General features: G+C 69.8%; 56 protein-coding genes (2 of these 56 cut by a window edge). 24 read left to right on the top strand and 32 right to left on the bottom strand.

Going from position 1 to position 54,903, the window contains the following annotated elements; genetic code table 11:
- Positions 1-2,559, top strand: the 3' portion of a protein-coding gene (locus tag OWR29_RS35285; RefSeq protein ID WP_267567814.1) for a diguanylate cyclase. 2,391 nt of this gene lie to the left of the window's left edge; the window shows 2,559 of its 4,950 coding nt (coding positions 2,392-4,950); the start codon falls outside the window, past its left edge; it ends in the stop codon at positions 2,557-2,559.
- Here OWR29_RS35285 and OWR29_RS35280 read toward each other — a convergent pair.
- Positions 2,556-3,761, bottom strand: a complete 1,206-nt coding sequence (locus OWR29_RS35280) for a dienelactone hydrolase family protein (RefSeq protein WP_267567813.1) — start codon at positions 3,759-3,761, stop codon at positions 2,556-2,558. The two genes, OWR29_RS35285 and OWR29_RS35280, sit on opposite strands and share 4 nt — an antisense overlap.
- On the opposite strand from OWR29_RS35280, the gene OWR29_RS35275 reads away from it, so the two are divergent.
- Entirely contained in the window at positions 3,760-5,166 is a 1,407-nt protein-coding gene (locus OWR29_RS35275) for a tannase/feruloyl esterase family alpha/beta hydrolase (RefSeq protein ID WP_267567812.1), read from the top strand. The genes OWR29_RS35280 and OWR29_RS35275 overlap by 2 nt on opposite strands.
- Here OWR29_RS35275 and OWR29_RS35270 read toward each other — a convergent pair.
- On the bottom strand, positions 5,153-5,665 hold the full coding sequence (locus OWR29_RS35270) for a GNAT family N-acetyltransferase (RefSeq protein ID WP_267567811.1): 513 nt from the start codon (positions 5,663-5,665) through the stop codon (positions 5,153-5,155). The genes OWR29_RS35275 and OWR29_RS35270 overlap by 14 nt on opposite strands.
- A gap of 1,026 nt (positions 5,666-6,691) precedes the next feature.
- Here OWR29_RS35270 and OWR29_RS35265 point away from each other — a divergent pair.
- Together OWR29_RS35265 and OWR29_RS35260 are read left to right on the top strand one after the other, a co-directional pair.
- Complete coding sequence (locus OWR29_RS35265; RefSeq protein WP_267567810.1) at positions 6,692-8,392, top strand: ATP-binding cassette domain-containing protein; 1,701 nt, start codon at positions 6,692-6,694, stop codon at positions 8,390-8,392.
- Positions 8,393-8,421: 29 nt separating this feature from the next.
- Positions 8,422-9,183 carry a DUF3152 domain-containing protein gene (locus tag OWR29_RS35260; RefSeq protein ID WP_267567809.1) on the top strand — a complete coding sequence of 254 codons (762 nt, stop codon included), beginning with the start codon at positions 8,422-8,424 and terminating at the stop codon, positions 9,181-9,183.
- Positions 9,184-9,485: 302 nt separating this feature from the next.
- Here the strand turns inward: OWR29_RS35260 and OWR29_RS35255 are convergent, their stop codons facing one another.
- A complete protein-coding gene (locus OWR29_RS35255) occupies positions 9,486-10,847 on the bottom strand; it encodes a dihydrolipoyl dehydrogenase family protein (RefSeq protein WP_267567808.1) in 1,362 nt (453 codons plus the stop codon).
- Between the two features lie 373 nt (positions 10,848-11,220).
- On the opposite strand from OWR29_RS35255, the gene OWR29_RS35250 reads away from it, so the two are divergent.
- A complete protein-coding gene (locus tag OWR29_RS35250; RefSeq protein WP_267567807.1) occupies positions 11,221-11,904 on the top strand; it encodes a hypothetical protein in 684 nt (227 codons plus the stop codon).
- Between the two features lie 34 nt (positions 11,905-11,938).
- The gene (gene def, locus OWR29_RS35245; protein WP_267567806.1) at positions 11,939-12,472 is read left to right on the top strand and encodes a peptide deformylase; all 534 of its coding nucleotides are present in this window, start codon (positions 11,939-11,941) and stop codon (positions 12,470-12,472) included.
- Here the strand turns inward: def and OWR29_RS35240 are convergent.
- Both OWR29_RS35240 and OWR29_RS35235 read right to left on the bottom strand, forming a co-directional pair.
- Positions 12,469-13,056, bottom strand: coding sequence for a TetR/AcrR family transcriptional regulator (locus tag OWR29_RS35240; protein WP_267567805.1), 588 nt, complete (start codon positions 13,054-13,056; stop codon positions 12,469-12,471). The two genes, def and OWR29_RS35240, sit on opposite strands and share 4 nt — an antisense overlap.
- On the bottom strand, positions 13,053-14,138 hold the full coding sequence (locus OWR29_RS35235) for an aldo/keto reductase (protein WP_267567804.1): 1,086 nt from the start codon (positions 14,136-14,138) through the stop codon (positions 13,053-13,055). Before OWR29_RS35235 ends, OWR29_RS35240 begins: the two co-directional genes overlap by 4 nt.
- A 98-nt stretch (positions 14,139-14,236) precedes the next feature.
- Between OWR29_RS35235 and OWR29_RS35230 the strand changes: the two genes are divergently transcribed.
- Together OWR29_RS35230 and OWR29_RS35225 are read left to right on the top strand one after the other, a co-directional pair.
- A complete protein-coding gene (locus tag OWR29_RS35230) occupies positions 14,237-14,716 on the top strand; it encodes a hypothetical protein (protein WP_267567803.1) in 480 nt (159 codons plus the stop codon).
- Positions 14,717-15,116: 400 nt separating this feature from the next.
- Positions 15,117-15,449 (top strand): winged helix-turn-helix domain-containing protein, encoded by a 333-nt coding sequence (locus OWR29_RS35225; protein WP_267567802.1) that lies wholly within the window; start codon positions 15,117-15,119, stop codon positions 15,447-15,449.
- Here the strand turns inward: OWR29_RS35225 and OWR29_RS35220 are convergent.
- Genes OWR29_RS35220 through OWR29_RS35210 form a run of 3 tightly spaced genes read right to left on the bottom strand, consistent with a single transcriptional unit; the run spans position 15,446 to position 18,283 of the window.
- Positions 15,446-16,708: an alpha/beta fold hydrolase gene (locus OWR29_RS35220; protein WP_267567801.1), complete on the bottom strand. Its 1,263-nt coding sequence runs from the start codon at positions 16,706-16,708 to the stop codon at positions 15,446-15,448. The genes OWR29_RS35225 and OWR29_RS35220 overlap by 4 nt on opposite strands.
- Before the next feature lie 9 nt (positions 16,709-16,717).
- Positions 16,718-17,440: a GNAT family N-acetyltransferase gene (locus tag OWR29_RS35215; protein ID WP_267567800.1), complete on the bottom strand. Its 723-nt coding sequence runs from the start codon at positions 17,438-17,440 to the stop codon at positions 16,718-16,720.
- 9 nt (positions 17,441-17,449) lie between these two features.
- A complete protein-coding gene (locus tag OWR29_RS35210; RefSeq protein WP_267567799.1) occupies positions 17,450-18,283 on the bottom strand; it encodes an SDR family oxidoreductase in 834 nt (277 codons plus the stop codon).
- 94 nt (positions 18,284-18,377) lie between these two features.
- Here OWR29_RS35210 and OWR29_RS35205 point away from each other — a divergent pair, with 94 nt between their 5' ends.
- Positions 18,378-19,235 (top strand): helix-turn-helix transcriptional regulator, encoded by an 858-nt coding sequence (locus OWR29_RS35205; protein ID WP_267567798.1) that lies wholly within the window; start codon positions 18,378-18,380, stop codon positions 19,233-19,235.
- Here the strand turns inward: OWR29_RS35205 and OWR29_RS35200 are convergent.
- Both OWR29_RS35200 and OWR29_RS35195 read right to left on the bottom strand, forming a co-directional pair.
- Positions 19,116-20,138, bottom strand: a complete 1,023-nt coding sequence (locus OWR29_RS35200) for an alanine racemase (protein ID WP_267567797.1) — start codon at positions 20,136-20,138, stop codon at positions 19,116-19,118. The two genes, OWR29_RS35205 and OWR29_RS35200, sit on opposite strands and share 120 nt — an antisense overlap.
- Positions 20,139-20,172: 34 nt before the next feature.
- A complete protein-coding gene (locus OWR29_RS35195) occupies positions 20,173-20,583 on the bottom strand; it encodes a YbaB/EbfC family nucleoid-associated protein (protein WP_267567796.1) in 411 nt (136 codons plus the stop codon).
- Between the two features lie 14 nt (positions 20,584-20,597).
- On the opposite strand from OWR29_RS35195, the gene OWR29_RS35190 reads away from it, so the two are divergent.
- The 3 genes from OWR29_RS35190 to OWR29_RS35180 are packed head-to-tail and all read left to right on the top strand — an operon-like array spanning position 20,598 to position 22,275.
- Positions 20,598-21,173, top strand: a complete 576-nt coding sequence (locus OWR29_RS35190) for a hypothetical protein (protein WP_267567795.1) — start codon at positions 20,598-20,600, stop codon at positions 21,171-21,173.
- A gap of 2 nt (positions 21,174-21,175) precedes the next feature.
- The gene (locus OWR29_RS35185) at positions 21,176-21,487 is read left to right on the top strand and encodes a hypothetical protein (protein WP_267567794.1); all 312 of its coding nucleotides are present in this window, start codon (positions 21,176-21,178) and stop codon (positions 21,485-21,487) included.
- On the top strand, positions 21,484-22,275 hold the full coding sequence (locus OWR29_RS35180) for a WXG100 family type VII secretion target (RefSeq protein ID WP_267567793.1): 792 nt from the start codon (positions 21,484-21,486) through the stop codon (positions 22,273-22,275). Before OWR29_RS35185 ends, OWR29_RS35180 begins: the two co-directional genes overlap by 4 nt.
- A gap of 76 nt (positions 22,276-22,351) precedes the next feature.
- Here OWR29_RS35180 and OWR29_RS35175 read toward each other — a convergent pair whose 3' ends face one another.
- From OWR29_RS35175 to OWR29_RS35160, 4 genes are all read right to left on the bottom strand, one after another.
- Positions 22,352-22,996 carry a biliverdin-producing heme oxygenase gene (locus OWR29_RS35175; RefSeq protein WP_267567792.1) on the bottom strand — a complete coding sequence of 215 codons (645 nt, stop codon included), beginning with the start codon at positions 22,994-22,996 and terminating at the stop codon, positions 22,352-22,354.
- A gap of 199 nt (positions 22,997-23,195) precedes the next feature.
- Complete coding sequence (locus OWR29_RS35170) at positions 23,196-23,900, bottom strand: PepSY domain-containing protein (RefSeq protein WP_267567791.1); 705 nt, start codon at positions 23,898-23,900, stop codon at positions 23,196-23,198.
- Between the two features lie 87 nt (positions 23,901-23,987).
- Positions 23,988-25,256: a HAMP domain-containing sensor histidine kinase gene (locus OWR29_RS35165; RefSeq protein ID WP_267567790.1), complete on the bottom strand. Its 1,269-nt coding sequence runs from the start codon at positions 25,254-25,256 to the stop codon at positions 23,988-23,990.
- Positions 25,253-25,930 (bottom strand): response regulator transcription factor, encoded by a 678-nt coding sequence (locus OWR29_RS35160; RefSeq protein ID WP_267567789.1) that lies wholly within the window; start codon positions 25,928-25,930, stop codon positions 25,253-25,255. The genes OWR29_RS35165 and OWR29_RS35160 overlap by 4 nt, the downstream gene beginning before the upstream one ends.
- 103 nt (positions 25,931-26,033) lie before the next feature.
- Between OWR29_RS35160 and OWR29_RS35155 the strand changes: the two genes are divergently transcribed.
- Together OWR29_RS35155 and OWR29_RS35150 are read left to right on the top strand one after the other, a co-directional pair.
- Positions 26,034-26,522 carry a septum formation initiator gene (locus OWR29_RS35155; protein ID WP_267567788.1) on the top strand — a complete coding sequence of 163 codons (489 nt, stop codon included), beginning with the start codon at positions 26,034-26,036 and terminating at the stop codon, positions 26,520-26,522.
- An 84-nt stretch (positions 26,523-26,606) separates the two neighbouring features.
- Entirely contained in the window at positions 26,607-27,764 is a 1,158-nt protein-coding gene (locus OWR29_RS35150) for an alkaline phosphatase PhoX (RefSeq protein WP_267567787.1), read from the top strand.
- Here OWR29_RS35150 and OWR29_RS35145 read toward each other — a convergent pair.
- Positions 27,761-28,015, bottom strand: coding sequence for a hypothetical protein (locus OWR29_RS35145; RefSeq protein ID WP_221373887.1), 255 nt, complete (start codon positions 28,013-28,015; stop codon positions 27,761-27,763). The genes OWR29_RS35150 and OWR29_RS35145 overlap by 4 nt on opposite strands.
- A gap of 85 nt (positions 28,016-28,100) precedes the next feature.
- Positions 28,101-28,886, bottom strand: coding sequence for a cyclase family protein (locus OWR29_RS35140; RefSeq protein WP_267567786.1), 786 nt, complete (start codon positions 28,884-28,886; stop codon positions 28,101-28,103).
- A gap of 105 nt (positions 28,887-28,991) precedes the next feature.
- Here OWR29_RS35140 and OWR29_RS35135 point away from each other — a divergent pair, with 105 nt between their 5' ends.
- Positions 28,992-29,960 (top strand): ATP-binding cassette domain-containing protein, encoded by a 969-nt coding sequence (locus tag OWR29_RS35135; protein ID WP_267567785.1) that lies wholly within the window; start codon positions 28,992-28,994, stop codon positions 29,958-29,960.
- Positions 29,957-30,802 carry an ABC transporter permease gene (locus OWR29_RS35130; RefSeq protein WP_267567784.1) on the top strand — a complete coding sequence of 282 codons (846 nt, stop codon included), beginning with the start codon at positions 29,957-29,959 and terminating at the stop codon, positions 30,800-30,802. Before OWR29_RS35135 ends, OWR29_RS35130 begins: the two co-directional genes overlap by 4 nt.
- A 287-nt stretch (positions 30,803-31,089) precedes the next feature.
- Here the strand turns inward: OWR29_RS35130 and OWR29_RS35125 are convergent, their stop codons facing one another.
- The gene (locus OWR29_RS35125) at positions 31,090-31,734 is read right to left on the bottom strand and encodes a hypothetical protein (RefSeq protein ID WP_267567783.1); all 645 of its coding nucleotides are present in this window, start codon (positions 31,732-31,734) and stop codon (positions 31,090-31,092) included.
- Positions 31,735-31,778: 44 nt separating this feature from the next.
- On the bottom strand, positions 31,779-32,354 hold the full coding sequence (locus OWR29_RS35120) for a TetR/AcrR family transcriptional regulator (RefSeq protein ID WP_267567782.1): 576 nt from the start codon (positions 32,352-32,354) through the stop codon (positions 31,779-31,781).
- A 24-nt stretch (positions 32,355-32,378) separates the two neighbouring features.
- Between OWR29_RS35120 and OWR29_RS35115 the strand changes: the two genes are divergently transcribed.
- From OWR29_RS35115 to OWR29_RS35105, 3 genes are all read left to right on the top strand, one after another.
- Positions 32,379-34,019, top strand: a complete 1,641-nt coding sequence (locus OWR29_RS35115) for an FAD-binding protein (protein ID WP_267567781.1) — start codon at positions 32,379-32,381, stop codon at positions 34,017-34,019.
- 298 nt (positions 34,020-34,317) lie between these two features.
- Positions 34,318-34,623 (top strand): putative quinol monooxygenase, encoded by a 306-nt coding sequence (locus OWR29_RS35110; RefSeq protein ID WP_267567780.1) that lies wholly within the window; start codon positions 34,318-34,320, stop codon positions 34,621-34,623.
- Positions 34,623-35,570, top strand: coding sequence for an alpha/beta hydrolase (locus tag OWR29_RS35105; RefSeq protein WP_267567779.1), 948 nt, complete (start codon positions 34,623-34,625; stop codon positions 35,568-35,570). Before OWR29_RS35110 ends, OWR29_RS35105 begins: the two co-directional genes overlap by 1 nt.
- 64 nt (positions 35,571-35,634) lie before the next feature.
- Here the strand turns inward: OWR29_RS35105 and OWR29_RS35100 are convergent, their stop codons facing one another.
- The 6 genes from OWR29_RS35100 to OWR29_RS35075 all read right to left on the bottom strand — a co-directional run bounded on the left by OWR29_RS35100 (position 35,635) and on the right by OWR29_RS35075 (position 43,919).
- Entirely contained in the window at positions 35,635-36,627 is a 993-nt protein-coding gene (locus OWR29_RS35100; RefSeq protein ID WP_267567778.1) for a glycosyl hydrolase, read from the bottom strand.
- Between the two features lie 113 nt (positions 36,628-36,740).
- The gene (locus tag OWR29_RS35095) at positions 36,741-39,650 is read right to left on the bottom strand and encodes a glycoside hydrolase family 2 protein (RefSeq protein WP_438872700.1); all 2,910 of its coding nucleotides are present in this window, start codon (positions 39,648-39,650) and stop codon (positions 36,741-36,743) included.
- A complete protein-coding gene (locus OWR29_RS35090) occupies positions 39,647-40,555 on the bottom strand; it encodes a carbohydrate ABC transporter permease (RefSeq protein ID WP_267567776.1) in 909 nt (302 codons plus the stop codon). Before OWR29_RS35090 ends, OWR29_RS35095 begins: the two co-directional genes overlap by 4 nt.
- Complete coding sequence (locus tag OWR29_RS35085) at positions 40,552-41,373, bottom strand: carbohydrate ABC transporter permease (RefSeq protein WP_267567775.1); 822 nt, start codon at positions 41,371-41,373, stop codon at positions 40,552-40,554. The genes OWR29_RS35090 and OWR29_RS35085 overlap by 4 nt, the downstream gene beginning before the upstream one ends.
- 92 nt (positions 41,374-41,465) lie before the next feature.
- A complete protein-coding gene (locus tag OWR29_RS35080) occupies positions 41,466-42,791 on the bottom strand; it encodes an ABC transporter substrate-binding protein (RefSeq protein WP_267567774.1) in 1,326 nt (441 codons plus the stop codon).
- A gap of 300 nt (positions 42,792-43,091) precedes the next feature.
- Positions 43,092-43,919, bottom strand: coding sequence for a LacI family DNA-binding transcriptional regulator (locus tag OWR29_RS35075; RefSeq protein ID WP_267567773.1), 828 nt, complete (start codon positions 43,917-43,919; stop codon positions 43,092-43,094).
- Between the two features lie 275 nt (positions 43,920-44,194).
- Here OWR29_RS35075 and OWR29_RS35070 point away from each other — a divergent pair, with 275 nt between their 5' ends.
- Together OWR29_RS35070 and OWR29_RS35065 are read left to right on the top strand one after the other, a co-directional pair.
- Entirely contained in the window at positions 44,195-45,358 is a 1,164-nt protein-coding gene (locus OWR29_RS35070; protein WP_267567771.1) for an ROK family protein, read from the top strand.
- 362 nt (positions 45,359-45,720) lie between these two features.
- Entirely contained in the window at positions 45,721-46,404 is a 684-nt protein-coding gene (locus OWR29_RS35065; protein WP_267567770.1) for a class I SAM-dependent methyltransferase, read from the top strand.
- Positions 46,405-46,447: 43 nt separating this feature from the next.
- Here the strand turns inward: OWR29_RS35065 and OWR29_RS35060 are convergent, their stop codons facing one another.
- From OWR29_RS35060 to OWR29_RS35035, 6 genes are all read right to left on the bottom strand, one after another.
- Positions 46,448-47,113 (bottom strand): Bax inhibitor-1/YccA family protein, encoded by a 666-nt coding sequence (locus OWR29_RS35060; protein WP_267567769.1) that lies wholly within the window; start codon positions 47,111-47,113, stop codon positions 46,448-46,450.
- Between the two features lie 344 nt (positions 47,114-47,457).
- A complete protein-coding gene (locus OWR29_RS35055) occupies positions 47,458-48,000 on the bottom strand; it encodes a dihydrofolate reductase family protein (RefSeq protein ID WP_267567768.1) in 543 nt (180 codons plus the stop codon).
- Positions 48,001-48,028: 28 nt separating this feature from the next.
- Positions 48,029-48,409 carry a YccF domain-containing protein gene (locus tag OWR29_RS35050; protein ID WP_267567767.1) on the bottom strand — a complete coding sequence of 127 codons (381 nt, stop codon included), beginning with the start codon at positions 48,407-48,409 and terminating at the stop codon, positions 48,029-48,031.
- A 29-nt stretch (positions 48,410-48,438) separates the two neighbouring features.
- Entirely contained in the window at positions 48,439-49,179 is a 741-nt protein-coding gene (locus tag OWR29_RS35045; RefSeq protein WP_267567766.1) for a mechanosensitive ion channel domain-containing protein, read from the bottom strand.
- Positions 49,180-49,208: 29 nt separating this feature from the next.
- Positions 49,209-49,745 carry a cysteine hydrolase family protein gene (locus OWR29_RS35040; protein WP_267567765.1) on the bottom strand — a complete coding sequence of 179 codons (537 nt, stop codon included), beginning with the start codon at positions 49,743-49,745 and terminating at the stop codon, positions 49,209-49,211.
- Between the two features lie 371 nt (positions 49,746-50,116).
- Positions 50,117-50,986: a PhzF family phenazine biosynthesis protein gene (locus tag OWR29_RS35035; protein WP_267567764.1), complete on the bottom strand. Its 870-nt coding sequence runs from the start codon at positions 50,984-50,986 to the stop codon at positions 50,117-50,119.
- Positions 50,987-51,709: 723 nt separating this feature from the next.
- Between OWR29_RS35035 and OWR29_RS35030 the strand changes: the two genes are divergently transcribed.
- Both OWR29_RS35030 and OWR29_RS35025 read left to right on the top strand, forming a co-directional pair.
- On the top strand, positions 51,710-51,901 hold the full coding sequence (locus OWR29_RS35030; protein ID WP_267567763.1) for a hypothetical protein: 192 nt from the start codon (positions 51,710-51,712) through the stop codon (positions 51,899-51,901).
- Between the two features lie 30 nt (positions 51,902-51,931).
- The gene (locus OWR29_RS35025; RefSeq protein ID WP_267567762.1) at positions 51,932-52,276 is read left to right on the top strand and encodes a hypothetical protein; all 345 of its coding nucleotides are present in this window, start codon (positions 51,932-51,934) and stop codon (positions 52,274-52,276) included.
- Between the two features lie 169 nt (positions 52,277-52,445).
- Here the strand turns inward: OWR29_RS35025 and OWR29_RS35020 are convergent, their stop codons facing one another.
- Entirely contained in the window at positions 52,446-52,856 is a 411-nt protein-coding gene (locus OWR29_RS35020) for a VOC family protein (RefSeq protein ID WP_267567761.1), read from the bottom strand.
- A 62-nt stretch (positions 52,857-52,918) separates the two neighbouring features.
- Here OWR29_RS35020 and OWR29_RS35015 point away from each other — a divergent pair, with 62 nt between their 5' ends.
- Entirely contained in the window at positions 52,919-53,872 is a 954-nt protein-coding gene (locus OWR29_RS35015) for a helix-turn-helix transcriptional regulator (protein ID WP_267567760.1), read from the top strand.
- Here OWR29_RS35015 and OWR29_RS35010 read toward each other — a convergent pair.
- Positions 53,826-54,903 carry the 3' portion of an alpha/beta hydrolase gene (locus OWR29_RS35010; RefSeq protein ID WP_267567759.1) on the bottom strand. It continues 2 nt past the right edge of the window, so only the last 1,078 of its 1,080 coding nucleotides appear in the window; only part of the start codon is in view: it crosses the right edge, with 1 base visible at position 54,903; it ends in the stop codon at positions 53,826-53,828. The two genes, OWR29_RS35015 and OWR29_RS35010, sit on opposite strands and share 47 nt — an antisense overlap.

Here is a 54,903-nt window from a genome sequence, read left to right as displayed (position 1 = left end):
GCAAGGTCAAAGCCCGATCCCGTACGCCTGACTGCCGTCGCCGTCGTGCAGCTGAGCAGCCTCGCCCAGCGCTCGCGCCAGCGGGAAGCCCTCGAACTGGGCAAGGATCTGCTCGTACGGCTGGGGTACGAGCTGCCGGGCCCGGAGTTCGGCAGGCGCATGCCCGAGCACCTGGGCGAGATCCAGGCGTGGGCAGCCGCCCTGGACCAGACGGCCGACCTGGCCCGCCCTGACGTGGCCGACCCGCGGTTGCTGGCCGCGACCCGGGTCTTCGGCAAGCTCATGCCGATGTGTTTCCTGCTGGGCGAGCGGCTGCTGGGCGCCTGGGTGCTCCTGCAGGCGTGGCGGATGTGGCTCCGGCACGGCCCGTCCCCGCAGCTCGCTTCCACACTCAGCGCGGTCGGCATGTTGCTGCTGCAGGTGATCGGCGACTACCGGGCCGGGGTGCGGATCGGGCGGCACATGCTGGCGGTGAGCGAGGACCGCGACTACGAGCCGTTCACGTCGCTGGTGCGCTACCGGTACGCCATGCAGCTGCAGGTGTGGACCGATCCGATCGAGCAGACCATCGGCGAGCTGCGCCGGGCGTACGAGGGGCTGGTACGCGGGGGTGAGCTCGAGATGGCCGCCGGAGCGTGGAACGCCCTGCTGGCCGGGCAGCTGGAGTCGACGGCCACAGTGGACGAGTACGCCGCGGACATCGAGGCCGCGCTGGCGTTCGACGACCGTACGGGGAACGCGTTCTTCGCCGATGTGGCGGTCGCGCACCGGCAACTGGCCCGCGCGCTCGAAGGCCGGACCACGCCGCCCGGCAGCCTCGACGACGACGGCTTCGCCGAGGCGGCCCACCTGGCCGGACGACCCGAGGAAGCACTCCCGACCAGCGCTTTCCATCTGGCCCGGGCCCTGGCCGCCGCCATCTTCGGCGACGACCAGACGCTGCAGCGGCACGCCTCGTCGGCTCTGCGCTCGACCGGGGTGCTGCCCGGCTATCTGGGCGCGCAGGCGCGAGTGCTGGGGGTGCTGGCCCAGGCCACCCGGCTGCACACCCTGCCGGTCAGCGATCGGGCCGCCGACCCCGGCTACGCGGACGTCACCGCCGGGCTGTCCTGGATGCGGGCGCGGGCCGAGGACTGCCCGGCCAACTTCGGCCACCTGGTCCACTGGCTGGCGGCCGAGGACGCCTGGCTGCGGGAGGAGTTCTCCGCCGCCTTCTTCGGGTTCGACCACGCCGTCCGCGAAGCCCAGGAACGGCAGCGGCCGTGGCACGCGGCGCTGATCCTGGAGCGGGCGGCCAAGCTGTACGACTCGGTGCGGCTGCACGCCGGGGCCCGGCTGCACATCGCGGAAGCGCTGCGTGTGTACGGCGAATGGGGCGCCACCGCCAAGGTCGCCCAGTTGCTGGACGCGAATCCGTGGCTGCGCCGAGCCGAACGCGGCGCCCGACCCCGATCGAAAGGCACCGGCTCGCTCCGGTCGGACGCGCTCGACACCATGGCCATCCTGCGGGCCTCGCAGGCGCTGGGCTCGGCGACCGACCTGGGCCGGCTGCGGCGGGCCATCAACGAGCAGCTGACCGCGCTGACCGGCGCGTCCGAGGTCGTGCTGGTGATCCGGTCGGGCGAATCGTGGTTCCTGCCGGGCGGGCCGGACGGGTCGGACGTGCTCGACCTCGAGGGCGCCGAGCTGTACGGAGTGCTGCCGGCCAGCGCCTTCCAGTACGCCGTGCGTACCCGGGAGGTGCTGCTCGTCGAGGACGCCACCCGCGACGACCGGTTCGCCCGCGACCCGTTCCTGGCCGGCGCCGAGCGCTGCTCGCTGATGGTCGTGCCGGTGCTGCACGGCGAGGAACTGCGGGCGGTGCTGATGCTGGCCAACCGGCAGACCACCGGCCTGTTCACGGCCGAGCGGCTGGACGCGGTCACGCTGATCACCGGCCAGCTGGTCGTGTCGCTGAACAATGCCCTGCTGTACGCGTCACTGGAGGCCCGCGTGGCCGAACGGACCCGGGAACTGGCCGCGGCCAACACGAAACTGGAGGAGCTGAGCAGCACGGATTCGCTCACCGGGCTGGCCAACCGGCGCCGCTTCGAGCAGGCGCTGGAGGCCCACCACGACCGGCTGCGGCACTCCGGGCGGCCGTACTCCATCCTGATGATTGACGTGGATTTCTTCAAGAAGTACAACGACCGCTTCGGCCATCAGGCCGGCGACGAATGCCTGCGCAAGGTGGGGGCGGCGCTGGCCGCGGCGATCCGGGCCGGCACCGACCTGGCCTGCCGCTACGGCGGCGAGGAGTTCCTGCTCATCCTGGGCGACAGCGACCCGGCCGTGGCCGCCACACTGGCCGAGCGGACGCGGGCCGGCATCCAGAACCTGCGGATCCCGCACCCGGACGGGCCGGCCGGCGTCGTCACGGTCAGCATCGGCGTGGCGGTGGCCGCCGGCGCGTCCGAGAACACGGGCGAGCTGCTGCGCCGGGCCGATGCCGCCCTGTACGCGGCCAAGGCGGCCGGCCGCAACGGCGTCCGGGTCGCCGAACCGCTGGTATCGGCCTAAGCCAACGGCAGCGTTGTGGCGATCGGCCACGCGACCAGCAGCGACCCGGTCAGCGCTATCACCCAGGCCGGGGCGTGGCGTGCGCGCAGCACGGCCGACAGCCCGGCCTGGATCAGCAGCAGCACGCCCAGCAGCGGCACGACGAGCAGGACGAAGCCGGGCGCCCACCCCACCGCGGCGGCCGCGGTGATCAGGATGACGGCGAGCACGGCCGCGATCAGGTCACCGCGCAGCGACCCGCCGAAGTAGCCCAGTACGGCGAAGGCGGCCCACAGCGCGAGCAACGCGAACCAGTGCAGGCCGACCGGCACGGCGTGCGTGAAACCCAGGTGCAACGGCACGGCGATCGCGGCCCCGGCGTACGCGATGGTCAGCGGCCCGAATCCGAGCCGGGCCACCGTGGGGAAGCCCAGCAGCAGGCCCAGCATGAGCAAGCCGGACGCCACGAGTCGTCGCACCGGTGATGGCAGCGGCTGGTCGCCCGGGCCGAGCCAGTCGGCGGTCAGACGGTGGGTGCGCGGCGCGTACAGGACGGAGATGTGCTCCACGCCGGGCACGACGACAACGTCCTCGGCGACCTCGCGGAAGCTCTGGAACTCCAGCCCGCCCACGAGCAGCAGCAGGCGGGCCGGCCTGTCCTCGGGGGCGGGCGCGGTGCCGGGGAGCGAGATCGCCACGGTGGCCGTGATGTCCGGGTGGTCCATCGCGTACGCGGTGACGGCCCCCGCCCCCATCGAGTGCCCGACCAGCGCGATCCGGTTGCCGTCGACGCCCGGCAGCCCCCGCAGGTAGGTGACCGCCACATCGAGGTCGTGCTGCAGATCCGTGGGTGATCGGGTGTTCGCCCCGTGGCCGTCGAGGTCGGGCAGCACCACGGTCCAGCCGCGGGCGGCCAGGGTGTCGCCGAACGGGGCCATCAGCCGGGCCGAACCCGCGAAGCCGTGCGCCACAACGACACCCGGCCCGGGTGGCGCACCGGCCGGCCGCACCACGTCGAGCGGCACGCCGTCGACCACGACGTGCTGCCGTTCGAAATCGCCGCCGGCGCGGGCCAGCAGCACGCTTCCGGTCAGCGCCAGGGCGAGCGCGAGAACGGGCAACGCCCAGCGCCGGATGCGGTCCACGCCGGACGGTAACCCGTGATCCGGCCAGGGACCACCCTGGGGCGAGCCCCGGGTGTCCCGGGCGACGGTGGCGTACATGAAAAGAACCTTGATCGTCCTGGTGGCGCTGGCCGCCTCCGCACTGGCGCCGCCTGCGGCCGCCGACGCCGCCACACCCTGCGCCGCCGTTCCGGTGACCGCGCCGACCGGCACGAAGGTGGTGAAGGTGACCGCGGTGGCCAACACCGGCGGCACCGTCACCTTCCCGTCGGCGCCGCCGCTGCCCGACTATCCGCCGATCACCGACGTTCCGGCCTGGTGCGACATCACCGTCACGGTGACCCACCCGGGCGCGCACGACACCGTGGCCATCAAGGTCTCGCTGCCCCAGCACAAGGACTGGAACGGCCGCTTCCAGGCCACCGGCGGCAGCGCCTACCTGGCCGGCGAGTTCCTGCACCCGCTCGTCGTGGGGGTCAAGGGCGGCTACGCCACTGCCGCGACCGACGCCGGCGTGGGCACCGATCCGATCAACCCGAGCGCCTGGGCCGGGAACGCCGAACTGGTGAAGAACTTCGCGTCGCGCTCGCTGCACGACCTGGCTGTGGTGGGCAAGTCGGTGACGAAGAACTTCTACGGCCGTACGCAGTTCTACTCGTACTGGAACGGCTGCTCGACCGGCGGCCGGCAGGGCTACGAGGAGGCGCAGAGCCATCCGGCCGACTTCAACGGCATCCTGGCCAAGGCGCCCGCGGTCAACTGGGCGCGGTTCGCGGTCGGCACGGCATGGTCGCAGGCCGTCTTCAACGAGCAGAAGGTCCAGCCGACCGACTGCGAACTGGCCGCCTTCACCAAGGCTGCCACCGCCGCCTGCCCGGATGCGCAGACGTGTACGTGGGACGCGCGCAACCTCGTCGGCACCAAGGTGGTGTGCGAGGGCCGGACGATCACCATCAGCCGCGCCGTGGCCGACGCCGTCAACAAGATCTGGGCCGGTCCGAAGGGCTACCCCGGCCCGAACCGCACCGCCGACCTGAGCCAGCTGGCCAAGGTCGGGCAGCCGTTCTTCGTCTCGCAGGCCTGGGTCAAGTTCTTCGTCACCGAGGACCCCGGCTACGACCTGACAAAGATCAACTACAAGACCTTTTCCCAGCTGTACGCGTCCTCGGTGCGCCAGTACGACCAGGTGATCGGGACGAACGACCCCGACCTGCGGGCGTTCGCGAGGGCCGGCGGCAAGCTGCTCACCTGGCACGGCCTGGCCGACCAGCTCATCCCGACCCAGGCCACGGTCGACTACCACGCCCGGGCCTTCGGAGGCCGCGACGTCGACGACTTCTACCGCCTGTTCCTGCTGCCCGGGGTCGACCACTGCGGCACCACCGGCCCCGCCGTCAGCGACGACGACGCGTTGGCCGCGCTGACCAAGTGGGTCGAGCACAGCAAGGCCCCCGAGGTGCTGCCGACCGCGGCCGGCCCCGTCCACCGCTTCACGTCAAAGTGATCCAGTAACGCCGGACCGGGCCGTGGCCGGTGTCCACGATGCCTTCCAGGACGCCGCCGTTGCGCTCGATAGTGCGAGCCGACGCGAGGTTGCCGGCCAGGCACGGCATGAGCACCCGGTCCAGCCCGAGGGCGGCGCGGGCTTCCACGAGCATCCGGGCGAGGGCCCAGCTCGCCAGCCCGCGCCGCCGAGCCGAAGGCCGCACCCCGTACCCGATGTGCCCAAGGTCGGATTCCCAGTGCCGCAACGCGATCCCCCCGAGAACCCGCCCGTCCTCAACAATCCACCGAGGCGACCCGTGCCGCTGCGGCGGGCAGGGCGTCCCCGCCGGGTGCGTGAAGCGCACGCGTTCGTGCACCCAGGCGGCAAAGCCCTCCGCCGAGCGGACGTCGTCGCCGCCCAGCCCGAAGCCGTCCTCGTGCAGGCCCGGCCCCCACTCGTCGTGGCAGTCGAGGAAGGCCTCATGCAGGTCGGTAGTCGGAAGGATCAGCTCAGCCATGCCGCGACGCTAGCAACGGGCTGGACCGCCGCATTTCGAATTTGCGGTCGCTTTGCTGCTTCCGTTCAGGGAGGGCACACGCAGCATCTGCCGAAGCGCGTCGGGACGCCTCGGGGCCGTTGGTAGCCGGTTTGCCCGCCGCTCTACCGTTCTAAATCTGCGACGCCGGACGTTTCCGTGTGATGCCGGTTACTGCGCGGACGCCGCCGATTCCACTCGATGTTCGGCGTCCACCCCGGGCTTCGCTTCCGCAGTCTGACTCGACGTCGCACGATGGCGAGACTTTCACTCGGCTTCGGCTCCAGGCGCGCACTCGCCTTCGCCACCGCATCGGCCCTCGCACTCCCACCTCGCGGTGGACACCAACTTCCGCTCCTCGCTCCGACCCAGTGCGGCCACCACTTCCGCGATCGACTAGGCCCCGCCGCCCAGTCACTGCTCCTACCCCGGGGCCTCACCCGCGCTTGACGGGAGCGCCGCTACGCAAGCCCACGGCCAGGTACGAGCACTTGTCGCCGTTTGGGTACTCCGTCGCGGCCGCCGACGTGATGGTCACCGGCAACACGGGCGCGATCCAGCGCCGCCGCCCACGCCCGACGCCGCCAACACGCGGCGCGACCCAGCGGCGCCACCCACGCCCGACGCCGCCCACACGCGGCGCGACCCAGCGCCACCCATGCCCGCGCGCGACCCAGTACCGCCACCATGCTCGCGCGCGACCCAATACCGCCGCCCGTGCCCGCGCGCGACCCAGCGCGGCCTCCCCATGCTCAGGACGACCCAGCCTGCCGGCCGCGCTCGGCGACTCGCCGCTGCCGGCGCTGGCGCCGGGCCGAATAATGCGAGGCGCCGCGCGAGAGCGCCGGGTACCGTCGTCGGCATGTTGACCGCCTCGATGAGGTTGCGTTCCGGCCGCTGACGGCGGCCGGAGCTCACTGAACCCCAGCTTCCGCACCGCCGTCCTGGTGTCCTCACCGGGCGGTGCGCCTCGCGCTGCCCGGCTCCCAGACGAGCCGGAAGCAGACAGTGAACATTCTCGAGACAACTTCTTCCCACGTACGAGCCGAAGGCCTCCGCGTAGTGCGCGGCGACCGTGTCGTACTCGACGGCGTCGACGTCACCCTCAACAGCAAGTCACGCCTGGCCGTGGTCGGACCGAACGGCAGCGGCAAGACGACGCTGTTGCAAGTTCTGCTCGGCCGGCTACAGCCGGATCAGGGCAGCGTGAGGCGGACCGGCAGTATCGGCGTCGCCGAGCAGGAACTACCAGCCGCCGACGGCGAAACGGTCGGCACGCTGGTCGCCCAAGCGATCCGCCCGGCGCAACAGGCGCTTGATCGGCTCGAGGCCGCGCTCGAGACAGTCGAGTCCGCCCCCGACGCGTACGCGAACGCTCTGGACGAGGCGACCCGCCTGGACGCCTGGGACGCCGAACGCCGCGTCGACATCGCCCTGGAAGCCTTGAACGCCTGCACCGACCGGGCTCGCCGGCTGGACACGCTGTCGGTAGGCCAGCGCTACCGGGTGCGCCTGGCGTGCGTCCTAGGTGCGCGCCACGATCTGCTGATCCTCGACGAGCCGACGAACCACCTGGACGCCGACGGCCTGGACTTCCTAACCGACCGGCTCCGCCACCATGCCGGCGGCGTCCTAGTCGTCACGCACGACCGAGCTTTGTTACGCGACGTGGCCTCAGAGTTTCTGGACCTAGACCCGACCCCGGACGGCCGGCCACGCCTCTATGCGGGCGGTTACGCAGCCTGGCAGGAGTCCCACGCCCGGGAACGCGACCGCTGGCAGCAGGACTACGACGCCCAGGTAGCCGAACACCGCCGCCTGGCCGGCGCCGTCGACGAGGCCCGCGGCCGCCTGACCACGGGCTGGCGCCCCGACAAGGGCGTAGGCAAACACAAGCGCCAGAGCCGCGCCCCCGGAATCGTGCAGTCCCTGCGCCGCCGCCAGGAGGCCCTGGACGCCCACCGAATCACCCTGCCCCCACCACCCCGCCCCCTGCGCTTCCCGTCAACCGGCCCACGCCCCGGCCTCCCCCTGCTGAACGCCACCGACGTAGCAGTGCCCGGCCGCCTGTCCCCGTCCATTTCCGTCCGCCTAACCGCCGGCGACCGCCTCCTGGTGACCGGCCCAAATGGCGCAGGCAAGTCAACCCTGCTAGCCGCACTGGCCGGAGCCTTCGCCCCAACAAACGGACAGGTGCGCACACTGAACGGCGCCCAGATCGCCTACCTCGCGCAGGAATCGCTCACACCCACCGACCAACCCCCACCAACCGAGCACCAACTGCACGCCCCTGAGCGACCGCTCACCATCGCGCACAGCCAGCACCCCACTGAGCGAACGCCCACCACCGCGCAACCGGACGCGCAAGAGTTGCGCGGAAGTGAGCGAATGCCGTCCGACCAGCGACCGCTGGTTGTGGATGAGCGGGCGGCGCACGAGCAGCGACGGCAGCTCTCGGCTGCTCGGATGTCGCCTGGGGAGCTGCGGCGGCGGCACCTGGAGGACGTGCTCGGTGGGCGGCCGGATGTGCTCATCCTTGATGAACCGACCAACCACTTGTCGGCGTCGCTTGTCGACGAGTTGACCGCGGGGCTGCGCGAAACGTCGATGGCCGTCGTTGTCGCGACGCATGACCGGCAGATGTTGGCGGATCTCGCCGACTGGCCCCGGTTGGTGATCAATTCCTCAGAGGTGCAACGCAACCCGTAGGACACATCGTCATGGGGTCGGAGGGCTTGATGATGCGTTTCTACCGCTGGGCCGTGGCGGTGCTCGTGACGGGCACCCTCGCCGCCTGCGACTCGGCCGCGACCGAACCGCCACCGGTCGCGGCGGAACAGCCGGTGGTGGCATCCACGCCGGCGCGTGCGTCGGCGCCCTCCCGGTCCGCGCCCCGGCCCAAGCCGATCGCCTTCCCTGATCAGGGCGCCGGCCGGTGGCGGTTCGCCCCGGCCGGCACGGCGACGGCCGGCCGGGGCGGGCGACTGCTGCGCTACCGCGTGGCCGTCGAGCAGGACATCACCGGGGTCTCGGCGGTGAGCTTCGCCGCGGCGGCCGAGGCCACCCTGGCCGACCCGCGCGGCTGGATCCGCGGGCGCCAGTGGCGGTTCCGCCGGGTGGGCCCGGGCCAGGAATACGACATGACCCTCTACCTGGCGACTCCGCTCACCCGCGACAAGCTGTGCGCCGACGTCCCCGACGGCTACACGTCCTGCCGAAACGGCAACAAGGTCGTGCTGAACGTGGCTCGCTGGGCCAAGGGCGTCCCGTTCTACAAGGGCAAGCTGACCACGTACCGGCAGTACATGGTCAATCACGAGGTCGGCCACCGCCTGGGCCACGGCCATGAACGCTGCCCCGCCCCTGGCGAGCTCGCCCCGGTGATGCAGCAGCAAACCCTGGGCATGCACGGCTGCACCATCAACCCGTGGCCCTACCCGGACGGCACCCTCTATCACGGACCATCCGGCCAGTACCCCGACCAACCGCCCGCCGACTAATCGCTCCTACAGCGCGCAGGGCACCAACACGCGCGCCAGCGAACAACACCGAGCCGCCCGCCAGTGAGCGAGTCGACTGGGGCCGCGCGCCGGCCCGGCGAACCGCTGATTCGACGTCCCCGACTTCCAGCGGCCGCCTACCAGTTGAGCGAACCGCCAGCCAATAGCCGAACCCTTGCGCGAATCAACTCCTGAACTGAGCGAATAGCCATCCAGGCGTCCGCTCGCTGAGCGAATGGACACCTGGATGAGCGTTGGTGAGCGAATCGTCGGCGAACGACGGCTGGTTGCGCGCGCCGGCGTCAGATGCCGAGCTCGTTGAAGAAGTAGAGCCAGAGTTCGCTGCGCGTCGGGAAAGACGGGATGGCGTGGCGCAGGCGGGTCACGGGGACCTCGCCGACGATGGCGATCGTGGCGGCCTGCAGGAACTCCGCCACCGCGGTTCCGGTGATCGTCACGCCGACCAGGACGTTGCGCTGGTCGTCGACCAGGAAGCGGGCCGTGCCGACACCGCCGCCCGAGTAGGAGCCGCCGGCGTTGGCCTCCGTGCCGACGTCGACGACGCGTACGCGCAAGCCGGCCTCCTCGGCCGACGTCGTGGTGTGGCCGACCGCTGCCACCTGCGGCGACGTGAAAATGACGCGAGGTGCGCCGGGGCCGTCGGCCATGTGCTCGGCGACCATCGGCTTGCCCAGGATCTCGCCCGACGCGATCGCCGCCTGGTACTTGGCCATGTGCGTGAACAGCGCCCGCCCGTTGAGGTCGCCGATCACGTACAGCCAGTCCTGCCCAGGCACGCGCATGTGCGCGTCGACCTCGACGAAGCCTTCGGACTTCACTCCGACCACTTCAAGACCCAGGTCAACTGCTTGCGGCGTACGACCGGTAGCGATCAGGATCTGGTCGGCCGTCACGGTGCTGCCGTCACCCAGAGTCACCGTCACCCCCGAGTCGTCGCGGCGCACAGCGGTGGGGCGGCTTCCCGTACGGATGTCAACCCCCTGCTCGGCCAGGCGCTCAGCCACCTGCTGCCCGGCGAAGTCCTCCTCGCGCGGGAGCACACCACGGCCGGCCAACAGCGTCACCCGGGCGCCCAGTGACACGTACGCCTGGGCCATCTCGGACCCGACCACGCCGGCCCCGACGATGACCAGCGACGCCGGGATCTCTTGCGCAGTGGTCGCCTCGCGGTTGGTCCAGGGGTTCACGTCGTCGATGCCGTCGATGTCCGGCAGCGCGGCCCGCGTACCACCGGCCAGAATGACCGCCTTGCGCGCCTCCAGAACCTCGTCGCCCACCGCGACCTGCCGCTCCCCGACCAGCTTGCCCCAGCCGCGCACAAGGGTGACGCCGCGGTCGGTGAGCCACGGCACCTGCCCGGCATCGTCCAGGTGCCCGATCAGCTCGTCCCGGTGGCCGAGCACCGCCGGCACGTCCAGCGAACCGGTCGCCGCCTCGGCCGCACCCGGCACGTGCCGGACCTCTTCGAGCAGCTCCCCCGGCCGCAGGAGCGCCTTCGACGGGATGCAGGCGTAGAACGAGCACTCCCCGCCGACCTTGTCGCCTTCCACGATCGCCACGCTCAGACCGGCCTCGGCCAGCTTGCCCGCCGCGACCTCACCGCCGGGCCCGGCCCCGACCACCACCACGTCGTAACTCTGCATGCCCCAATGATCGACCTTCGCCCCGCGCCGTGACACCCGGTCCGCCCACTGGTTCCGTCACACACCGGCCCAGCACTCGGTTCGCTTGCGGCAACTGCGCCCTGCGACTCAATCGCACGGCAGCCGCCGGCCGTTGACTTGGTCGATCGAGGGAGTGACCGCCGGTGCACAGTCAGGGAGAGCCGGCGCCGTTATGCTCGCGGCTGATGATCGGGCGGCGGTCAGCCGACGACTGAGCGTGCGGCGTCATCTGTTGTGCTTCCGGAGAGCGGAGTTGTCCGTGGGTGTTCGTCCGCCTGTCGCTGTGTTGCGCGCCTTTGGCGTTGCGGGGTCGCCGAAGGCATTGGGTGGTGGGCAGGGGACGTCGTGGCTGGTGGGTGACGTGGTGCTCAAGCCTGAGGTCGCCGCTGTGGTGGACGGGCTCGCGGAGGTGCAGAGCTCCGAATTTCGGCTGGCGACCCCCCTGCGTACGCGGGACGGAAGTTTCGAGTTTCAGGGCTGGTCGGCCACTCGCTGGGTGGAGGGCCGCGAACCGGACTACACGCGGGCCGAGACGTGGCAGAAGATCATCGAGGCGGGGCGGGCCTTCCACCGGGCTGTGGCGGGCATTGCGCGGCCGCTGTTCGTTGATGCGCGGCAGGACTGGTGGGCGCGCGGCGATCGGGTGGCGTGGGGTGAGCGAGACGGACAGTTTCGGCCGGAGTTCGCCGCTACGGCCGAACGTTTGCGAAGAGGGCTCGGGCCGCTCGGTGAGGCGCAACTCGTGCACGCCGACCTGACGCAGAACGTGCTGTTCGCGCCGGGACTGCCGCCGGCGATCATCGACATCTCGCCCTACTGGCGTCCACCGGCGTACGCCGAAGCAGTGGTTGTCGCGGATGCGCTGTGTTGGCATAACGCGCAACCCGAACTGCTCGATTATGTTCAAGTGAGCGAATCGGCGGTGGCGCGCGCACTTCTGTTCCGGATGGCGACCAGTAACGAGCGCGACGACCTCCAGGACGTACGCGACGAAGCGCGACGCTACGAAGCGGCGGCCGCGGCGATCGGCCTCTGAACGACCGGCTACCGTCGTTCAGCGGAGGTGCCACATGACCGTCATTGCCATCCGGAAGGTCGGGGACCCGGTGCTGCGCCAGGTCGCCGAGCCGGTCACCGTGTTCGACGCCGAGCTGCACAAGCTGGTCGACGACCTGAACGAGACGCTGGCCGAGTCGCGCGGGGCCGGGCTGGCCGCGCCGCAGATCGGTGTCGGTCTGCGGGTGTTCGCGATCAACCCGGACCTGCCCGGCAACGACGTCCGGCTCGACCACCTGATCAACCCGGGCCTCGAGTTCCCCGACGACGAGGACCAGTACGGCCCGGAGGGTTGCTTGTCGATCCCCGGCATCTATCTGGACACCAAGCGCCGCATGAACGTGGTCGCGCGGGGCTTGACCAAGCACGGCGACCCGGTGCAGATCGTCGGCGCGGGGCTGCTGGCCCGCTGCATCCAGCACGAAACCGACCACCTCGACGGGGTGCTGTTCATCGACCGCCAGGACGCCGAAGGCCAGGAGCGAATCCTGGCCACCCTGCGCGAAGCCGACTGGGCCGACGCACGGGTGCAGATCAGCCCGCACTAAGCACGCAGGGCGGCTGCGGCCTGGTCGATGGCGGCTTCCAGGTGGTCGATCCGCTTCGTCGTGATCATCAGGAGGATGCCGCCTTGGATGCCGGCCAGCAGCGCCGCCGCGGCGGACTCGACGTCGGTGTCGGCGGCGATGCGGCCGGTGGCCTGCAGGCGGCGCAGGCCCTCGGTCAGCACCGCCTGCCAGGCCGTCATGAACTCGGTCATGACGGCCTGCGCCTCGGGCATGCGTCGGCCGGCGTCGGCGCTGAGCAGGCCCAGCAGCGGGCAGCGCAAGCCGCGGCCGTGGTACCAGGCGACCATGTCGTCGCGCCAGTGCTGCCAGTCGTCCCAGGAGGCGAAGCTCTGCAGCGCCGCGGTTTGGGCGGCCAGCGCCTGCTCGGTCTCGTGCCGGGTGACCGCGAGCACCAGCTCCTCGCGGCCGCCCGGGAAGTAGTGGAACAGCTGGCTCTTGCTGGTGGCGGTGCGGGCCATGATGTCCTCGAGGCGCACCTCTTCGACGCCGGACTCCAGGATCTCGGCCGAGGCGCCGAGCACGATGCGCGTACGCGTCAATTCGCCTTTGCGGGTGAGCGTCACGCCGGCGCGCCGTTGAGGACCGGGGGCGCGTAGCCGGCGGGCTTGTCGCCGATGCTCAGGCCGGGGCTGACCACCATGGCCTGGTAGCCGGGGGTGAACATCGAGTACAGCTGCGGGGTGAGCGGCGCGCTGGCCTCGTCGAGGCGCCGGCGGGCGTCGGCCGGGATCTCGAAATCGAGGGCGGCCAGGTTGCCCGCCAGCTGCTTCTCGCTGCTCGCACCGGCCACCGCGGAGGCGACGCCGGGCTGCGTGACGACCCAGTTGAGCGCGACCTGAGCCATCGGCCGCCCCAGGCCGTCGGCCACTTCTTCGAGAGCTTCGACAATTTCCCACGTACGGTCGTCGATCTTCGCGGCGGCGTCGCCGAGGCGGCCCTCGCCGGCCAGGCCGCGGTTTGTGCGCTTGTACTTTCCGGTGAGCAGGCCGCCGCCGAGCGGGCTCCAGGCGGTCAGGCCGATGCCGAGCGACTGCGCCATCGGTGCGTACTCATGTTCAACATCGCGCATTGTCAGACCGTAAGGCAGCTGCAAAGTGACCATTGGTGTCAACGCATGCGCGTCGGCGTAGCTTTGTGCGCGAGCCGCGTACCAGGCGGGAACGTCGGACAGCCCGGCATAGCGGATCTTGCCGGCGCGGACGAGGTCGTCGAAGGTGCGCACGACCTCCTCGACCGGGGTGATCCGGTCCCACGTGTGCAGCAGGTAGAGGTCGAGGTAGTCGGTGCCGAGCCGGGCCAGCGAGGCCTCCACGGCGCGGATCATGTGCTTGCGCCCGTTGCCGCTGGCGTTGGGGTCGCTCGGGTCCACCGAGTTGGTGTACTTGCTGGTCAGCACCAGGCGTTCACGGTTGCCGGCTTTCGCGATCAGGCGGCCGAGGATGCGCTCGCTCTCGCCCGCGGTGTAGAAGTCGGCGGTGTCGATGAGGTTCCCGCCCGACTCCACGTACCGGCGGAAGATCGGCTCCGCTTCCTCGGGCGTTTTCCCGTACGCCGCATGCCATCCGCCGGTGCCGAAGTTCATGGTGCCCAGGGCGAGGCGGCTGACCCGCAGCCCGGACCGGCCCAGAAGGTAGTAGTGGTTCATGCCGGCAACTGTGCTCGCCGCAAATTGGACCGGCCAGTCCAAACCGGCGTAGAGGAAAGTAATTGCCCGATAGGAAAGTACGTGCCAGGCTGGACGACATGGAGACACCGCGCATACCGGCGATCGACGCCGAACTGGCCCTGGCCGAGGTCCGGTCCCGCCGCGAGCAGGTCGTCGGGGCCAATCTGGTGCCCGGCTGGTTCTGGCCCACGATCGGCGTGCTCATGCTGTTGTTCGTGGCCGCCGTCGAAAGTGCGCGCCCATGGCTGGTCGCGGCCGGAACCGTCGTTTATGTGCTCGGGCTCGGCACCCTGATCGTCGCCATGGTCCGACGGTCACGGGTGCAGGTGCGCAACAACCTGATCGGGGCTCGCGGCGGGCTGGCCATCGCCGCGTTCACGCTCGTGCTGGTCGCGGTGGGTATCGGGCTCGGCTTCGCGCTCGAGACGCTGGGTGTGCCCGCCCCGGCCACGCTCGCCTGCGTGCCGGTGGCGGCCGGCCTGGCTTCCGGCGGCCCGGCGCTCATGTCCTACCTGCGCCGCGTGATGCTGACGCGCCCGCTGGGCGGTGCCCAGTGACCGCCGAGCGCCCACCAAGCAAGCAAACGCTCACAACCGAGCACTTACCGACGGCCGAACGCCCACCAAACAACCAACCGCTCAAGACCGGGCGCCCAACGACAGCCGAACGCCCGCCAAGCAAGCAGCCGCTCACAACCGAGCGCTTACCGACGGCCAAACGCCCACCAAACAAGCAAACGCTCACAACCGAGCACCCAGCGACAGCCGAGTCCCTACCAAGCAAACGGCCACTGACGGCCGAACGGGTACCAAGCAAGCAGCCACTTGCGGCCGAGCGCCCAATCACGGTCGAACGACGGCCATCAGGCAAGCAACCGTTGGCGGCCGAGCACGCGCTGAGCAAGCAGCCGCTGAGGACCGAGCACCCACCGCGCCGGCGCACCCTGGGCGGCACTCGATGACGATCGCGCCGCGGTTTGATGAGTTGATCCATGCGCCGACTCGGCTGTCTATCGTCAGCCTGCTGACGGCCTCGGAGTGGGCCGAGTTCAAGTACCTGCGTGATCAGGTCGGGCTCACCGACTCGGCGCTGTCCAAGCAGTTGACCACGCTCGAAGAGGCCGGCTACATCGAGATCCGCAAGGCCTTCATCGGCAAGCGCCCGCGCACGTCGGTGCGGCTGAGCGACCACGGCCGGCAAGCGTTCGCCGGGCACGTGGCCGCCCTGCAAGAGATCGTCGCCCGCTCGGGCCTGGCCGTCCTGCCCGGCCCGGCGCGGACGCAGACCTAGGCCAGGCCGGCGGCCATGTCCATCAGCCGGCCCACCACGGCCTCGCCGCCGGTGCGCAGGCCGTCGTGCTCGTACTCGTTGGTGATCCACGTGCGGACGTTGCCGACCGCGGCCGCCGTCTCGAGCGAGAGCCCCATGTCGACGTACATGTCGTCGGCGTAGACCGCGGCCACCACCGGCACCTCGTTGGCCGCCAGCCGGTCGAGGTCGTACAGCGCCGGCCAGTCGTCGGCCGAAGCCAGCAGTTCGGCCGCCTCGGCGAACGGCCGGAGGGCGGCGATCTGCGAGAACATCCAGGGGTACATCATCTCGCCGGTGAACAGCAGCGGGTCGGCGCCGGCGGCGAACTCGGGCCGCTGGGCCATCGCCCGCTCGGCGGCCCAGCCGGTCGCCCCGCCGCCGGGCAGGCCGTAGCAGTACTCCTGCAGGGCGTACAGCGGCTTGTCGACGAAGGCGGTCAGGGCCATCACCTCGTACAGGAAGGTCGCCGACAGCTGGTCGCCGTGCCAGGCCTCGTCGAGGATCCAGTGCAGGTGGGCGTAGCCGTAGCTCATGCCGAAGGCGCTGCCCAGGAACCGGAACCGCTCGACGGTGAGCCGGTCGCCGTCGGGCAGCCGCACGTCGTTCGCGGCCAGGTGGTCGGCGATGTGGCGCACAGCGGCCACGTCATCGGGGAACTGCCGGTAGTACGAGGCGTTCTTGTCGGCCACCCGCGGATACGTGCGCGCGTACACCTCGTCGGCCGAGGCCGTGAGCCCGGGCAGACCGCCGGTGACATAGCACCGCCGCAGACCCGAAGGCGCCTGCGACAGGTACGTCATGGTGACGAACCCGCCGTAGCTCTGGCCCAGCGAATCCCACGGCGCGCCCCCGGCGAGGCGCGCCCGCAGGATCTCGGCGTCGGCCACGATGCTGTCGGCGCGGAACAGGCGTACGTAATCGGCAAGTTCTTTGGCGGAACGGCCATCGGCGGCACGCGCGGTGAGTGGCGTGCTGCGACCGGTGCCACGCTGGTCGAGCAGCAGCACCCGGTGCGACTTCACAGCCCGGGCGATCCACCCCTCGGCCCGCAACGGCCGCGGCGAACTGCCGCCCGGGCCGCCCTGCAGGAACACCAGCCACGGCAGATCGTCGACCTGCTTGTCGGCCGCCACGACCTCGCGGGCGAACACCTCGATCGTCTCGCCACCGGGATCACGATGGTCGAGCGGCACGGACACGGTGTGGTCGGCGAAGCGCAGGCCCGGGTGAGCAATCATGGCTTCACCCTAGAGGCGGCGTCTGACATAAAGCACGCTGTCGATGCGGCCGCCGCCCGGAGCGGGCAGCATGTTGATCTGCCGGGCCTCGACCTCGAATCCGGCCGCCTGCAGCGTCTTCTGCGAGCCGATGTTGTCGACCGCGGTGCCCGCCACCACGCGCTGCAGCCGCGCCTCGTTGAACGCCCACCGCGTGACCAGCTCGACCGCCCGCCGCGCGTAGCCCCGCCCGCGGAACGCCGGCAGCACGCCGTATCCCAGCATGCCCTCGCGGTGGTGCGGCTGGAAGTAGTACAGCGCGATCTGACCCGCGAACGAGCCGCTCCGGGCGTCGATGATGCCCATGGCGGCCACCTCACCGGCCAGCCAACGACCTTCCGCGTACGCGAACATCTGCTCGATCTCGGCCCGGGGCGGCGCCACCGGCGGCACCGACGTCGCCACCACCTCGGGCAGGCTGCGCAGCTCGTACCAGCCGTCCAGGTCTTCCGCCCGCAGCGGGCGCACCCGGATCACGCCGTCGGTGAGCTCGCCGCCCGGCAGGTCGGGCAGCACGCGCGGCGCCGGCCCTTCCGGGTCGTCGTCCAGCCGCGCGTACTGCACCATGTCCTCGCCCTTGGGACCCGCCCCGCGCGCTATGCCCTCGCGGCGGTAGCCGAGGGCGATCACGTCCCGCTGGGCAGCGGGGTCGTCGAGCGGGAGGCGGATCTCGGAGCGGTACGGCGTGGTCACCCGAACAAATTACTGCGGGCCGGACCAGTCCGTGGCGGCGGCCGCCAACTGCTGCGGCTCGATCTGGGCCAGCCGTTCCCGCAGGGCGGTGGTGACGAACTTGTACGCGTCGCTGCCGAGCACCAGGCGCAGCGGGGCCGGCTGCTGGTCGGCGCTCGCGATGATGCTCGCCGCCATCCGGGCCGGGTCACCCAGCGACGGGTGCCCGCGGTCCTTCGCGCCCCGGACCATGGCGGCCGGAGTTCCGTCGTACGCGGGAAGTGGCGCAGCCAGCTGCAGGCTGTCGAAGCGGAATTCGGTGCGCGCGCCGCCGGGCTCGACGATCGTCACGCCGATGCCGAACGGCGCCACTTCCTTGGCCACGCTTTCCATGAAGCCCTCGATGCCCCACTTGCCGGCGTTGTAGAGCGAGGCGCCCGGGTTCGTGGCCTGTCCCCCGTACGTCGAGATCTGGATCAGCCGCCCGCCGCCCTGAGCCCGCAGATGCGGCAGGGCCGCGCGCACCACCGCGATCGAACCGAGCAGATTCGTGTCGAGCTGCGCCCGCACCTGCTCGTCGGTCAGCTCCTCGGCCGCGCCGAACAGCCCGTACCCGGCGTTGCTGACCACCACGTCGACCCGGCCGAGCTCGGCCCACGCCTGATCGACCACCACGCGTACGCGGGAAATGTCACGCACGTCGAGGTGTGCCACCCAGAACTGGTCGCCGTACTTCGCCTGAAGATCGTCGACCGAGCCCTCCTTACGCACGGTGCCGGCCACCCGATCGCCGCGCTCGAGCAGCTGCTCGGTCATCTGCCGCCCGAAACCGCTGTTCACACCGGTGATGAACCACGTTGCCATTTCTGCCTCCTCGTTCCGCCACCTAATGTCCGCGCCTCGGGACCGCGGTGGCAGACAGAGCTGTTCCTGGTAGCAGCGGGGCTACCTTGGGTTCGTGCGAACCGAACTCGGCGACTTCCTGCGGGCCCGCCGCCGGCTCGTGCAGCCCGCGGACGTCGGCCTGCCCGGCCACGGCTTCCGGCGCGTGCCCGGGCTGCGACGCGAGGAGGTGGCGCTGCTCGCGGGCATCAGCGCCGAGTACTACCTGCGGCTCGAACAGGGCCGCGACAGCACGCCGTCGGTGCCCGTGGTCGAGGCCCTGGGTCGCGTGCTGCGGCTCGGCGACGCGGGCACGGCTCACCTGCTGGCGCTGTCGCAGCCGCGCCGCAAGCCTGCGCCCCCGGCCGACCACGTGCCCGAGGGCATCGAGCTGCTGCTGGGGACGCTGAACGTGCCCGGCTTCGTGGTCAACCGCTACCGTGACGTGCTGGCCGCCAACCGGCTCGCCGTGGCGCTGTCCCCGCTGATGGCGCCGGGCGTGAATCGGCTGGTCGCCGCGTTCACCGACCCGCTCGCCCACGCGTACCACCCCGACCTGGACGACAACGCGGCGAGCGTCGTGGCCCAACTGCGCGCCGACATCGGAACCGACACGGCCGACCCGCGCTTCCGCGAGCTGATCGCCGAGCTGTCCGAGAGCGAATTATTTCGTACGTTGTGGGAGCGCCACGACGTCCGCCGGGGTGGCAGCGAGACCGCCCTCATCCGCCATCCCCGCCTCGGCGACCTGCACTTACGCCGCGAGAAGCTGGCCGTCGTCGGCGCCGAAGGGCTGCAGCTGGTGCTGTACCACTCAGGTGTTGGCGCCGCGGGCGGCCACGACCCACTCGTCGACCTGGCCGCCCTCGCGGACGACGACGAGCCGGTCGACCAGGTTGACGGTGGTGCAGACGTGGTTCGGGGCCACGCGTAGGACGTCGCCGCGGGCGGGCACGGCGTCCGGGAACTCGATGGTCGCATGGTGCTCGGACAGGGCGACGATACGCGCCTCCGGCACGTCAGGCAGGCGGCCGAAACCGGTCGCCCAGGCCAACCGATCGGCCCCGAGAATCTTGCTGCCGGCATCGACGATCGCGCGATTTCCCGTACGGCTGACGACCGTGGCCGCCACGGTCAGGGCGACATCCTCGAAGCCGCACGTGCCCAGTTCGACCTGTTGCGCGTCGTTGAAGACGTACACACCGGGCCGGATCTCGGTCAGCGGCCCGGCATCCTCCAGCGCCGCGGTCGGCGTGGACCCTCCGCTGCGCACCTCCGCGTCGGCGTCGGCGACCGCCATAGCGCGCGCCTCGTCCAGAGCCGCCTGTTTGCGCAGCTCCGGCCCATAGCCGTGACCGGGGAACGTGAAGATTCCCCGTACGCGGTGACCGGCCTTCGTGGCGGCGCCGGCGAGCACCTTCGCGTCGGCCGGCTGCACGCCGCTGCGGTGGTGCCCGCTGTCGATCTCGACCAGCACATCGAGCGGGCCGACGGCCCGGGCCAGGGCTTCCGCGCTCTCGACGGAGTCCACGCCCACGCGAAGGGCAACCCGCTCGGCCAGCGCGCGCAGGCGACGGGCCCGCTCGGGCGAGGGCCAGATCGGGTACGCGATGAAGAGGTCCTCGATGCCGCCGTCCGCAAAGATCTCGGCTTCGCGCACGGTCGCCACGGTCAGCCCGACCGCGCCCGCCTCGATCTGCCGCCGCCCGACCTCGATGGTCTTGTGCGTCTTGGCGTGCGGCCGCAGCGCCAGCCCACGCTCGCCGGCGCCAGCCTCCATCTTCCGGATATTGCGGTCCAGCACATCAACGTCGACGGCTGCGTAAGGGGTCTCCACGTGCCCATGATCGCAGCCCGGAGGGCGTGTTGACTCAGCGGAGGTCGGGGCGGCGCATCAGGCGGTCGAGGTCGTCGGTGAGGGCGTCGAGCCGGCGGAGGCCGTCGTCGATCGTGTCGCCGGTGGGGCGGGACTCCAGCAGCGGGGCCATGATGGCGTCGGTCTGGGTGGCGTAGTCGGCCTGGGCGGCGTTGACGGCGGCCACCACCTCGTCGGTGAGCTCGGCCAGGGACAGCGACTGGGCGTCCGGGTCGAGGCGCAGCTCGAGGAGCTTGCCGCCAGGGCCCGTGCGGGCGCGCGCATAACGTTGCGGCGAGACGCCCTCACCGGCCGCGGCGGCCATGTCGGCCTGCATCCGGCCGACCCGGTCGAGCTGCTCCTGGGCGTACGCCGCAAGGTCTTGGAAATCGCGGAACGGCGGCATCGAAGGCTCCGGAAGGGACATGCCATCCTGGTGCGATGGCGGTGAAGGACTACACCACAAACGTCGCGTCCGCGTTCGACGGCCTGCTGCACGAGGGCGAACGGCTGCTCGCGGCCTCGCCGCTGGTGCAGGACCCCGGCACGACCGAGGACGTCTCGGCGCGCGACGAGCTGATCGACCTGCTGGACCCGACCATCCTAGTGGGACTCGGCACCTTCCCGGGCAACGCGGTGCAGCAGGCGGTGTGGGGGCGCGCGGTGATCGGTCCGCCCGATGCGAACGGGCCGCGGCTGCACGCGGCGATCGGCCGGGTGACGTCGCCCAAGGTGGCGGTGACCGATCGGCGCCTGCTGATCGTGGAGATCGACGTGGTGCCCCGCGCGGCGAGCGGGCTCGGGAAGTGGTTCGGACCGTCCGACCAGGTCGCCCGTCCGGCGTACGAGGTGGACAAGGTCGCTATCCTGGGTGCCGTCTCGGCCCCGGCGGGTGCTCTGCGCCGCGGCCGGCTGCTGGCGGGCTTCCGCGACGGGTCGGGCTGCATGCTGGTCTGCTCGCCGCCCAGCCTGGCCGAGGCGGTGGTCGAGGCGATCGGAGCGCCGAGGGGGGACTGAGCGTGGGACAGCCCGTACAGGTCTATCTGGACTCTCTGTCCAGGTATGCCGCCGCGATGGACGACCTGAGCGCGTCCCTCGAGTCCACCCGCAAGTTCCTGGTCGACGCCGACGTCACCGAGGACAGTTTCGGCCTGCTCCCCGATTCGCGCGACTGCGCCCAGGTGTACGAGCAACGCACCACCGACGGCCTCGAGACGTTGCGCAACGGGGCCGACGCCTTCTCCGACCTGAGCGACGCGTTCCGTGAGCTGCGCGAGGACTACGAGCGCACCGACCAGGCCGCCGCCGGACGTCTCGGGGCGGGCGAGTGACCCGGGCGCCCAGCGGGGCCGACCGCATCGAGCAGTGGCTGGGCCCGGCCGGCGAGGCGTACTCGGTGATCAAGCCGATCGTCGCGTTCCTGTCCGACCCGCTCGACGCGGTGACCGGCGACCCCGACCAACTCCGGGCCAAGGCCGAGGCGTGGCGTTCGGCCGCCGCCCAGCTCGAGCAGCATGCCGAGGCGGAACTGGCCGCGCGTACGGACCTGCTGTCCTACTGGGAGGGTGACGCGGCGGCCGCCTTCAACCAGGAGCTGACCGAGGTCAACCAGTCGTTCGCCGAGATCGCCGAGCACTTCCGGGTCACCGCCGAACTGCTGGACGGCTCGGCCGAGGCCGCCGCCCAGGCTCAAGACCTGGTCGAGCAGATCGTCCGCGAGCTGATCGCCTGGCTGATCGTGACCATCATCGTGGCGCTGGCCTCGTCGTTCATCACGGCCGGGGCCTCGCTGGCGGCGGGCGCCGCGGCCGGCGGCATCGAGGCGGCCGTGGCCGGCACGCGGGCGGCGACGGTCGGCATGAAGCTGGCCAACCTGCTGCGCAAGGTGGCCGCGTTCCTCAAGAAGATGAGCGAGTTCGCCAAGGCGTACAAGCTGACCAAGATGCGCAGCGTGGGCGCCAAGAACTGGGTCGGCGCCCGGTACGCGACCAAAGAGGGGTACCAGCTGCTGGCGACCAACTGGGTGATCAAGAAGGCCATCGTGCAGCCGACGCTGGGCCCGACGATCGACAAGGTGACCGGCGCCGACGCGACCTGGAAGCTGCCGCAGGTCTTCTAGGCCGAATCTCTCGTCCGCGCTGGGCAGGCTCGCCCTAGTGCTCTTCCAGGCGGCCCCGGTCTGAGCCGGTCCTGTTCTAGGCGGCGGCGGGTTCGGCGGGGTGCAGGTCGCCCATCTCGACGAAGAGGGCGGCGTTCAGGCGGAAGGCGAGCTGCGACTCGGCGAGCAGGGCGTCGAGGGCGGCCGGCGCGAGCACGGACGGCAGCAGGTCGAGGCGCTCGCGGTAGGCCGTCTTGTAGGCCTTGGCGTCCGGGATCCCGTCGAACGTGTAGAACGACACGCCTTCGGCGCTCAGACCGTACGTACGGGCGACGGACTGGCCGACCATCTGGCCGCCGCTGAGATCGCCCAGATAGCGGACGTAGTGGTGGGCGATGAAGTGCGCCGCCGACGTGTGGCAGTGCTCGCGCAGGCGTTCGACGTAGCGCTTCGTGGCGTCCAGCGGTTCGACCGCCGCCGAGCCGAGGTGGGCGACGTCGGCCTCGAGCGAGGGCACCCGGGCCAGCACCGGATCGGCGAAGCCGGCCGCGACGACATCCGACCGCATGGACGCGCTTGCCGCCTCCAGCTCGCGATAGATGTGCAGGTATTGCGCGGTCAGGACGGCGTACCCGTCGAAGGGGACATCACCGCTCATCAAACGCGCAATAAAACTGCGCGTTTCTGCTTGCCGGTGCTCGACCATGGTCGCGCGGCGGATCCGGACGGCGAAATCGCTCATGACCCACAACCCTTCGGACGACGTCTTAGGTAAGCCTCACCTGAACCGCACCGGCAAAGCAAGATCATGAGGGGCTTGACATTTCCGTCCGTACGCCGATGGGGCGGCCGGAATCGGCCGCCCCATCGCGCTGATGGTCAGTTATCGTCCGCCCCTGCGCGTTAGTGGTCAGTCGTCGGCCGCCCCTGCGCGCTGATAGTCAGTCGTCGTCGCCGTGGCGGTCGTCGTCGCCGCCGTGCCGGCCGTGGTCGTCGCCGCCCCCGTGGCGACCGTTGTCGTCGCCGCCGTGCCGGCCGTGGTCATCGCCGCGCGAATCGTCGCTTCCGCGGCCGCTGTTGTCGTCGCCCTTGCGGTTGTCGTCGCTTCCGCGACCACGGCTGTCGTCGCCCTTGCGGTTGTCGTCGCTTGCGCGACCACGGTCGTCGCTGTCGCGGTCGTGGTCGGTGACGGCGCCGGTCTTGCGGTCGATGTCCAGGTCGTGTTCGACGCCGTTGAAGGAGACCTCGACCTCCCAGATGGCCCGGCCGTGCTCGGTCTCGGCCTCGACCTTGGTCACCCGGCCGCCGCCGACCGTGGCCAGCGCCTTGGCCCGCGCCTGCTCGGCCGAGATGGTGACCGCCGCGCTGCTCGCGGCACTGCCCAGGCCCGACGTGGCCGAGCTGCTGCTCCGCGGGGTCGCGGTGGCCGAGCTGCTACTGCTCGACGAGCTCGGCGTGACCGAACCGGGTTCGGTCGTCCGGAACGGCGACGGGGTCGAGTTGTCGTCGACGCTGCCGTCGGCGCGGACGCTCGGCGACGACGATGGGGTCGAGCTGTCGTCGCCGCCGGCGGCGAGGGCCGTGCCGGTGATCCCGATGACCGCGGCGGCTCCGAGGGCGGCGGCGACGGCGTACGTGCGCTTCATGGTGTTTCCTCCCGGTTGTTTCGTGCTGACACCGGAAGACTCCCGCTTTCTTGGATAGCGGCGCGCTGCATGATCGCTAAGGCCCGGTTAAGGCCGTCCGAGCTTCATCGTGACGACCGAGCCGCCCTCCGCGGCGGTGGTGATCTCGAGGTGGCCGCCCGACGCCTGGGCGGCCCGGCGGGCGATGTCGAGGCCCAGCCCGGTCGAGTCGCCCCCGCTGACACCCCGCTTGATCAGGCCGGCCGGCATGCCCGGCCCGCGGTCGGCGATCGTGAGCACCGCCCCGCTCGCCGCCTCCTCCAGACGTACGGAAAACGGGGTTTCGTCAGGGGTGTGGGCGAAGACGTTGCCGAGCAGCGCGTCGATCGCCGCCGCCAGCTCGTCGGCCGACACCGCAACGGGCTGCGGCCCCGGCACGAGGCCGACGGTCAGCTCGCGGCCGGTGTCCTCGGCCAGCACCTCCCAGAACGCCGCCCGGTCGGCCACCACCGCGGCCGCGTCGCACTGCGCGGGCTCGGCGTCCCCGTCCGTACGGCGGCGGGCCTGTTGGATCAGTCCGCTGACCGCACGTTCCAAAGCATCGGCGGCCGCGCTCAACCGCGCACTTTCGTCCTGGTCCCGAAGGCCCTCCGCCTCGAGCCGAAGGGCGGTCAACGGCGTGCGCAGCCGGTGCGAAAGGTCGGCCACCTGTTCCCGTTCGGCACGCAGCAACTCCTGGATGCGGCCGGCGAGATGGTTCAGGGCGCCCGCCACCTCCCGTACCTCCTGGGGGCCTTCCGGCGCGGCGCGGGCGGTCAGTTCGGCGTTGGCCAGCCGGTGTGACACGTCCGAAAGATCGGTGATGGGACGGACGATCGTACGGGCCAATCGGTCGGCCACCAGGACGCCCAGCGCGACCAGCAGCGCGCCCAGCCCGAACAAGATCACCCAGGAGCGAGTGACTCCGGCCCCGGCCTCGGCGGGCGAGACCACCGTACGGATCACCGCCGGCCCATCGGCGCGGCCCTGAACAGCGACGACGATCTCGCGCCCGCTGCCCGACTCGACGGTCAGGCTCTGCCCGAGCGCGGCCAGCTGCACGGCCGGCGTACGGGAAGAAGCAGTACCCAAGGTCTCACCCGGCAGGAAGACGGTGATCGGACGGCCGGTCGTCGCTACCAGCTGATCCACCGTGAGTCGCAGGTCGGCCGGATCCGCCGAGCCGACCTGCGTGACGATGCTCTGGATGTCGGCCGTCGCCCGCACGGTCGCCCTGTCCTGTGCCACCTGCCGCACGAGCAGGGCCAATGGCACCAGGAAGGCGATCATCATGAGGCTCGTGGTGGCCAGCACGAGCAGGGTCAGCCGGCTCCTCACGGCGCGCCCAGCCGCACGCCCACGCCACGCACGGTGTGCAGATATTTCGGCTCGGTCGCGCTCTCCCCCAACTTCCGGCGCAGCCACGACAGATGCACGTCGACCGTCTTGTCGGCCCCGCCGTACGGAATCTGCCACACCTCGGTCAGCAGCTCACGCTTGGTAACCACCTGCCCGGCCCGGGTGGCCAGATGGTGAAGCAGGTCGAACTCACGCGGAGTGAGCTCCACGTTCTCGCCGGCCAGCCGCACCTGCCGCCCGGCCGGATCGATCACGAGCTCACCCACCGTGATGGTCGGGTCGGCCTGAGGAGTCGCGCCGCGCCGCAACACCGCCCGGATCCGCGACTCGAGCTGGGCCGCCGTGAACGGCTTGACCACGTAGTCGTCGGCGCCCGCGTCGAGCACGCGCACGATCTCGGTCTCGTCGTCACGCGCCGTCGCCACGATCACCGGCACCGGGCTGACCGCCCTCAGCATCCGCAGCACCTCGCGGCCGTCCAGGTCGGGCAGCCCGAGGTCGAGAACGACCAGGTCGGGCCGGTCGGTCAGCGCGGCCTGGACGCCCTCCATGGCGGTCGCGACGGAGGCGACGGCGTGACCGCGCTCCTTCAACGCCCGCATCAGGGGCGTACGGATGGTCGCGTCATCCTCGATCAACAGCAGCCGGGCCATTGGCCCGAGGGTAGTCGGCCCCCTCGTCACCGCCCGCGATCTTTACCATCCCTTAGCGTCGGGACGAGAGAACCTTAGGCCCGCGTACGGCATAGTTCGGGCCATGCCAGCCGTGAAACCGCCTCGCCCCGTCACCGTCGCCGCCGGGTGGCTGGCCGCCGCCCTGGTCGCCACGCTGGCCGGGCTGGGCGGGATCCGCCTGGTCAGCGACAGCCTCACCGGCACGCAGGGCGGGGTGGTCACGGAGGAAGAGGTGGCCCAGCGGCTGGCGGCGGCCCCCGCCGTCAGTACTGCACCCCCTACTTCCGTCGCGCCGCCGCCGTCCTCCGCGCCGGCTTCGTCGCGACCGTCTCGCGCCGTCTTCCGCAGCGCGGGCGGCACCGTGACCGTGCACTGCGAGCCTGGCGACCAGGCGTATCTCGACAGCTGGTCCCCCGCCCCCGGCTACCAGGTGCACGATTACGACCGGGGGCCGGACGACGACGTCAAGGTCCGCTTCGAGGGCTCGGGCGGCCGGGTCGAACTCGAGTTCTCGTGCGTCAACGGCGTGCCCCGGCAGGACGAGCGGCACGGCGGCGGCGATGATGATTGACGGTTGTCAATAGGTAGCGCGGCGTTAACGCGGCGGCCAGCGACGGCCGACATTCTTCCCGGGAGCGACCCTCGAGGAGGATTCATGGATCGTCGTACCCTGCTGCGCGCCACCGTGGCCGGAGCCGGTGGGCTGGCCCTGCCGTTCACGGCCTGGCCTGCGGCGTACGCGGCACCGGCGCAGAACGCGACCGGGCCCTACGGAGCACTGCGTGCGGCCGACGCCAACGGCATTCAGCTGCCGGCCGGCTTCACCAGCCAGGTCGTCGCCCGCTCGCGGCAGACAGTGCCCGGCACGTCGTACGTCTGGCACGACGCCCCCGACGGCGGCGCGGTCATCCCCAACGGCACCGGCTGGGTGTACGTGTCGAACTCCGAGGTGTCGTCGTCGGCCGGCGGCGGCGCGTCGCGGCTCGTCTTCAACGCCAGCGGCCAGGTCACCGGGGCGTCGCGCATCCTGAGCGGCACCAACCAGAACTGCGCGGGCGGCAAGACGCCGTGGAACACCTGGCTGTCGTGCGAGGAGACCAGCACGGGACGGGTGTGGGAGACCTACCCGCTGGGCGGCTCGGCCGTGGTGCGGCCGGCCATGGGGCGGTTCAAGCACGAGGCGGCCGCGGCCGATCCCGTACGCCAGGTCATCTATCTCACCGAGGACGAGACCAACGGCAAGTTCTACCGGTTCATCCCGGCCACCTGGGGCAACCTTTCGGCCGGCACCTTGCAGGTGATGCGGGCCGGAAGTGCCACCTCGGGCTCGTTCACGTGGGCCGATGTGCCCGACCCGGACGGCTCGCCCACCGCGACCCGCAACCAGGTGTCCGGCGCGAAGTCGTTCAACGGTGGCGAGGGCTGCCACTACGCGGACAACACGGTCTGGTTCACCACCAAGGGCGACAACCGGGTCTGGCAGGTCAACCTCGCGACCAGCACGTACGAGCTGGCCTACGACGACAACCTGGTGAGCCCGGGCACGGCGCCCCTGACCGGGGTCGACAACGTGACCGGCACGGCGTCGGGCGACCTCTACGTGGCCGAGGACGGCGGGAGCATGGACATCTGCCTGATCACGCCGGACGACAAGATCTCGGTCTTCCTGCGGGTCACCGGGCAGGGGTCATCGGAGATCACCGGGCCGGCCTTCACGCCGGCCGGCAACCGGCTCTACTTCTCGTCACAGCGCGGCACCTCCGGAGCGTCCTCCGGCGGCATCACGTATTGCGTGACGGGACCGTTCCGTTAAGACTTTCTCGCGTCCATGACTGCGGCTACCGCGGCGGTTGTCACGACCGCCGCGGTCAGCGCGACGCCGCGCAGACCCCAGGCGACCATGGCCACCGAGAGCAGGCCCCAGACGACGCCCGCGGTGACCAGCACGGTGATCAGCACCGGGCGGGGCCACCGGGGCCAGGGTGCGCGGCTCAGCGCGGGGTAATCCGTGGTCAGGCGGGCGACGATGTCGTCGAACTCCCTGCGCTTGTCCTCGGTGCTCATCCCGACCTCCTTGTCGAAAGCACAAGTGCTTCCGCTCGCACTGTACGTCGGCCAGATGTCATTCGGTTCGAAGGTTCTTCACTTTCTACCAACTGCTGAACACCCGGGCCTGTCCGCCCGAGCCGTCCTGATACGGGATCACGCCCACGGTCAGGGTGGCGCCGTGAGGCGGGATGCGGTCGAGGTGGGCCAGATTCTCGATCCCGTACCGGTCGGCGCCGGTCAGCGCCAGGTGGGTCTCGAAGCCGGTCGAGACGCCCGGGTCGATGCTCAACGTGTCGACGCCCAGGCAGCGGATGCGGCGTTTGGTGATCAGCCACTCGCAGGCCTCGGCGCTGAAGCCCGGGAAGTGCAGGCCGCCCTCGGCGTCGGTGCCGCGGTAGGCGTCGACGTCCTCGGCCTTGGCCGCCCAGCCGCTGTGCATCAGAACGGCGGCGTTCCGCGGGATGCGGTCGTGCTTTCTTTCGTACGCGGTCAGATCGGCCACGGTGACGACGGTGTCCGGATCGCGGGCGGCCCGCCGGGCAATGTCGATCACCACGGCCGGACTGATCAGCTCGGCCAGCGACAGTTCTTCCGACGTACGCCCACCGGCCGTGAAGTGGGCCGGGGCGTCCACGTGCGTGCCGAAATGCTCGAGGATCGTCCATTCCTGCATGTAGTAGCCGTCGGCCGGGATGGACGTGGCCGTGCGACGGGACGGCTCCTCACCCGGTTCGAAGGCGGGAAACGCGGGCGACACCACGTGGGTCAGATCCTGCAGGCCGGATTTCCGGGCGCTCGCCTGCGCGGGAGCGGGCAGTGCCACCGCGGCGGTGGTGGCCGCCGCGCCGAGGACCAGTGAACGACGAGTGACTTTGTCGACGCACATGGTCGCAATGTAGTCCTGCCGTCACCCTTCCGGGGGCCCTGAAGCTCAGGAAATTGTCATACCCTCCCGCGAAGATGTGGCCCAAGCCCAACGGAGGGACAAGCCATGACCGCACCGGCCATCGAGACCGCCGGTCTGATCAAGAGATTCGGAGACAACACCGCCGTCGCCGGGGTCGACCTGACGGTCCCGCCCGGCACGGTCTACGGATTGCTCGGCCCCAACGGCGCCGGCAAGACCACTGTGGTCCGCATGCTCGCCACGCTGCTGCGCCCCGACGGCGGCACGGCCCAGGTGTTCGGGCACGACGTCGTCCGCCAGGCCGACGCCGTGCGCAGCCGGGTGAGCCTGACCGGGCAGTACGCGTCGGTCGACGAAGACCTCACCGGCAGCGAGAATCTGGTGCTGCTGGCCCGGCTGCTCGGCCATTCCAAACCCCAGGCGCGCGATCGGGCGGCCCAGCTGCTGGCCGCGTTCGGCCTCACCGAGGCGGCGGGCCGGCAGGTCAAGAAATACTCGGGCGGCATGCGCCGGCGCATCGACATCGCGGCCAGCATCCTCAACACGCCCGACCTGCTCTTCCTCGACGAGCCCACCACGGGCCTCGACCCGCGCAGCCGCAACCAGGTGTGGGACATCGTCCGCATCGTCGTCGCGGCCGGCACCACGGTGCTGCTGACGACGCAATATCTGGACGAGGCGGACCAGTTGGCCGGCCGCATCGCGGTGATCGACCACGGCAAGGTGATCGCCGAGGGCACGCCGGGCGAGCTGAAGTCCTCGATCGGCGCGGGCACCATCCACGTACGACTGCGCGATGCCGCCCAGCGCCCTTCGGCGGAAAGGGTGCTTGCGGCCGTGCTGGGCACGAGCGTGCAGCAGGGTTCCGACCCGGTGGCGCTCACCGCGCGGGCCGAGGCGGGCGGCTCCGACCGCGGCGCGGCCGAACTGGCGTCGCAGGCTCTGGCCCGGCTGGCCGAGGCCGGCATCGTGGTCGACGACTTCTCGCTCGGCCAGCCCTCGCTCGACGAGGTGTTCCTGGCCCTGACCGACCGTCCGGGGGTTCCGGCATGACCACCGACACCGCGGAATCTGTTGCTTCGTACGCCCCGTCGAGCGAGACGCTGAGTGCCGTGCTCACCCGGGCCGAGCGCCCGAGACGCCCGAGCGCGTGGACGGCCTCGCTGACCTTCGGCTGGCGGGCCATCCTGAAGATCAAGCACGTGCCCGAGCAGTTGTTCGACGTGACCGCGTTCCCGATCATCATGACGCTGATGTTCACGTACCTGTTCGGCGGCGCGCTGGCCGGCTCGACGGGCGAATACCTGCAGTTCTTCCTGCCCGGCATCATGGTCACCAGCGTCGTCATGATCACGATGTACACCGGCGTCGGCCTCAACACCGACATCGAGAAGGGCGTGTTCGACCGCTTCCGCACGCTGCCCGTGTGGCGGCCCGCGGCCCTGGTCGGCATGATCTTCGGCGACGTGCTGCGCTACATCCTGGCCGCAACCACCATCATGGTCGTCGGCCTGATCCTCGGCTTCCGCCCCGAGGGCGGCTTCGTCGGGGTGATCGGCGGCATGGCCCTGCTGGTCGTCTTCTCGTTCGCGTTCTCGTGGATCTGGACGATGTTCGGCCTGTTCCTGCGCTCCGAGAAGTCGGTGATGGGCGTCAGCATGCTCGTGCTGTTCCCGCTGACGTTCCTCAGCAACGTCTTCGTCGACCCCAGCACCATGCCCGGCTGGCTGCAGGCCTTCGTGAAGGTCAACCCGATCAGCCACCTGGTGTCCGCGATCCGCTCCATCATGGCCGGCTCCCCCGACATGGCCGAGATCATGTGGACCTTCATCGCCAGCGCCGCCCTCGTCCTGATCTTCGGCACCCTGACCATGCGCCTCTACAACCGCAAGTAGTCGCACCCCTGCTCCCCCTGCGCTCCGGCGGCGCAGGGGGACGCCACCGGCGACCACGGCGGCCGGCTGCGTGCACGGTCACAGCGACGCCAGACGCAGCTCCCGCCGTCTTTCGAATCGGCACGCCTAGCGGTCATTGCGACGCCAGAAGCCGCTTGCGCCAATCACGAATCGACACGCCCAGCGGTCGCAGCGACGCCAGAGTCAGCGTGCGCCGTCTCTCGAGTCGGCGCGCCCAGCAGTCACAGACGCCGCTTGCGCCGATCATGAATCGGCGCGCCCGGCTGTCACAGCGACGCCAGGAGCCGCTTGCGCCAGTTCTTGAATTGGCGCGCCCATTCGTCGATCACGTCGTGCTTGAGCAGTTGGTCGTAGACCAGGATGAGAACGAAGCCGGCGACGAAGAGCGTGCCGCTCACGCGGGCGGCGAGGCCACCGGGGACGCGGTACAGGGCAAGGTAAGTCCAGGCGGCCAGCACAGCGGGATAGATGGTGGCCGCGGCGAACGGCTCGTTGACGACCCCGAGCAGGCTTTGCGGTCGGCGTAGGAACTGTCCCGCGCCATGGTGGTCCGGATCGCCGGCCACCGGTAGGCCGAGAGCACACTCAAGATCCTGGCCGGCCCGGACGAGCGCGTGACACTTGCGGATGCCGAACATCTCGTAGGCCAGAAGCCCGGCCGTGACGGCGAGGCCGAACAGCCCGACCGGCCGGAAGAACTCCTCGCGCATGTCGGCCGAGCGCCCGGTCAACAGGATCAGGCCGCCGTCGGTCACCAACGGCAGGAATCCGAGCAGCTTCGCGCGAAAGTCGTCGATCGCGCGATAGCTCGAGCAGAGCTGCTCATACGCCGTCCGCAGGTTGTCCGGATCAGCCGCGGCTTCGGTCTGCGGAACGTTCGCCGAACGTTCGATGCGCGAATCGTCGGTCATGCGGTCAGCGTGCGATTGTGAGCGACTCGCTCACAAGGCGACAGTCAGGAACGCAACAGGATGTCCGCCAGGTGCGCGCAATCGTCGTCGGTGGGCGGCCCGTCGTGCGTCTGGTCCCACATGACCACGCCGTAGAACGCCAGATGAGCGACCACGTCGGCGTCGGGCAGGCCGGCCAAGGCCCGCCGGAAGGGAGCCAGCGCCCGCACGGTCACTGTCGTCAGCAGGTCGCCCAGTTCGCCGGCGCCGGAACGGACAGCTTCGATCATCGCGCGACCCTCGGGCCGTGCGGCGTTGTCGCGCACCATGAGCAGCAACGCCAACAGGTCGCCGCGCACCGAGCCGGTCGCCGGGTCGGACTCGTACGTCTCGAGCAAGGGTTCGACCACTGCGGCCAGAAGCGCGGCTTTCGACGGCCAGCGCCGGTAGATCGTCGTGCGGTTGACGCCGGCCGCCTTGGCCACGCCGTCGATGGTCATGCCCGCGTAGCCGGCCCGCGCCATCTCGGAGAGGGTGGCCGCCCGCACGCTCTCGACCACCTGCACGCTGCGGGGACCGCGCTGCAAGCCCCGCGTACGCCGGGTCGTCTCGTCCAATGGCATCAGGGTGTTGCCTTTCATGAAACGTGAGCTTACCGTCACAGCATGGATGATCTGAGCTTCGACTTCGTGGTGGTGGGTTCCGGCACTGGCATGCTGGCTGCGCTGGCCGCGGCCGAAGCTGGGCTGTCTGTTCTGATCGTGGAGAAGTCGCGGTACTTCGGCGGTTCGACCGCGCTGTCCGGCGGCGGCTTCTGGGTGCCGGGCAACGCGCTGCTGCGCGAGGCGGGCGTGTCCGACGACACCGAGCGCGCCGGCGAATATCTGCGCAATGTGACCGCGGGCGAAACCCCGGAGTCACGCTGGGGCACCCATTTGCGTCACGGCCCGGCGGCGGTCGACGTGCTCCGGCGCCGCACCCCGCTGAAGTTCCAGTGGATGCAGGGCTACGCCGACTACTTCCCCGAGCTGCCCGGCGGCTCGGCGACCGGCCGGGCGATGGAGCCCAAGCCCTTCGACGTACGCCGGTTGGGCGCCGACCGTGCGCGTTTGCGCCCACCGGCACTGGCCGCGCCGTTCCCGATGCCCGTCTCTGGTCGTACGTACAAGTGGCTGAACCTCGTCGCTCGCCACCCGCGCGGCATCGTCACCGGCGCGCGTCTGCTCGGTCTCGGACTCGGCGGGCTGGCCGTTCGTCGCGAGTACGCGGCCGGCGGCAGCGCGTTGGCCGCCGGGTTGTTCGCCGGTGTGCGCGCGGCGCGCATTCCTGTCTGGTTCGAGACGCCACTCAAACACCTTGTGATCGAAGATGGCCGTGTCACCGGTGTCGTCGTGAACAAGAACGGCCAGGAATTGACCGTACGTGCATCGCGCGGCGTTCTGCTGTCGGCCGGCGGCTTCGACCGCAACCGGGCGCTGCGCCATGAGCACCAGTCGGAGCAGCTCGACACCGAGTGGTCGCTGGGCAACCCGGAGAACACCGGCGACATCTTGCCGATCGCGCAGGCGGCCGGCGCCGACCTGGCGTTCATGAACGAGGCGTGGTGGTTCCCGGCCGTGCCCGCGCCCGGCCCGATGCCCGCGCCACTGCTGGCCGAACGGTCTCTGCCCGGCCAGATCATCGTCAACCAGCAGGGCCGTCGTTTCATGAACGAAGCTGTCAACTACATGACCGCGGGTCAGATCCTGATCCAGCAGCAGCTTCCGGTGTGGATGGTGTTCGATCAGCGCTACCGCAACCGCTACGTCTTCGGCGGTGGCATCTTCCCGCGTCAGCCGCTGCCCGCCGCCTGGTACGACGCCGGGATCGCCGCCAAGGCCGGCAGCCTGGCCGATCTGGCGAAGCAGCTCGGGCTCACCGAGCTGCCGGCCACCGTCGAGCGCTTCAACGTGCAGGCCGCTGCGGGCCGCGACGACGACTTCCACCGGGGCGACAGCGCGTACGACCGCTACTACGGCGACCCGACCATCAAGCCGAACCCTTGCCTGGGACCGATCGACCAGGGCCCGTTCTACGCGGTGAAGGTGGTGCCGGGCGATCTCGGCACGTGCGGCGGCATCCGCGCCGACGGGCTGGGCCGGGCCCTGCGCGCCGACGGCAGCGTCATCGAGGGCCTGTACGCGACCGGCAACGCGGCGGGCAACGCCTTCGGCCGGGTCTACCCGGGCCCGGGCGCCACCATCGGCCAGGGCCTGACCTTCGGGTACGCCGCGGCCAACCACGCCGCCGGCCGGCTGGCCGCCTGAGCACCCCGGGACCGCACAACCGCCCATCGACAAGACGAACGGACAACGCGTGGGCGGAGCTGCAACCCGTCGACCGAACCCGACGACCAGTTGAGCGAAGCTGCACACCATTGAGCAAACGGACAACAGCTGAGCGAAGCTGCAGACAACTGAGCGAATGGACAACAGCCGGGAGAAGCCGCAGACGCTGAGCGAAGCGGTGGGTTGAGAGGATCGGGCAAGCATCCGGCAGGATCGTTCTCTCGTTCGCCCTGGTCAGAGTGATTCGATCGAGTGGTCTTGAAGGAGGCCACCGCGAATGACCGTCAACCACGGATTCCACGCCACCATGACCGCGCAGCCCGGGCGCGGCGACGAGGTCGTCAAGCTGCTGCTCGAGGCGCCCTCCCTGCCCCACCCGGACTGCGTCGTCTTTCTCGTCGGCCGCTCGGCCGGTAACCCCGACGTCGTCCACGTGACCGAGGGGTGGACGAGCCGCGAGGCGCACGGCGCGTTCTTCGGCAGCGAGCCCGCCCAGGCGTTCGTCGCCGAGCTTCAGGCGTTGCTGACCGGCGAGTCCGGCTACTCCGACGAGGTGCCCGTCGGCGGCAAGGCGGCGTTCTGATGCCGAAGCGACCCGAACTCGACCCTGAACTGAGCGCGCTCCTCGCCGGCATGCCGCAGTTCCCGCTGCTCGACCGAGAAACCCTCGAGCAGATACGTCCGTACGCGGCGGGTCCGATCGAATCGATCCTCGAGGGCCGCGCCGTCACCCGGCGGGAAGTCACCATCCCCACCGCCGACGGCGCCGAGATTCCCCTGACGATCCTCAGCCCGCCCAGCGCCACCACCGCACCGTGCGTCTACTGGATCCACGGCGGCGGAATGGTTATGGGCAACCGCTACTCGCAGATCGACATCCCACTCGAATGGCTTGACCATCTGGATACCGTCGTCATCTCAGTGGACTACCGCCTTGCGCCCGAGGCCAACGGGGCGACGCTCATCGAGGACTGCTACCAGGGTCTGCTGTGGATATCGGCGCACGCGGACGAGCTCGGCATCGACCCGTCGCGCATCGTCGTGGCCGGCGCCAGCGCAGGCGGTGGCCTGGCCGCCGGCGTCACCCTGATGGCCCGCGACCGCAGCGGCCCGGCCATCGCCGCGCAGGTGCTGATCGGCCCGATGCTCGACTACCGCAACGCCACCACATCGAGCCGCCAGTTCTCGGGCGAGCCCGGCGTCTGGACCCGTGAGATGAACGCGTTCGGCTGGCAGTCCGTGCTGGCCGGGCTGACCGGCGACGTCGTGCCCGCGTACATCTCCCCCGCCATCGCCACCGACCTGAGCGGTCTGCCGCCCGCCTACATCGACGCCGGGTCGGCCGAAGTCTTCCGGGACGAGGTGGTGACGTACGCGTTCCGCATCTGGTCCGTCGGCGGCCACGCTGATCTGCACATCTGGGCCGGCGGCTTCCACGGCTTCGATGCGCTGTTCCCGGCTGCTCCCCTCTCGGAGGCGGCCCGCGAGACCCGTACGGAATGGCTCGCCCGACGCCTGGCGAAAGAGTGACTGCAACGGTGCCGACGGCCCGGTTCGAAAGAACCGGACCGTCGGTGCCGCGCCGCTGTTGGTGCTAGAAGCGAACCTCGCCCTGGTTGAGCACCCGGGGGTGGAAGTACGCGGCCTGGATCTCTGCGTTCGAGTTGCTGCCGCGCAATTGCTCGGACCACAACATGAAGTACGCCCATCGGGTCTGACTCGTCAGCAGGGCGCTGTTGGGCACCTTGCCCATCTCGGCGATCGCGATCGGCTTGCCCGCGGCGATCGACTGCATCTGCTGGTAGTCGGCGCTGGACGGGTACGCCTTGTACCAGGCGTCGAGCGAGACGACGTCGACATAGTTGCTGCCCGGGTAGTACGACGACCAGCCACCGGCCGGGTTGTCCTGCACGTTCCACACCCAGATGAGGTTGGTCAGGCCCTGGCTGTCGAAGTAGTCCTTCATCTGCTGGAAGATCTTCGCCCCGCCGTTGGCGCCGGGCCGGCCGCCCCACCAGTTCCAGGTCTCGTTCATCTCGTGGAACGGCCGCCACAGCACCGGCACGCCGGCGTCCTTGAGCTGCCGCAGGTAGGGCACCACTTCGGCCATCCGGCTGCGCCACGTCTGGTTGAGCGCGGTGCCGCCGGTGACCACCTGCTGGAACTGAGCGTCCGAGATGCGGGTCTTGACGCCACCGTCAAATTCACACGTGCGCCCGACCGTCGGCGAGCAGGCGTGCCAGGTCAACGCGACCAGCGACCCGTTGCGCCATTCCGTCTTGGCCTGATCGACCACTCGCTGCCGGTTGTTGATGTCGTCGGAGCGGAACATCATGTCGCCGCCCCACAGCCCTGGCCACTGCCCGGTCACGTCGAACACCTGCTGGGTATATGCGCCGGGAGCGCTGGCCGGTTCCTTGTTGTGCTGCCCCGAAACCACCGACGTGCCGCTGATCGACTTCAGGTAGTTGATGACGGTGGACCGGGGAGTCGCCGCGAACGCCGAGGCGCTGGTGGCGTGGACGATGCCCGCGCCGAGCAGCACCACGGCGGCGCCGGCGACCCAGGCGGGACGGGGGATCTTCATCGAGGGATTTCCTCTCCGTTGGGGGACGGAAACTGACTGCCGGGGCGGGCACGAATGCTCGCGCCCCTTTACTGGCCAGGCCGGCGCGCTGTCACCGACCTGAGGCGGAGCGCCTACCGCAGGACCGTCGCCAGATCGGTCAGGACCCACGGAGCTTTGACCAGCGCGGCATCGAGGCCGGCCGTTCCTCGTACGCGGAAAGTGGTCGTCTCACCGGGAAGCAGGGTGACGAAGCCCTGATCGACGGTCGCGGCCGGATGGATGCGGTCGGGCTGCAGGAGCACGTCGCGCGCGAGCCCCGCGGCCCGCACCGTGACGTCAAGACCGTCGGGCACGACGTCCACCGTCACGGTCAGCCCCGGGTCGTCCAGGTGAAAGTCCTGAAAGAACCACAGGTCCCGTACGTCGTTCGCGCGCACATCGCCGGCCGGTGTTGCACGGACATGCTCGTTCTCTGCACGTTCGAGCAACCGTGCGCGGCCCTGAGCGTCCCCAGCCGGCGTTTGCTCAGCCGGCGTGCCCCCAGCCGGGGCGCCCTCAGCCAGCAAGCCCCCAATTAGCGCGCCCTCAGCCAGCACGCCCCCAGCCGGGGCGCCCCCAGCCAGCGCGCCCTCAGCCGACGCGCCCCCAGCCAGCACGCCCCCAGCCGACGCGCCCCCAGCGAGCGCGCCCTCAGCCAGGGTGCCCTCAACCGCCGGAGCAGCCGCGCGCACGACCAGGAAGTCCGACGGGTCGCCGTCATCCGCGGTCAAGTCGCTGGGGATCGGAACTAGCACATTCGCTCGAGGTGCGACATCAACGGCCGTTTCGAACGTGCACAGTCGGACACCGCGACTGCTCATTCGCTCAACACGCACAGAAGTTGTCCATTTGTGCGCGCGGTCGTTCATGACGGCCACGACCAGTCCGCCGTCGCGCGGCTGGATGGTCACCGACCGCTCGGCGTAAAGCGACCGCATCTCGAAGTAGAGCGGCTTGTACCGGCCGGCCCCGTCGATCGCGGCCCACGAGATGACCGGCCACAGATCGTTGAGCTGCCACAGGATCGTGCCGCCGGTGTGCGGCCAGTGCGATCGCCAGTGCGCGATGCCGGTTCGCACCGCTCGCACCTGATTGAGCTGGGTCAGGAAGTGCCACGCCTCGGTGCTGCCCGGCTCCGGGAAGTGGTGGGCAAGGCCGCGCGCGAGCTTGCCGTTGCCGTCGATCGCCTTTTGATGGTGCAGCACTCCGGGCGAGTCGGGCCGCATCGGCTCGTCCGTGACCGCCTCGCGCAGCGTGCGCCAGGCCGGCGGAGCCTGCCAGCCGAACTCGGCCACGAAACGCGGCGCCGATTCGCGGTAGTTCAGGTAGTCCTCGCGGTTCCAGACATCCCACGAGTGGAAGGTTCCGTGTTCGGTTGAATTGGGCTCGTGCTCCCACGACCCTGACCAGGGGCTGCCCGCCATGTACGGCCGCGACGGGTCCAGCTCGGAGACGATGTCCGGCAGCGTCTTCAGGTAGTAGGTCTCGCCCCAGCTCAGGTCGCCGCCGGGCCGTGACGCCCAGTCGTCCGCGCCGTACAGCCACAGGTTCTCGTTGTTACCGTTCCAAGCGACCAGGCTCGGATGCGGCGCCAGACGGACGACGTTCTCCCGTGCCTCCGCGACGACCTCCGAGTGCAGCGGCTCCTCCTCGGGGTAGCAGGCGCAGGCGAACAAGAAGTCCTGCCACACCATCAGGCCGAGCTCGTCGCACACCTCGTAGAAGTCACGGCTCTCGTAAATCCCGCCGCCCCAGATCCGCACGAGGTTGACCCCGGCCGCGGCCGCCTGCCCCAGCCGCAGGGCGTACCGCTCCCGGGTCATCCGTGACGGAAAGATGTCGTCCGGGATCCAGTTGACGCCCTTGACGAACACCGGCTGCTCGTTGACCTGGAAGACGAACGCCCCGCCGTCCCGATCGATGTCGACGGTACGGAAGCCGACGCGCCGCTCCCACCGATCAAGCTCGACGTCACCTTCGAGCAGAACCACGCACAAGTCGTACAGGTTGGCGTCCCCGTAACCGCGCGGGTTCCAAGGCTCCACCCGCTCGTCCTCGAGCGTCACCGTCTCGGCGAACGCCCCGTCGAAGACGACACGACCGTCCAACGAAACGAGCACTCGAAGCCCGCCGTCGCCGAGACCCGCCCGCTCAGCGTCCATTCGCTCAACACCCGCGCGCTCAGCGTCGAATCGCTCAACACCCGCGCGCTCAGCGTCGAATCGCTCAACACCTGCACGCTCAGCGTCGAATCGCTCAACACCTGCACGCTCAGCGTCCATTCGCTCAGCACCCGCGCGCTGAGCGTCCATTCGCTCAACACCTGCGCGCTGAGCGTCGAATCGCTCAACGCCTGCACGCTCGATGTCGGTTCGCTCGATGTCGAGGGTCAGGTCGAGGTGGCCGCGCCCATCGGCGTACGTGGAAAGGGGTTTGACCGAACGCAGGCGAGCGGTGTTCCAGCCCTCGAGGCGGACGTTGCGCCAGATGCCGGCGGTGACCAGGGTCGGGCCCCAGTCCCAGCCGAAGCTGCACGCCATCTTGCGCACGAAGTTGAACGGTTCGGGGTAGGCGTTCGGGCGCGGGCCGAGCTGCGCCTGCAAGCGCTCGGCCTCGGTGTAGGTTGACGTGAACCGCACCCGTAGCGGAAGCGGACCGTCGCCAAGTTGGTCGGTGATGTCGAAGCGGTAGCTGCGGTGCATGTTGCGCGTCGAGCCGAGAACCACCCCGTCGAGCTCGATGTCGGCCACCGTGTCGAGGCCGTCGAAGACCAGGTCGATCCGGTCGGGACGCGGCCCGTCCCAGGCAATGTCCCGCTCGTAGACCCAGTTGGCCCGCCCGACCCAGTCCACGGCCTTCTCGTTCTCACCCAGGAAGGGGTCGACGATCTTGCCTGCGGCGAGCAGGTCCGTGTGCACACAGCCGGGAACGGTTGCTCGAATCTGTCCGGGTGGACCGCCGAGTGTCCACGTTCCGTCCAGGTGTTGCTCGATTCTGCTCACTTGGTCGCTCCCGCGGTGACGCCGTTGTAGATGAACCGTTGCAGCAGCAGGAAGATGACGACCGTGGGCAGGATGACGATCATCGTGCAGGCCGCGATCGTCTCCCACTGCGCGCCGTACGGTCCTTTGAAGCGGAACAGCGCCGTCGAGATGACGTTCAACTCGGGCGAGCGCATGTAGAGGAACGGAATGTAGAACTCGTTGTAGATCGCGATGCCCTTGATGATCACGACGGTGGCGATGGCCGGCCGCATGAGCGGCAGCACGATCTTGCGGTAGACGGTGAAGCGGTTGGCGCCGTCGATCACCGCCGCTTCGTCGAGGCTGCGCGGTATGGACTGCATGAATTGGATGAAGATGTAGATCGAAACGATGTCCGTGCCGAGGAACAGCACGATCGCCGCCCACGGGGTGTTGACCAGGCCCATCGACTTGACGATCTGGTAAGTAGCCACCTGCGTGGTGACGCCCGGCACGAGCGCCGCCACCAGAAACAGCCCCAGCACTACGCGTTTGAGGGCGAAAGAGAAACGGCTGATTGCGTACGCGGCCAGGGTGCCCACGAAAACGGTGCCGGTCAGCGAGATGACCAGGATGACCGTGGTGTTCCAGAAGCCCCGGAGCATGTGCCCCTTGGACCAGGCGGTCGCGAAGTTGTCGAAGTTGAACCAGTCCCGCGGCGGCGTCAACGGCCCGGACGTGCTGTATTCGGCGTGCGTCTTGAACGCGGCGAACAACACAACGACCAACGGGACGAGCACGACGATCGAAGCGACCACAAGTGACGCGTACTTGCCGGCGACCGCCACCTTCGCGATCCCCCGCCCGGCACGCCGACCGGCGGCGCTCGAACCATTGCGCGGATTCTGCACGCTGTTGTTCGTTGTTGCACGAACGTGCGTCATGACAGGCTCACCTCGTCGTCGGGGATCAGCCGGCGCTGGATCCAGGTGATCACCAGGACGACGAGCAGCAGCACCACGGCCATGGCCGACGCGAGCCCGATCTGCCGGAACTGGAAAGCGGTCTCGTAGGCCTGAATGACGAACGTGCGAGTGCCGTTGGCGCCGCCGGTCATGATGAACGGGATCTCGAAGACGGCCAGGCTGCCGGAGATCGCCAGGATGAAGCTCAGGCTGATGATGCGGCGGATGCCCGGCGCGATGATGTACCGGAACTGGTGCCACCGGTTCGCGCCATCGAGGTCGGCCGCCTCGTAGATCTCGTTCGGGATCGACTGGATAGCGCCCAGGAAAAGCACGAAGCTCAGCCCCGTGAACCGCCACACCGACGTGCCGGCCAGCGAGATGTTCGCGACGTCCGGGTCGCCCAGCCACTGCCGCGTCTGCGAACCCAGCCCGACCAGTTCCAGGACGCTGTCGAGAGTGCCGCCGGGCTGGAACAGGTAGAGGAAGACGAACCCGACGGCCACCCCGTTCAGCAGGTACGGGAAGAACAGGATGCCCTTGAACAGATTGCGGAACCGGGTGCTGAACGACAACACGACCGCGAAGTACAGGGCGATGGCGATCTGCGCGAACGAGGCGACGAAGTAGTACAGGCTGATCAGGAACACGCGCCAATAGCGCTCATCAGTGAACACCCGGACGTAGTTGTCCCAGCCGACCGGGTCCATGGTGAGGTCCAGGCCGTCCCACTTGTGGAAGCTGTACCAGATCATGTTGCCGACGGGCACGTACGTGAACGTGATGAGCAGTGCCACGGCCGGCCCCAGGTACAACCAGTGCGTAGCGATCCTGCGCGTTTTCGGCGTTGGCTGGGCGACTCGCTCAGGTGGCCGTTCGAGCAGCGCTGTCATTTCATGATCCGGGCCTGGGCGTCGCTCCAGCGCTTGTTGAGATCGGCGAAGTACGAGTTCTTGTCGCCCTTAGCCGCGCCGCGCGCAATGTCGACCAACTTCTGGCGGTAGATGTTGCCGGCCAGGTCGATCTCCGACTCCTTGATGATCTCGTCCTCCTTGCCGGCGTTCGTGGTCGCGGCCGGGAGCTCGAGCAGCTCGACCCCCGTGTCCTGGAAGGCCTTGAGCGAGGCGGGCAGCGGCTGACCGAGAGCGGGCGGAATCGCTTCCTGATCGGCGGCGAATGCGGACTCGTTGACGAACCAGTCGAGCCAGGCCCGAGCCGTCGCCTTGTTGTCCGACGACTTGCTGACCGCCGCCTTGTAGTCGCCCTCGATGCGCGCGTGGAACTTGCCGCCGGTCTGGTACGGGAACGGCCAGAACGCGATGTCGTCCGGGTTGGCACCGGCCGCCTTGGCCGCGTCCTTCATCTGCGGCACCGCCCACGAGCCGAGCAGCATGGTGGCGACCTTGCCGGTGGCGATCATCGGCTTGGAGCCTTCCCAATTCGTCGTCAGCGGGTCCTTCTCGCTCAGCCCGCCGTGCACGATGTCGAACAGCAGACCGTCCGTGACGTACTCGATCTTTCCGGGCTGCCAGGGCGAGGCATCCGTCGGGAACTTGTCGTTGATGGCCGGATCGGCCACTATCGCGCGCTGGCTGTTGAAGAAACTGAGCGGCCAGCCGTCCTTGTAGTTCGTGTAGAACGGAACCGCACCGGTCTGGCTCTTGATCTTCGACAGCCCGGCCAGGAAGTCCTCGGTGGTCTTCGGCGGGGCCGTGATGCCGGCCTGCTGCCAGATGCGCTTGTTCACGACCAGGCCGTTGGCGACGCCGCCGAGCGACAGTCCGTACACCTGACCGTCGAAGGCCTTCTCGTCGACGAACCGGTACTTCGCCTTCAGCTCCTCGGTGCTGCCCAGCGGCTCGAAAAACTGGCCGAGCTGATCGACGGCCACGGTGTTGGGGATGAGCAGGACGTCGCCGTAGTCGCCCGAGCTGAGCTGCGTGGTGACGTCACCCTCGTAATTGGTCACCGCCTCGAAGCTGACCTTGGTGCCCGGGTATTTGGCTTCGAACTTCTTCGCGTACGCCGGAAGGGTCGACTCGGCCAGGTCGGTGCGATTGGTGAGCACCGTGATCTCGCCGGTTACCTCGCCGCCGGACGCTGCGGGACCCTCGTCGCCGCCCGCCCCACCGGTGCACCCGGCCACCAGGGCGAGTGCGGTGGCCGCCACGCCCAGCTCGAGGAAGTGCCTTCTATTAATCATGCTGCCGCCCATTCATCGAATGCGGTACCGCTGTAGGGCGCCCAGCATGTGACGCACGTTGCGTCGCTGTCAAGGTTAGATTAATAATTTAAGTGCTTGCTTGGCCACATCGCAGCAGCTCAGAGCCGACTGAGGATTTGTGTGAGGACGATGATCAAGGTGCCGGAGGCCGGGCCGCAGCGCGAGGCGGCGTCTCCCGGCTGGCTTGCTCTGCTGCGCCCGAAGCGCACGCATGAGCGCGCGTCGACGACGACAGCCGGTCGTCAACGATGCCGCGCGGCAGGCCGTCGTAGACGCCAGCCCCCGCCGAGGTCAGTTCGTGCTGGCCCGGGCGACGATATGGGCGGCCGGCGCCTCGTAGACGGTGGGAGGCTTGCCGGCCATGGCGTCGAGGAGCGCTCCCCCGGCCAGCTCGCCGATGCGGCCGACGTCGTGGCTCATCGCGGACAACGGCGGCGTCGCCAGTTGGCACAGGGCGGAGTCGTCCCAGGCTACGACCGAGACGTCGTCCGGCACGGCCAGCCCGCGCTCGCGCAGCTCGTCCAGGGCGGCCAGCGCCATCAGGTCGTTGTCGCAGATCAGCGCGGTGGGCCCCTGGGGCAACAATTCGGCCGTGGCGGTCCGGCCCGACTCGTACGAGTAATCGCCCTCGGCCACCAGCAGTGTCAAACCCCGGGCGGTGGCCTCGCCCTCAGCTCCGGACTGACGCAGTTGGGTGTGCGCGAAGGTGTGCGGGCCGCTGATGTGGCCGATGAGCGAATGACCACGTTCGGCCAGGAAACGAACAGCTTCCTGCGCCCAGCCGGCGTCGTCGGTCCAAACCGTCGGCAGCCCCGAGGCAGTGGACGGTGCGCCCAGCACGACCGCCGGGAGCCCGAGCCGCGCGATCAACTCGACCCGGGAGTCGTCGGGCGCCAGGTCGACCAGCACCACGCCGTCGACACGCCCCTCGGCGGCCCACCGTTCGTAGACGGCGGTCTCGGCCTCGCGGTCGGTGACCACCGTGACCAGCACCGACACGCCCGCGGGAGTGAGCACGCGTTCGAGCCCTTCAAGGAACTCGTGGTAGTACGGTTCCTCGCCGAGCACCCGCGAGGCACGCGCGAGCACGAGCCCGACCCGCCGCTGCGCCTGTGTCACACGGGTACGGTAACGCCTGGAGCCGGTCCGGCCGATCACGCGGGGCGGCAAGAAACGAACAAGACCTGGCCGACTGTGCGCGCCACGGCCACGAACGCTCAACTCATGGCCGTGGCGCACAGCGGCGTACTACAAACGAACAAGACTTGACCGGTTGCGTGCAGCGATGGACAAGTGAACAAGACTTGGCCGTTTACGCGCGGCGGCCATAAACGAACAACACATGGCCGTTCACGCGCGACGGCGGACGATCAGAGACGGGGACGCGAACACGCATGGCACGTCGAGAAGCGCCCGCGGCCGGGCCGGGCAGCCGCGCCCTCGTCGTGGACGTCGTGCGGTCGGCCGTCGCCGTCAGCCGGGTCGAGCTGGCGGAGTTGACCGGGCTCACCCAGCCGTCGATCTCGCTCATCGTCCGCGACCTGATCGCCGACGGCGTGATCCTCGAGTCCGGCTCGGCCGATTCGGTGCGCGGCGCGCCCCGCAAGCTGCTCGCCATCGCGCCCGGTAGCCGGTTCGGCATCGGCTTCCACCTCGGCCCCGACACCGTGACCTCGGTGGCCGTCGACCTCACCGGCGGCGTGGTCGGCCGCGAGGTGGTGCCGCTCGACGGCTCCCCCGACCCTGATCTGCTGGCCGCCCGCTTCGACGACTTCGCGGCCGGCCTGGACCTGCCTCGCGACCGCGTCGAGGGCTTGGCCGTTGTCGCCCCGGCCGCACGCGTCTCCCCCGAGTGGGCCACCGTGCTGTCCGGCCGCCTCGGCATCCCCGTGCTGATCGAGAACGACTCGGCCGCGGCCGCGCTCGGCGAGTTCTGGAGCCGTCGCGTCTCGCGCGATCAGTCGTTCGGCTGCGTCTACCTCTCCACCGGCGTCGGCGCGGGCCTGGTCTTCGGCGGCGCGCTGTTCCGCGGCACGAGCTTCGACGCCGGCGAACTCGGCCACCTCTCCATCGCGTACGACGGAAGGCCCTGCCCCTGCGGCAACACGGGCTGCGTCGAAAGGTACGCGTCGATGGCCGCCACGGTCGAGGCCGCGCGCGCCGATCAGGACCTGTCGTCCCGCTTGCGCTTGGGCGGTTCGGTTTCCAGCGCGTACGACGCACTGGCGCGCGCCGCGGTAAGCGGAGATCACGCCGCCTTCGAGTTCGTGGACCAGGCCGCCGCCTACCTCGCCGTGGCCGTCACCTCCATGGTGAACCTGCTCGACCTCGGCCGTTTGGTGCTCACCGGCCCCGGCATGGCCGTGGCCGGCTCCATCTACGCCCGCCGCCTGCGCACCCACCTGGCCGCCACCGCTCACGCCCGCCACCGGCACGAGATCACCGTCGACCTCTCCGCCCAGCCCCGGGACGCCGCCGCCATCGGCGCCGCCGCCCTGGTCGTGCAGGCCTCGATCGCTCCCGGCCACACTCCGTCACTCACGGCCCCGTCCCGCTGAACGAGCGACTCCCGCAGCCGAGCCCACTCCCGCCGCCTCCGCAGAACCGCCCACCATCGTCCCGCCCTTCGGCAAACCGCCTCTCAACAAGACCGACGCCCGCGCCGACTTTCCGCCACCGGCCGAACGCCTGGCGCTCAACTCCGCCCTCCTCGCCGTCGGCACCGAAACCGGCGAACCGACTACCGGCCACCGGCCCACCCTGCGGAAACGACCCACCTGATCAGCAGATCTTGACGATTCCGCAGTGACCCCATGGCCCGCGACCAGACCTGACGGGTTGTTCGGTGTCGTCTGCGCAGGCTGATACCGTGCGCGGCCGGAGATCGAAACCAGTCTTCGGTGGACGATGGGGGCTTACGGTGCTCGAGGACGGCAACACATCAGATCCGGGCCGGAGTACGGACGATTGGCTGGCCGACACCCGGACGTCGTACGACACCGTCGCCGCCAGTTATGCCGACTTCGTCCGTGACTCGTTGGTCAAGGAGCCGTACCTGCGCGCTGTTCTGGCGCTGTTCACTGACCTCGTCCACGCGGCCGGCGGCGGGCCAGTGGCCGACCTCGGCTGCGGCCCTGGACATGTCACCGCCCACCTCCAGGCCCACGGTGTCGAGGCATTCGGCATGGACCTGTCGCCCGCTATGGTCGACATCGCCCGGCAGGACCACCCGGGCCTGCGGTTCGAGGTCGGCTCGATGACGGATCTTCCGCTTGCCGACTGCTCGGTCGCTGGGTTGCTCGCTTTCTGGTCGTTGATCCACATCCCGGACGACGCGATCCCCACGGTCTTCGACCACTTCCGGCGTGTGCTCCGGCCGGGCGGACCAGTATTGATCGGCTTTCATGTCGGCGCCCAGTCCCGGCTGAAGACGGAGGGGTACGGCGGCCTTCCGATGAAGGTCTACGTCCATCGCCGACAGCCCGAGCAGATGGCCACCTGGCTGCGCGACGCCGGTTTCACGGTCGACGCGCAGATGCTTCTCGATCCGGATGGAAGCTCTCCGGGAGCCGTACTCATCGCACACCCGACGACCAGAAACTGATCGAAGCCGTCGCCGCCCGCCCAAGTGGGGCCGAATCGAACCGTCAGCGGTCGCTGGAGCGGCCTCCGAAGATCTGGAGGAAGAACAAGAAGACGTTGAGGATGTCGAGGAAGATCGAGGCGGCGATCAGCGGGGCCGAGTTGAGGTCGGTGTTCCGGCGCAGGCGCTGGAAGTCGATCATCGTGAGGGCGGCGAAGATGACCAGGCCCAGCACGGCGTAGATCAGGGCGCCGTTCGGGATGTTGACGAAGATGAGCACGATGCCGAAGCCGATCAGCGCCACCAGCGCCCAGAAGGCATAGCGGGCCAGCGCCGACAGGTCACGGCGGGTGGCGTAGCCGGCGGCGCCGAAACCGGCGATGAACAGGGCCGTCGCGCCGCCGGACTGCCAGAGGGCCTGCGGGTCCTGGCTGGCGTAGTACGACAGCGTGGGGGCCACCGCCAGGCCGATGAACAGGCCGAAGAGGGCCAGCAGGCCGATCGTCACTTCGCGGCTGCGGCGGGCCGAGAACTGCATGCCGATCAGGGCGGCGAACGAGACGATGTACGCGATGATGGCGCCGCCGCCACCGAAGTCGCGGCCCAGGTAGGCGCCGAGCGCGAACAGCGCGGCGGTGCCCGCGACGAACAGCATCGTCTGGGCGAACAGGATGTGGCTCTGGTCCCGGGTGGCGTAGCCCGCCGGGCGGTACGCGATGGAGTCGTCCATGACTTCACTCTGGCCCTCTCACCCGCGGGCCGAACCAGGGAGAGTCCCTGGTGTTGACGCCGGTCCCGGGTCATCGCCCAGGTACCCCACCGGCGCCGCCGGGCAGCGGCCGCGATGGGGTGTCGCTGCTCACGAAGCCGGCAACCTGCCACGGGCGAACAGGTCAGCGGACGGCGTTGCCCGCGTGCCGCTGCTCACAACCGCGCAGGCACACCACGAAGCGAGATCTGGATCGACCACGACGGCTGCACCCGAGCGCCGCCGGCAACGACCCCGGCTGACACGGCGAACGCCGAAACCGGACCTGCCAGCCATGCCCGACGGACGCACCCAAGCGCCACCGCCTACGAGTGAGGAACGTCGTAGTCGAGCAGCAAACCACCGGAGGGTGTGGACACTGCGCGTTTCAGTGTCAATTTGTGCACGGTCTTGTCCTCGACGAACAGTTTGCGGCCGGTTCCGGCCAGCGTGGGGTAGACCACAAGACGGAGCTGGTCGATCAGGCCGGACGCGAGCAGGGAGCGGGCAAGGCTGAGGCTGCCGTGCAAACCGATGTCGCCGCCGGGTCGATTCTTGAGGTCGCGGACGTATGCGGACGCGTCGGTGGTCACGACTGTCGTGTTGTGCCACTCCGACGTCGGTTGAGCGGACGTGAACACGTACTTGGGAACGCTGTTGATGAAACTGGCGAATGGCTCATGCTCGGCGGTGGGCCAGTAGGAGGCCCACTCCTCGTATTGGCGCCGGCCGAGCAGGACGGCATCCTGGGGCCCGATGACCTCGGCCAGGTTGGCGTCCATCGCCTCGTCGAAGTCGAAGACGAAGTTGTCGGGGCTTTCGGCAACGCCGTCGAGCGAGACCAGGGAGTAGAGAACGAGTTTGCGCATGCCGGTCAGACCGGCGCCGCGCCGCTAACTAATCGGCGAGGTCGACGATGTCCCGGCCGAGCGGCCAGAACGCGACCGGCACCAGCTTGAAGTTGGCGATGCCGAACGGGATGCCGATGATGGTCACGCACTGGGCGATCCCGGCCGCGATGTGGGTGAGCGCCAGCCACCACCCGGCCACGACGACCCAGATGATGTTCCCGATTCCTGAGCCCAGGCCGGCGGTGGGGCGGCTGACCACCGTACGACCGAAGGGCCACAACGAATAGACGGCGAGCCGCAACGACGCGATCCCGAAGGGGATCGTCACGATCAGGGCGAAGCAGATGAGCGCGGCCAGGCCGTAGCCGATGGCCAGGATGAAGCCGCTGCCGAAGATGAACCACAGGATGTTCAGGATCAGTCGCACAGATCAAGCATGCCTGAGCCGCGCCAGCCTCAGTCCTCGTTGTGCTTGCGGCCCGGCTCGTCGGTGACCTCGGCGAGCGCGGCCGCGGTGGCGACGGCGGCGGCGTCACTGTCGTCGTCGGGACCGCCGGGGACGGCCGGGTCGGACGGGGGCGGCTCGCCGTCGAACGGGCCCACCGCCGAGCCCAGCAGCGCCGAGTTGGGGATGTTGAGCGGGCCGTCGGCGGTGTCGAGCACCGTGTAGAGCAGGCCGGCCGAGACGATCGTGCCGTAGTGCGGCCCGCCGATCGCGCCCGAGAACACGCGTACCTGCTGACCCGGCACGTACGGGCGGGCGAAGAGCAGCACGAGTCCGGCGAACAGATTGCTGAGCACCGGCTGCGCGGCCAATCCGAGGATGACGCCGGTGACCGCCCCGCCGACGAGCAGGTTGCGGAGCCCGATGCCGACCAGGTCGCACACCACGAACACGGTGATCAGGTAGCCGGCCAGCTGAACGAGCAGGCGCAGCGGCGTCGCGGCGGCGTCCCCGCCCCGGGCTTGCGCGATCCTGTGCACTTCGCGCGAGGCGGTGCGCGTGGCGATCAGTCCCGACACCGCGACCACGAGCGCGCAACCCCAGGCGATCAGCCGCTCCCGGATCCCCGGCGCGTCGATGTCCCCGAGCCGGGTGCCGACGACCAGCCCGGCCAGCGCAATCAGCCCGAACACCACCGACTTGCGAAAATCGGGCCGCACGTGCTGCTCGAGCACCTTCCACGGTTCGTTCACGACCCCACCCCTCGTCCGGCGACGAGAGCTTATCGGGGCGCCCACTCCCCCGTGGTCGTGACGTCGGCCTGGGCCGGGAACACCTTCTCGGTGAGCACCCGGTGCACCTCGGGATCGTTGTCGAGGCACGCGTCGGCCAGCACGGTCAGCTCGTAGTCGCGGTCGGCGGCCTCCCGCAGCGTCGACAGCACCACGCCGCTGGTCGCAATTCCGGTCAAAACAATTTCCCGTACGCCTCGAGCCCGCAGAACGAGCTCGAGATCACTGCCGGCGAAGGCACTGACCCGCCGCTTGACGACCACGATGTCCGCCTCGGCCGGCGCCACAGCGGGGTGGATCGGGTTGGGCTGCCCGGCGTACGGCGACCCGGCAAGCCGCCCGAACATGCGGTTGCGCGCGTCGATCTCCGGCCCGCCCACCCGGAACCCGACCGTCACGTAGATGACCGGAATGTTCGCCGCACGCGCCTTGGCGATCGCTTCCGCCAGGCGTGGCAGGTATGCCGGGTCGGGATAGCGGGCGACGACCGCCTCCTGCACATCCATGACGAGAAGGGCGCTGGTCATCCCGACCTCCAAGGCGCAAGTAAGCGTTTGATGACTTGATCATGCCCCAACCGCCGGCGTGATGGTCAACCACTAGTCGCCGCGCTCAACAACGGACAACAAACGCGCGCAGACGGCCAGCCGTCGACCGCCGCGCTCAACAACGGACAGCAAACGCGCATAAACGGCCAGCCGTCGACCGCCGCGCTCAACAAACGGACAACGAACGCGCGCAAACGGCCAGCCATCGACCGCCGCGCTCAACACGACAACAAACGCGCGCAAACGGGCGGCATCGCGGGCTGAGCTCCAAGAACGGACAGCGAACGCGTACAACGGCCGCGCGCATGGAGCGGATCCGGCGACGGGTGGGGAGCAGGCCCGTGAGGGACTCAGTGTCCGTGGCGAACGACGGCTAGGCCGCCGACCCGGCTTCTGATGCCTGCCGGTTCGCGTTGGGCCGAGGCGAGCACGCTGGCCGGACGACCGAAGGTGTCGCCCTGCTCCACCTCGATCTCGACCGTTTGCGCTCCCGTTGTGTCGAGCAGGTGGGCGGCCAGGCAGCCGGTGCTGTTGGCGTTGGCTACGTCCTCGTCGACACCGATCGCGGGGGCGAACATCCGCGCCGCGCCTGGTTGGTCGGCTGCGGGCGGTACGTAAACGAAACAGCCGAGCAGGCCGTACGTCAGGCACGCAGCCTTGAGCCGGGCGAGGTCTGGGCGGATACGCAGCAGCGTCAACCGGTCGTGGACCGGCACCAGCAAGCGCGGCGCGCCGGGCGCGGCGATCCGTGGCCTGTCGGTCGGATGCTGGTCGTCCGGGGTGAGCCCCAGCGCTGCGGCGACGGCGGCACGCTCGTCCGGTGACGGGTCCCGCAGCGCGATGAGACCCTGGTCGAACCACACCTCGATGCCGGTGGGGCGGCGGATCGCGACGGTCTCGAACGTGCGCCCGCCGGTGTGCTGGCGGTCGTTCAGCTCGTCCGACCCGGCGCGGGTCAACCGGACGGCCTGCGCGGCGACGGTGCCGTGGCCGCAGCCGGGAAGTTCGGCGGTGGCGGTGAAGAACCGGACCGGCAAGCCACCGTCCGGCGTTCGCCCGGCGCCGAGGAACGCCGCGTGCGAGGTGCCGGCCGCGGCAACCACCGCCCGCCGGTCCGCGTCAGTCGCCGCCGGGTCGTCGTCGGTGACGGCAGTAGGGCTGCCGCCCCGGCCGTCACGACGCACGCAAGCATCGACCACCATGACACTCGACTCGAACATCGGCCCACCTCTGACGCTCAACAAACTTGACCCGGCCGTCACGCCGCACGCAAGCGTCGACCACCGTGACACTCGACCCGAACATCGGCCCACCTCCGACGCCCAAAGAACTCGACCCGGCCGTCACGCCGCACGCAAGCGTCGACCACCATGACACCCGAACATCGGCCCACCTCTGACGCTCAACGCACTCCACCGGGGCGTCGCGCCGCATCCAGGTGTCGACCACCGTGACTGTTGACCCGAACATCGGCCCACCTCCGACGCTCAACAAACTCCACCCGGCCGCCACGCCGCACCCAAGCGTCGACCACCGCGACAAACGACCCGAACATCGGCCCACCTCCGACGCACAACAAACTGACCCGGCCGTCACGCCGCACGCAAGCGTCGACCACCGTGACACTCGACCCGAACATCGGCCCACCCCCGACGCTCAACAAACTCGACCCGGCCACCACGCCGCACCCAAGCATCGACCACCGCGACACTCGACCCGAACATCAGCCCACCTCCGACGCTCAACGCACTCGGCCGGGCCGTCGGCGACCTCGCGATCGCGGCGGCAGGTTTCGGTCACCATCGCCGGGGCGGGCGTCGCTGTGCCAGCAACCGCCAACTTAGTGGCCGGCGCCGAGGGAATCGCGATCCACGCTGACCCGGACGCCGGCCTCAACCACATGCGCCCCACATGCTCGCCTCGTTAGCGCCTACGCTGCGGGCATGACCTCGGAGATCCAGATGGCCGGCTTCATTTTTCTTGGCTTGATGGTCTTGGCCGTCGTGGTGCTCGGCACCATCTCGTGGGCCCGGAACCGGAACCGTCCGCGGCCCGCCGATCAGGGCAGCGGCGGGTCGGGGGCCCCGGACTCCACGCCCGGTGACTGGGACGGCGGTGCGCACGGCGAGGCGTGAGGCATTGACGATTGTGGCTACGGTGCGCGGATGGGGCGGCTCCGGCGGTGGGTGGAGGGCAGGCCCGTCGCGGATGTCGTTCTTGCCGGGCTGACCGTGCTGGCCGTGGCGGTGGTGACGTTTCTGTACGTCGCCGATCGGGCTTACACGATCGGTGGGCAGGAATCGGACTCGGTGTCGATCGTGCTGGCGGTGCCGCTCGCTTTCGCGCTCGTCGGTGTGGTTGCCGGGTTCGTCCAGGGCCGGCGCAGCGGGAAGGGCGCAGCCTTCGCGCTGCTGGCCGGGGGCGTCTGGCTGCTGGCCGCGATCGTCTTCCTCGTGTTGGCCTTCGCCGCGATCATCTTGCTCACGGTCATGGAGGAAGCCTCGGAATGAGGCTGCGAGACCTCGAGAAGAGGAAAACAGGTGACCCGCGACCAAGCCCCAAGGCCGGCAACGCGTGACCAACACACCTGGCGAACGAGCCGTTCGTCTGGTTCACGCTCTGCCGGGAGCCGGAGGCCCTGGTTCGAGGCCAAGTGACCTTGGAGCGACGCAGGACACTTCAGCGTGCGGCCAGCACGTCGTCGTAGTGCTGGTTTCGCATGACGCCGAGGACGTTGCCGAAGGGGTCGAGGACTGAGGCTGTCACGTAGCCGGGGCCGCGTTCGGTCGGGGCGTCATGCTCAGTGGCGCCCAGGTCGAGCAGGCGCTGGTGGGCGGCTTCGACGTCGTCGACGGCCCAGTAGATGATGGCGCCGGCCGGGCCGGGAGTGTGCGGGTGCGGGGCGTACTTGCTGTTGAGGATGCCGAGCTCGTGCTGGTAGTCGCCGATGCGCCACTCGAGGTAGGCGCCCTCGCGGACGAAGTAGGGCTCCACGCCGAACACCTCGGTGTACCAGGTGCGGGCGGCGTCGAGGTCGTCGGCGAAGAGGGTCACTGTGGTCAGTCCGCGGAGCGGTGCCGAAGAAGTCATGACCTCATCATGCGACTAAAAGTGCTCACCTCCTGAGCACTTTAAAAGGCAACATGGAAGGCATGCGCGCCGATCGTCTTGTTGCTGTCCTTCTGCTGATGCAGGCCAAGGGACGGGTCACCGCGGCCGAGCTGGCCACCGAGCTCGAGGTCTCGGTGGCCACCGCCCGCCGCGACCTGGAAGCGCTGTCGGCGGCCGGCATCCCGGTCTATCAGCAACCGGGCCGGCACGGCGGTTGGCAGCTGGTCGGGGGCGCCCGCACCGACCTGAGCGGGCTCACCGCGTCCGAGGCGCAGGCCTTGTTCCTGCTGGCGGGGCCGGCCGCCGCGTCTTCCGATGAGGTCAAGGCCGCCCTGCGCAAGCTGATGCGGGCCCTCCCCGAGACGTACCGGACCGAGGCGCAGGCCGCGGCGGCCTCGACCATCATCGACCCGTCGCGCTGGGGCGAGAACACTCGCGACCGGCCCGATGAGGTGCAGCAGCTGCAGCAGGCGGTGGTCCGACGTCGGCAAATCCGGTTCCGCTACAAGGACGTACGGCGGGAGGCCGACCCGTGGGGGCTGATCGACAAGGACGGCGTCTGGTACCTGATCGCCGGCACCGCCCGGGGTCGCCGCACGTTCCGGGTCGACCGGATCGCCGGGCTCGAGGTGACCGCCGGGAGCTTCGAGCGGCCGGACGACTTCACCCTGGACGAGGCCTGGGACGAGGTGGTCGGCGCCATGGAGGAGCGGCGTTCCCGCACCTGGGCCACCGTCGTGATCCCCGAGCGCTTCGTCTGGGTGCTGCGCGACCACTTCGGACGCCACTGCCACCCGGGCGAGCCGTTGGGTGACGGCCGCGTCCGGGTGCGGGTCGGCGCCCCGGAAGCCCGGGACATCGCCCGCACCCTGTCCGGCTGGGGTTCGACCGTCGAGGTTCTCGAGCCTTCCACCGTACGGAGGGAATTGGCCCGCATCGGCGCCGAGCTCACAACTCTCTACGTCCAGCCAGGTACTCCGCCACCGCATCGATGACGTAGCTGTATCGCAGCGACCACAACAGATCGAAGGAATGCTGCGCGCCCGGCAGCTCGACCAGCGTCACCGGGTTGGTGCTGACCGCGCGCAGCTTGTCCGCGAAGTCGCGGGTGTCCTCGATGAGCGTGAGGCCGTCGTTGGTGCCGTGCAGCAGCAGGAACGGCGGCGCGTCGGCCACCCGTTCGACCGGCGACGACCCCGGGCCGGCCGACCGCCCGTAGTAGCCGCCGAAGCCGATCACCGCGCTCACCGAGCAGTCCGCACCCTCGAAGCCGGGCTGGAACTCCATGTCGCCGGGCGTCAGCCCCAGCATCGCCGACAGGTTGGCGCCGGCCGAACTGCCCGAGCTCACCACCGTACGGGAATCACCCCCGTAATCGGCGATGTGCGCCCGGACCCAGGCGATCACCCGCTTGGCGTCGATCAGATAGTCGGGATAGGCGGCCGCCGGGGCCAGCCGGTAGTTGGCGTTGACGCACACGAAACCGCGCCCGGCCAGCTCGTTCAGCATCGCGCGGGCCTCCCGGTTCTTGCTGCCCATCCGGAACCCGCCGCCGTGGAAGAAGACGAGCACCGGCGCGCCGGCCGGGCGGTCGCGGCGGTGGTAGACGTCCAGCCGGTTCCGCTTGCCGGCGTCCCCGTAGGCCAGGTTGGCCACGCGCTTGACGTCCCGCCGGCGGACGACCCACGGCGCCAGCAGAATCCGGGCCCACGGCCGGCCGCCCGGCGGAACACCGACGGCCCGGTCGGTGCCTGACGCCCGTACGACAAGAACCGCAAGCCCGCCCACGGTGACCACCGCGACCGCGACGGCCACGAGAGCGGCCGGCGAGTCCAGATCCCCTTGCCCGTACGCGAGAAGCGTGGACGCCGCCAGCAGATAGAACGCGATGAACGGCTGCTCGTTGACCATGAACGACAACCAGTGCCCCCAGTACGACGGCGTCGTGTGGGGCGGCCGCGGATTGATCAGCGCCACCGCGGTCGCCAGGGCCACCAGCCCGACCGAAAAGAAGTAACCGAACGGC

The organism is Paractinoplanes pyxinae, assembly GCF_026626335.1.
GTDB classification, from domain to species: domain Bacteria; phylum Actinomycetota; class Actinomycetes; order Mycobacteriales; family Micromonosporaceae; genus Actinoplanes; species Actinoplanes pyxinae.
Note: the sequence above shows the minus strand (reverse complement) of the source record. Positions and strands in the feature narration are given on the sequence as shown.

What these genes read in the sequence shown, in the direction of transcription:
- OWR29_RS35275 (WP_267567812.1), top strand. Translation starts at nt 3,760, where the DNA reads ATGAAAAGAACCTTGATCGTCCTGGTGGCGCTGGCCGCCTCCGCACTG.
- OWR29_RS35280 (WP_267567813.1), bottom strand. Translation starts at nt 3,761, where the DNA reads ATGTACGCCACCGTCGCCCGGGACACCCGGGGCTCGCCCCAGGGTGGT.
- OWR29_RS35270 (WP_267567811.1), bottom strand. Translation starts at nt 5,665, where the DNA reads ATGGCTGAGCTGATCCTTCCGACTACCGACCTGCATGAGGCCTTCCTC.
- OWR29_RS35260 (WP_267567809.1), top strand. Translation starts at nt 8,422, where the DNA reads ATGATGCGTTTCTACCGCTGGGCCGTGGCGGTGCTCGTGACGGGCACC.
- OWR29_RS35255 (WP_267567808.1), bottom strand. Translation starts at nt 10,847, where the DNA reads ATGCAGAGTTACGACGTGGTGGTGGTCGGGGCCGGGCCCGGCGGTGAG.
- def (WP_267567806.1), top strand. Translation starts at nt 11,939, where the DNA reads ATGACCGTCATTGCCATCCGGAAGGTCGGGGACCCGGTGCTGCGCCAG.
- OWR29_RS35235 (WP_267567804.1), bottom strand. Translation starts at nt 14,138, where the DNA reads ATGAACCACTACTACCTTCTGGGCCGGTCCGGGCTGCGGGTCAGCCGC.
- OWR29_RS35230 (WP_267567803.1), top strand. Translation starts at nt 14,237, where the DNA reads ATGGAGACACCGCGCATACCGGCGATCGACGCCGAACTGGCCCTGGCC.
- OWR29_RS35225 (WP_267567802.1), top strand. Translation starts at nt 15,117, where the DNA reads ATGACGATCGCGCCGCGGTTTGATGAGTTGATCCATGCGCCGACTCGG.
- OWR29_RS35220 (WP_267567801.1), bottom strand. Translation starts at nt 16,708, where the DNA reads ATGATTGCTCACCCGGGCCTGCGCTTCGCCGACCACACCGTGTCCGTG.
- OWR29_RS35210 (WP_267567799.1), bottom strand. Translation starts at nt 18,283, where the DNA reads ATGGCAACGTGGTTCATCACCGGTGTGAACAGCGGTTTCGGGCGGCAG.
- OWR29_RS35195 (WP_267567796.1), bottom strand. Translation starts at nt 20,583, where the DNA reads ATGTCCCTTCCGGAGCCTTCGATGCCGCCGTTCCGCGATTTCCAAGAC.
- OWR29_RS35190 (WP_267567795.1), top strand. Translation starts at nt 20,598, where the DNA reads ATGGCGGTGAAGGACTACACCACAAACGTCGCGTCCGCGTTCGACGGC.
- OWR29_RS35175 (WP_267567792.1), bottom strand. Translation starts at nt 22,996, where the DNA reads ATGAGCGATTTCGCCGTCCGGATCCGCCGCGCGACCATGGTCGAGCAC.
- OWR29_RS35170 (WP_267567791.1), bottom strand. Translation starts at nt 23,900, where the DNA reads ATGAAGCGCACGTACGCCGTCGCCGCCGCCCTCGGAGCCGCCGCGGTC.
- OWR29_RS35160 (WP_267567789.1), bottom strand. Translation starts at nt 25,930, where the DNA reads ATGGCCCGGCTGCTGTTGATCGAGGATGACGCGACCATCCGTACGCCC.
- OWR29_RS35155 (WP_267567788.1), top strand. Translation starts at nt 26,034, where the DNA reads ATGCCAGCCGTGAAACCGCCTCGCCCCGTCACCGTCGCCGCCGGGTGG.
- OWR29_RS35150 (WP_267567787.1), top strand. Translation starts at nt 26,607, where the DNA reads ATGGATCGTCGTACCCTGCTGCGCGCCACCGTGGCCGGAGCCGGTGGG.
- OWR29_RS35145 (WP_221373887.1), bottom strand. Translation starts at nt 28,015, where the DNA reads ATGAGCACCGAGGACAAGCGCAGGGAGTTCGACGACATCGTCGCCCGC.
- OWR29_RS35140 (WP_267567786.1), bottom strand. Translation starts at nt 28,886, where the DNA reads ATGTGCGTCGACAAAGTCACTCGTCGTTCACTGGTCCTCGGCGCGGCG.
- OWR29_RS35135 (WP_267567785.1), top strand. Translation starts at nt 28,992, where the DNA reads ATGACCGCACCGGCCATCGAGACCGCCGGTCTGATCAAGAGATTCGGA.
- OWR29_RS35130 (WP_267567784.1), top strand. Translation starts at nt 29,957, where the DNA reads ATGACCACCGACACCGCGGAATCTGTTGCTTCGTACGCCCCGTCGAGC.
- OWR29_RS35125 (WP_267567783.1), bottom strand. Translation starts at nt 31,734, where the DNA reads ATGACCGACGATTCGCGCATCGAACGTTCGGCGAACGTTCCGCAGACC.
- OWR29_RS35120 (WP_267567782.1), bottom strand. Translation starts at nt 32,354, where the DNA reads ATGAAAGGCAACACCCTGATGCCATTGGACGAGACGACCCGGCGTACG.
- OWR29_RS35115 (WP_267567781.1), top strand. Translation starts at nt 32,379, where the DNA reads ATGGATGATCTGAGCTTCGACTTCGTGGTGGTGGGTTCCGGCACTGGC.
- OWR29_RS35110 (WP_267567780.1), top strand. Translation starts at nt 34,318, where the DNA reads ATGACCGTCAACCACGGATTCCACGCCACCATGACCGCGCAGCCCGGG.
- OWR29_RS35105 (WP_267567779.1), top strand. Translation starts at nt 34,623, where the DNA reads ATGCCGAAGCGACCCGAACTCGACCCTGAACTGAGCGCGCTCCTCGCC.
- OWR29_RS35100 (WP_267567778.1), bottom strand. Translation starts at nt 36,627, where the DNA reads ATGAAGATCCCCCGTCCCGCCTGGGTCGCCGGCGCCGCCGTGGTGCTG.
- OWR29_RS35090 (WP_267567776.1), bottom strand. Translation starts at nt 40,555, where the DNA reads ATGACGCACGTTCGTGCAACAACGAACAACAGCGTGCAGAATCCGCGC.
- OWR29_RS35080 (WP_267567774.1), bottom strand. Translation starts at nt 42,791, where the DNA reads ATGGGCGGCAGCATGATTAATAGAAGGCACTTCCTCGAGCTGGGCGTG.
- OWR29_RS35070 (WP_267567771.1), top strand. Translation starts at nt 44,195, where the DNA reads ATGGCACGTCGAGAAGCGCCCGCGGCCGGGCCGGGCAGCCGCGCCCTC.
- OWR29_RS35060 (WP_267567769.1), bottom strand. Translation starts at nt 47,113, where the DNA reads ATGGACGACTCCATCGCGTACCGCCCGGCGGGCTACGCCACCCGGGAC.
- OWR29_RS35055 (WP_267567768.1), bottom strand. Translation starts at nt 48,000, where the DNA reads ATGCGCAAACTCGTTCTCTACTCCCTGGTCTCGCTCGACGGCGTTGCC.
- OWR29_RS35040 (WP_267567765.1), bottom strand. Translation starts at nt 49,745, where the DNA reads ATGACCAGCGCCCTTCTCGTCATGGATGTGCAGGAGGCGGTCGTCGCC.
- OWR29_RS35035 (WP_267567764.1), bottom strand. Translation starts at nt 50,986, where the DNA reads ATGTTCGAGTCGAGTGTCATGGTGGTCGATGCTTGCGTGCGTCGTGAC.
- OWR29_RS35030 (WP_267567763.1), top strand. Translation starts at nt 51,710, where the DNA reads ATGACCTCGGAGATCCAGATGGCCGGCTTCATTTTTCTTGGCTTGATG.
- OWR29_RS35025 (WP_267567762.1), top strand. Translation starts at nt 51,932, where the DNA reads ATGGGGCGGCTCCGGCGGTGGGTGGAGGGCAGGCCCGTCGCGGATGTC.
- OWR29_RS35020 (WP_267567761.1), bottom strand. Translation starts at nt 52,856, where the DNA reads ATGACTTCTTCGGCACCGCTCCGCGGACTGACCACAGTGACCCTCTTC.
- OWR29_RS35015 (WP_267567760.1), top strand. Translation starts at nt 52,919, where the DNA reads ATGCGCGCCGATCGTCTTGTTGCTGTCCTTCTGCTGATGCAGGCCAAG.